This window comes from Streptomyces sp. NPDC050997 (genome assembly GCF_040660135.1).
GTDB lineage: Bacteria > Actinomycetota > Actinomycetes > Streptomycetales > Streptomycetaceae > Streptomyces.
The window spans coordinates 1-57,671 of sequence record NZ_JBFAGK010000016.1; the positions used below are offsets into that span (position 1 = coordinate 1).

At 70.2% G+C, this 57,671-nt stretch carries 45 protein-coding genes, 1 tRNA gene, 1 rRNA gene and 1 pseudogene (1 of these 48 running past the window's edge); 28 read left to right on the top strand and 20 right to left on the bottom strand.

Annotated features, from left to right (window positions below):
- The 3 genes from rrf to AB0H86_RS30200 all read left to right on the top strand — a co-directional run.
- Positions 1–92 (top strand): 5S ribosomal RNA (gene rrf / locus AB0H86_RS30190); the annotation flags it as partial.
- Between the two features lie 114 nt (positions 93–206).
- Entirely contained in the window at positions 207–869 is a 663-nt protein-coding gene (locus AB0H86_RS30195) for a DegT/DnrJ/EryC1/StrS family aminotransferase (RefSeq protein ID WP_362446119.1), read from the top strand.
- A 92-nt stretch (positions 870–961) separates the two neighbouring features.
- Positions 962–1,037: transfer RNA gene (locus AB0H86_RS30200), tRNA-Thr, on the top strand.
- A gap of 61 nt (positions 1,038–1,098) precedes the next feature.
- Here AB0H86_RS30200 and AB0H86_RS30205 read toward each other — a convergent pair.
- Positions 1,099–3,849: a SpoIIE family protein phosphatase gene (locus tag AB0H86_RS30205; protein WP_362445657.1), complete on the bottom strand. Its 2,751-nt coding sequence runs from the start codon at positions 3,847–3,849 to the stop codon at positions 1,099–1,101.
- A gap of 376 nt (positions 3,850–4,225) precedes the next feature.
- Between AB0H86_RS30205 and AB0H86_RS30210 the strand changes: the two genes are divergently transcribed.
- The 9 genes and pseudogenes from AB0H86_RS30210 to AB0H86_RS30250 form a co-directional block, all read left to right on the top strand.
- Positions 4,226–9,712, top strand: a complete 5,487-nt coding sequence (locus AB0H86_RS30210; RefSeq protein ID WP_362445659.1) for a HAMP domain-containing protein — start codon at positions 4,226–4,228, stop codon at positions 9,710–9,712.
- 339 nt (positions 9,713–10,051) lie between these two features.
- Positions 10,052–10,735, top strand: coding sequence for a response regulator (locus AB0H86_RS30215; RefSeq protein WP_362445662.1), 684 nt, complete (start codon positions 10,052–10,054; stop codon positions 10,733–10,735).
- Positions 10,736–10,924: 189 nt separating this feature from the next.
- Positions 10,925–13,645 (top strand): DNA translocase FtsK, encoded by a 2,721-nt coding sequence (locus tag AB0H86_RS30220; RefSeq protein WP_362445665.1) that lies wholly within the window; start codon positions 10,925–10,927, stop codon positions 13,643–13,645.
- A gap of 233 nt (positions 13,646–13,878) precedes the next feature.
- On the top strand, positions 13,879–14,721 hold the full coding sequence (locus AB0H86_RS30225) for a RodZ domain-containing protein (protein WP_362445668.1): 843 nt from the start codon (positions 13,879–13,881) through the stop codon (positions 14,719–14,721).
- 108 nt (positions 14,722–14,829) lie between these two features.
- The gene (gene rimO / locus AB0H86_RS30230; RefSeq protein ID WP_362445671.1) at positions 14,830–16,326 is read left to right on the top strand and encodes a 30S ribosomal protein S12 methylthiotransferase RimO; all 1,497 of its coding nucleotides are present in this window, start codon (positions 14,830–14,832) and stop codon (positions 16,324–16,326) included.
- Entirely contained in the window at positions 16,323–17,183 is an 861-nt protein-coding gene (gene pgsA / locus AB0H86_RS30235) for a CDP-diacylglycerol--glycerol-3-phosphate 3-phosphatidyltransferase (protein WP_362445674.1), read from the top strand. The genes rimO and pgsA overlap by 4 nt, the downstream gene beginning before the upstream one ends.
- Positions 17,180–17,725: a CinA family protein gene (locus AB0H86_RS30240; protein ID WP_362445677.1), complete on the top strand. Its 546-nt coding sequence runs from the start codon at positions 17,180–17,182 to the stop codon at positions 17,723–17,725. The genes pgsA and AB0H86_RS30240 overlap by 4 nt, the downstream gene beginning before the upstream one ends.
- Positions 17,726–17,834: 109 nt before the next feature.
- Positions 17,835–18,215: a helix-turn-helix transcriptional regulator gene (locus AB0H86_RS30245; protein WP_030683643.1), complete on the top strand. Its 381-nt coding sequence runs from the start codon at positions 17,835–17,837 to the stop codon at positions 18,213–18,215.
- Between the two features lie 373 nt (positions 18,216–18,588).
- Positions 18,589–18,777 (top strand): annotated as a pseudogene (locus AB0H86_RS30250) (hypothetical protein); the annotation flags it as partial.
- A gap of 328 nt (positions 18,778–19,105) precedes the next feature.
- On the opposite strand, the gene AB0H86_RS30255 reads toward AB0H86_RS30250, so the two are convergent.
- The 3 genes from AB0H86_RS30255 to AB0H86_RS30265 all read right to left on the bottom strand — a co-directional run bounded on the left by AB0H86_RS30255 (position 19,106) and on the right by AB0H86_RS30265 (position 25,884).
- On the bottom strand, positions 19,106–19,870 hold the full coding sequence (locus tag AB0H86_RS30255) for an SDR family NAD(P)-dependent oxidoreductase (RefSeq protein ID WP_362445680.1): 765 nt from the start codon (positions 19,868–19,870) through the stop codon (positions 19,106–19,108).
- Positions 19,871–19,906: 36 nt separating this feature from the next.
- Positions 19,907–20,764, bottom strand: a complete 858-nt coding sequence (locus tag AB0H86_RS30260; RefSeq protein WP_362445682.1) for a DNA-formamidopyrimidine glycosylase family protein — start codon at positions 20,762–20,764, stop codon at positions 19,907–19,909.
- A 101-nt stretch (positions 20,765–20,865) separates the two neighbouring features.
- Positions 20,866–25,884, bottom strand: a complete 5,019-nt coding sequence (locus AB0H86_RS30265; RefSeq protein ID WP_362445685.1) for an ATP-dependent helicase — start codon at positions 25,882–25,884, stop codon at positions 20,866–20,868.
- 175 nt (positions 25,885–26,059) lie between these two features.
- Between AB0H86_RS30265 and AB0H86_RS30270 the strand changes: the two genes are divergently transcribed.
- From AB0H86_RS30270 to AB0H86_RS30280, 3 genes are read left to right on the top strand one after another with little or no spacing between them, the layout of a single operon-like run.
- Positions 26,060–27,070 (top strand): AraC family transcriptional regulator, encoded by a 1,011-nt coding sequence (locus AB0H86_RS30270; protein ID WP_362445688.1) that lies wholly within the window; start codon positions 26,060–26,062, stop codon positions 27,068–27,070.
- Positions 27,067–27,789: an AzlC family ABC transporter permease gene (locus AB0H86_RS30275; protein WP_362445690.1), complete on the top strand. Its 723-nt coding sequence runs from the start codon at positions 27,067–27,069 to the stop codon at positions 27,787–27,789. Before AB0H86_RS30270 ends, AB0H86_RS30275 begins: the two co-directional genes overlap by 4 nt.
- Positions 27,786–28,094 (top strand): AzlD domain-containing protein, encoded by a 309-nt coding sequence (locus AB0H86_RS30280; protein WP_362445693.1) that lies wholly within the window; start codon positions 27,786–27,788, stop codon positions 28,092–28,094. Before AB0H86_RS30275 ends, AB0H86_RS30280 begins: the two co-directional genes overlap by 4 nt.
- A gap of 115 nt (positions 28,095–28,209) precedes the next feature.
- Here the strand turns inward: AB0H86_RS30280 and AB0H86_RS30285 are convergent, their stop codons facing one another.
- A complete protein-coding gene (locus AB0H86_RS30285; RefSeq protein ID WP_362445696.1) occupies positions 28,210–29,154 on the bottom strand; it encodes a hypothetical protein in 945 nt (314 codons plus the stop codon).
- A gap of 80 nt (positions 29,155–29,234) precedes the next feature.
- Here AB0H86_RS30285 and AB0H86_RS30290 point away from each other — a divergent pair, with 80 nt between their 5' ends.
- Both AB0H86_RS30290 and AB0H86_RS30295 read left to right on the top strand, forming a co-directional pair.
- A complete protein-coding gene (locus AB0H86_RS30290; RefSeq protein WP_362445699.1) occupies positions 29,235–29,429 on the top strand; it encodes a DUF3046 domain-containing protein in 195 nt (64 codons plus the stop codon).
- Positions 29,430–29,522: 93 nt separating this feature from the next.
- On the top strand, positions 29,523–30,788 hold the full coding sequence (locus AB0H86_RS30295; RefSeq protein ID WP_362445702.1) for an AI-2E family transporter: 1,266 nt from the start codon (positions 29,523–29,525) through the stop codon (positions 30,786–30,788).
- A 68-nt stretch (positions 30,789–30,856) separates the two neighbouring features.
- Here the strand turns inward: AB0H86_RS30295 and AB0H86_RS30300 are convergent, their stop codons facing one another.
- Positions 30,857–31,636 carry a hypothetical protein gene (locus AB0H86_RS30300; RefSeq protein WP_362446121.1) on the bottom strand — a complete coding sequence of 260 codons (780 nt, stop codon included), beginning with the start codon at positions 31,634–31,636 and terminating at the stop codon, positions 30,857–30,859.
- Between the two features lie 338 nt (positions 31,637–31,974).
- On the opposite strand from AB0H86_RS30300, the gene recA reads away from it, so the two are divergent.
- A complete protein-coding gene (gene recA, locus AB0H86_RS30305; protein ID WP_362445705.1) occupies positions 31,975–33,102 on the top strand; it encodes a recombinase RecA in 1,128 nt (375 codons plus the stop codon).
- Positions 33,103–33,105: 3 nt separating this feature from the next.
- Entirely contained in the window at positions 33,106–34,020 is a 915-nt protein-coding gene (gene recX, locus AB0H86_RS30310) for a recombination regulator RecX (protein ID WP_362445708.1), read from the top strand.
- 554 nt (positions 34,021–34,574) lie between these two features.
- On the opposite strand, the gene AB0H86_RS30315 is transcribed toward recX, so the two are convergent.
- The 8 genes from AB0H86_RS30315 to AB0H86_RS30350 form a co-directional block, all read right to left on the bottom strand.
- On the bottom strand, positions 34,575–34,991 hold the full coding sequence (locus tag AB0H86_RS30315) for a rhodanese-like domain-containing protein (RefSeq protein ID WP_362446124.1): 417 nt from the start codon (positions 34,989–34,991) through the stop codon (positions 34,575–34,577).
- An 80-nt stretch (positions 34,992–35,071) separates the two neighbouring features.
- Positions 35,072–35,602, bottom strand: coding sequence for a cysteine dioxygenase (locus AB0H86_RS30320; protein WP_362445711.1), 531 nt, complete (start codon positions 35,600–35,602; stop codon positions 35,072–35,074).
- A gap of 72 nt (positions 35,603–35,674) precedes the next feature.
- Positions 35,675–35,761 carry a putative leader peptide gene (locus AB0H86_RS30325; RefSeq protein ID WP_310875732.1) on the bottom strand — a complete coding sequence of 29 codons (87 nt, stop codon included), beginning with the start codon at positions 35,759–35,761 and terminating at the stop codon, positions 35,675–35,677.
- 146 nt (positions 35,762–35,907) lie between these two features.
- A complete protein-coding gene (locus AB0H86_RS30330) occupies positions 35,908–37,545 on the bottom strand; it encodes an FAD-dependent monooxygenase (RefSeq protein ID WP_362445714.1) in 1,638 nt (545 codons plus the stop codon).
- A 288-nt stretch (positions 37,546–37,833) separates the two neighbouring features.
- Positions 37,834–38,739: an amino acid ABC transporter permease gene (locus AB0H86_RS30335; RefSeq protein ID WP_362445717.1), complete on the bottom strand. Its 906-nt coding sequence runs from the start codon at positions 38,737–38,739 to the stop codon at positions 37,834–37,836.
- Positions 38,736–39,404: an amino acid ABC transporter permease gene (locus AB0H86_RS30340; RefSeq protein WP_362445720.1), complete on the bottom strand. Its 669-nt coding sequence runs from the start codon at positions 39,402–39,404 to the stop codon at positions 38,736–38,738. The genes AB0H86_RS30335 and AB0H86_RS30340 overlap by 4 nt, the downstream gene beginning before the upstream one ends.
- 99 nt (positions 39,405–39,503) lie before the next feature.
- Positions 39,504–40,346 carry a glutamate ABC transporter substrate-binding protein gene (locus AB0H86_RS30345; RefSeq protein WP_362445723.1) on the bottom strand — a complete coding sequence of 281 codons (843 nt, stop codon included), beginning with the start codon at positions 40,344–40,346 and terminating at the stop codon, positions 39,504–39,506.
- 79 nt (positions 40,347–40,425) lie between these two features.
- Positions 40,426–41,202, bottom strand: a complete 777-nt coding sequence (locus tag AB0H86_RS30350) for an amino acid ABC transporter ATP-binding protein (protein ID WP_362445726.1) — start codon at positions 41,200–41,202, stop codon at positions 40,426–40,428.
- Between the two features lie 289 nt (positions 41,203–41,491).
- On the opposite strand from AB0H86_RS30350, the gene AB0H86_RS30355 reads away from it, so the two are divergent.
- Positions 41,492–42,178, top strand: coding sequence for a response regulator transcription factor (locus AB0H86_RS30355; RefSeq protein ID WP_362445729.1), 687 nt, complete (start codon positions 41,492–41,494; stop codon positions 42,176–42,178).
- 9 nt (positions 42,179–42,187) lie between these two features.
- The gene (locus AB0H86_RS30360) at positions 42,188–43,579 is read left to right on the top strand and encodes a HAMP domain-containing sensor histidine kinase (protein WP_362445732.1); all 1,392 of its coding nucleotides are present in this window, start codon (positions 42,188–42,190) and stop codon (positions 43,577–43,579) included.
- Between the two features lie 145 nt (positions 43,580–43,724).
- On the opposite strand, the gene AB0H86_RS30365 is transcribed toward AB0H86_RS30360, so the two are convergent.
- The 3 genes from AB0H86_RS30365 to AB0H86_RS30375 all read right to left on the bottom strand — a co-directional run bounded on the left by AB0H86_RS30365 (position 43,725) and on the right by AB0H86_RS30375 (position 46,811).
- Positions 43,725–44,723 (bottom strand): TAXI family TRAP transporter solute-binding subunit, encoded by a 999-nt coding sequence (locus tag AB0H86_RS30365; RefSeq protein ID WP_362445735.1) that lies wholly within the window; start codon positions 44,721–44,723, stop codon positions 43,725–43,727.
- A gap of 371 nt (positions 44,724–45,094) precedes the next feature.
- Positions 45,095–46,321: a cation:proton antiporter gene (locus AB0H86_RS30370; protein ID WP_362445737.1), complete on the bottom strand. Its 1,227-nt coding sequence runs from the start codon at positions 46,319–46,321 to the stop codon at positions 45,095–45,097.
- A 4-nt stretch (positions 46,322–46,325) separates the two neighbouring features.
- On the bottom strand, positions 46,326–46,811 hold the full coding sequence (locus AB0H86_RS30375) for a TrkA C-terminal domain-containing protein (RefSeq protein ID WP_362445740.1): 486 nt from the start codon (positions 46,809–46,811) through the stop codon (positions 46,326–46,328).
- A 270-nt stretch (positions 46,812–47,081) separates the two neighbouring features.
- On the opposite strand from AB0H86_RS30375, the gene AB0H86_RS30380 reads away from it, so the two are divergent.
- Together AB0H86_RS30380 and AB0H86_RS30385 are read left to right on the top strand one after the other, a co-directional pair.
- Positions 47,082–48,032, top strand: coding sequence for a sensor histidine kinase (locus AB0H86_RS30380; protein WP_362446127.1), 951 nt, complete (start codon positions 47,082–47,084; stop codon positions 48,030–48,032).
- A gap of 11 nt (positions 48,033–48,043) precedes the next feature.
- On the top strand, positions 48,044–48,703 hold the full coding sequence (locus tag AB0H86_RS30385; RefSeq protein WP_362445743.1) for a response regulator transcription factor: 660 nt from the start codon (positions 48,044–48,046) through the stop codon (positions 48,701–48,703).
- A 4-nt stretch (positions 48,704–48,707) separates the two neighbouring features.
- On the opposite strand, the gene AB0H86_RS30390 is transcribed toward AB0H86_RS30385, so the two are convergent.
- Positions 48,708–51,680, bottom strand: coding sequence for a SpoIIE family protein phosphatase (locus tag AB0H86_RS30390; protein WP_362445746.1), 2,973 nt, complete (start codon positions 51,678–51,680; stop codon positions 48,708–48,710).
- A gap of 203 nt (positions 51,681–51,883) precedes the next feature.
- Between AB0H86_RS30390 and rutA the strand changes: the two genes are divergently transcribed.
- Genes rutA through AB0H86_RS30405 form a run of 3 tightly spaced genes read left to right on the top strand, consistent with a single transcriptional unit; the run spans position 51,884 to position 55,381 of the window.
- Positions 51,884–52,966 carry a pyrimidine utilization protein A gene (gene rutA / locus AB0H86_RS30395; protein ID WP_362445749.1) on the top strand — a complete coding sequence of 361 codons (1,083 nt, stop codon included), beginning with the start codon at positions 51,884–51,886 and terminating at the stop codon, positions 52,964–52,966.
- 58 nt (positions 52,967–53,024) lie between these two features.
- Positions 53,025–54,542, top strand: a complete 1,518-nt coding sequence (gene miaB / locus AB0H86_RS30400) for a tRNA (N6-isopentenyl adenosine(37)-C2)-methylthiotransferase MiaB (RefSeq protein ID WP_362445752.1) — start codon at positions 53,025–53,027, stop codon at positions 54,540–54,542.
- A gap of 41 nt (positions 54,543–54,583) precedes the next feature.
- Complete coding sequence (locus tag AB0H86_RS30405) at positions 54,584–55,381, top strand: class III extradiol dioxygenase subunit B-like domain-containing protein (protein WP_362445755.1); 798 nt, start codon at positions 54,584–54,586, stop codon at positions 55,379–55,381.
- A gap of 193 nt (positions 55,382–55,574) precedes the next feature.
- On the opposite strand, the gene AB0H86_RS30410 is transcribed toward AB0H86_RS30405, so the two are convergent.
- A complete protein-coding gene (locus AB0H86_RS30410) occupies positions 55,575–55,901 on the bottom strand; it encodes an antitoxin (RefSeq protein ID WP_362445757.1) in 327 nt (108 codons plus the stop codon).
- Between the two features lie 23 nt (positions 55,902–55,924).
- Positions 55,925–56,212: a hypothetical protein gene (locus AB0H86_RS30415; protein WP_362445760.1), complete on the bottom strand. Its 288-nt coding sequence runs from the start codon at positions 56,210–56,212 to the stop codon at positions 55,925–55,927.
- A 183-nt stretch (positions 56,213–56,395) separates the two neighbouring features.
- On the opposite strand from AB0H86_RS30415, the gene miaA reads away from it, so the two are divergent.
- On the top strand, positions 56,396–57,334 hold the full coding sequence (gene miaA, locus AB0H86_RS30420; protein ID WP_362445763.1) for a tRNA (adenosine(37)-N6)-dimethylallyltransferase MiaA: 939 nt from the start codon (positions 56,396–56,398) through the stop codon (positions 57,332–57,334).
- A gap of 108 nt (positions 57,335–57,442) precedes the next feature.
- A protein-coding gene (locus AB0H86_RS30425; protein WP_362446130.1) for a hypothetical protein crosses the window boundary here: on the top strand, positions 57,443–57,671 show its start. It continues 275 nt past the right edge of the window; 229 of the gene's 504 nt are visible here — the first part of the coding sequence; it begins with the start codon at positions 57,443–57,445; the stop codon falls past the right edge of the window.

The following is a 57,671-nucleotide window of genomic DNA, read 5'->3' on the forward strand; positions in this document are numbered from 1 at the left end:
CGCCCGGTTACATTTCGAACCCGGAAGCTAAGCCTTACAGCGCCGATGGTACTGCAGGGGGGACCCTGTGGGAGAGTAGGACGCCGCCGAACAATCATTCAAAGGGTTGGATCCTGAACTTCGGTTCAGGGTCCAACCCTTTTTTGTTGTGCGTTACTTGAAGTTCACGTTGCGCAACCAGCATCCAAAGCATGGGTACTGCTGCAATGCTCAGGGCCGCCGGCGTCGGAGTCGGTGACGAGGTCGTCGTACCGGCCTTCGGGAACGTGGAGGTCGCCGAGGCCGTGGTGTTGGCCGGGGCGCTTCCGGTGTTCGCCGACATAGAACCACTGACCTACTGCCTGGCCCCCTCCGCGGTCGAGGCAGCCGTAACCGCGCGGACGGCGGCCGTCGTCGTCGTGCACCGCTTCGGTCGGCCGGCCGACATGACGCGGCTGCTCGGGCTCGGGGAGCGGCACGGGCTTCTCGTGTTGCAGGAAGGGGAGTCCGAGGTGCCGTACGACGAAGTCGCTCAGCGCCGCCAGCGGGCCGCTTATCTCGATATGAAGTTGCGGGGTGTCCGGACGCCCGACGGGGGTGTCGGCCACAGCTATCAGCAGTACGTGGTGAGGGTGCCGGGGAACGGGCGGCCGGACCGGGACGCCTTCGCCCGCGCCGTGCGCGCTCGAGGTGTCGACTGCTGGGTGCCGGTGAAGACGCCGGTGCATCGGCTGCCCGAATACCGTCGGTACGTGTCCCTGCCGGAGACCGAGCGGGCCGCCGACGAGACGTTGGCGCTGCCGGTGGAGGCGTCCCTGACGAAGCGGGACATGCAGCGGATCGTGGGCGCGTGCAACTCACTTGGCGGACTGCTGCAGCCGGCCTTCTGAGAGCCGTAAGCCTGGTGAACGGGGTTGGGAGCACAGACCTGTTCGGGGTATGATCTATTCCGTTGCCGCGAGGGAGACCTCGAAGGCGACCGGCCCCCATAGCTCAGTCGGTAGAGCGTCTCCATGGTAAGGAGAAGGTCAACGGTTCGATTCCGTTTGGGGGCTCCAGAAGAAAAAGGCCCTCGCCCTTTCGGGCGGGGGCCTTTCGCATGTCCTCGTCGGTCCCGCGTCAGTCCTTGTGGTGGCCGGGCACGCGCATCGCGAGGATGGCCATGTCATCTGACGGGGCGTCCGACGCGAAGCGTTCCACTGCGCGCATGATGCGGGCCGCGACCGCGCCCGCCGTGAGGCCCGTGCAGGTGGTGAGGACATCGGCGAGGCCGTCGTCGCCCAGCATGCGGGTGCCCTCACGGCGTTCGGTGACGCCGTCCGTGACGCACAGGAGGACGTCGCCGGGATCGAGCGTGACGGTCTGCTCGTACAACTCCAGGTCGTCCATGACGCCCAGGAGCGGCTGCGGTTCGGCGGCCGGCTCGACCGTGCCGTCCTGGCGGAGGCGGAGCGGGAGGGGGTGGCCCGCGCAGACCACCTTCAGCATGGCGCTGCCGTCCTCCTGGGGCCACAACTCGCCGTAGAGGAGGGTCAGGAAGCGGCTGCGGGCGCCCTCGTCGAGGATCGCGGAGTTCAGGCGCTCCAGGACCGCCGGGCCGCTGAGGCCCTCGCGGGCCAGGAGACGCAGGGCGTGACGGGCCAGGCCCGTGACGGCAGCCGCGTTCGGGCCGGTGCCGCAGACGTCTCCGATGGCGAAGCCGTAGGCGCCGTCGCGAATGGGGAAGAGATCGTAGAAGTCGCCGCCGACCTCGTTGCCCTCGCCGGCCGCGCGGTAGATGACCTCGACCTCCACGCCGTCGATCTCGGGGAGTTCGGGCGGCAGCAGGCTGCGCTGGAGGGACTGGCTGATCGCCGTGCGCTCGGAGTAGAGGCGGGCGTTGTCGAGGGCGAGGGCGGCCCTGCGGGAGAGGTCCTCCGCCAGCTCCAGGATCTCCTGGCGGAAGTGTTCGTCCGTGGGTTTGCCCAGCGTCAGCATGCCGATGACGCGGTTACGGGCCACGAGCGGGAGGACGACGGTTTCGCCGCCGACCGCGGAGGCCGTGGCGAGCGTCGGGCCGATGCCTGAGGCGATCTGACGGGCCGGGCCGCCGTTGAGGCCCAGACTCCGCATGGAGCTGCGCAGGGCCGCCTGGTGGGCCGCCTCGCCGGGGGCCGACCAGACACGGGCACCGGGGGTGGGGACCGGGTCCGGCGGTTGCACCTTCGACAGCAGGGACTTGATGCCGTCGATCAGGTCCTCGTCCTCGTGTAGGACGTACGACAGATACGGGTCGGAGGCCTGGTCGGCGATGGTGTACACCGCGCACCAGGCGGCCAGGGTCGGGACCGTCATCTGGGCCATGAGGGCGAGGGTCTGGTCGCGGTCCAGGGTGCCGGCCAGGAGGTCGGAGGCCTCGACAAGGAAGCTCAGGGAGCCTCTGCGCAGGCGTTCGAGTTCACCGAGGCGGGCCGACTCCACCGCCAGAGCGATGCGGTCGGCGGCGAACTGGAGGCGCAGGGCCTCCTCGTTCGAGTATCTGCCGGGCGACTCCGCCGCGACGCCGAGGGAGCCCGTGAGGCGGCCCTCGACCTTCAGGGGGACGGTGACGACCGAGCGCATGCCGGTGCCGCTCAACAGCGGTACCGCGCCCGGTACGGCCGTGAGGTCGTCGTGGACGGCGGGCATACGGGCCGAGCCGTAGCGGCCGGGGCCCGCCTCCACGGGGACACGGGCGAAGCGCTGGCGGGCGGAGGGCAGGCCGGTGGAGGCGCGGACCTCCAACTCGGTCTCGTCGTCGGTCGCGAGGAGCAGGAAGGCGGAGTCCGCGTCGAGCATGTCACGGGCGCGTTCCACCGTGCGCTGGAGGAGGCCGTCGAGGTCGTCCGGGGCGGGGGAGCCGATGAACACCTCGAAGGGGTCGGTGCTCTGGCCGTCGGACGTGGTCGTGTCGGAGGCGGGGACCCGCAACGGCGTCTGCAGGACGGCTCGTTCGTGGTCCCGGACGAGAAGGCAGACCGTGGAGGGCTCGCCGTCCGTGTCGCGGACGCGGAGGTGGGAGGCGTACACGGAGGTGACGCGGCCGGTGGCCGCCCGGATGCCGTAACTGCCCTCCCAGCGCGAGAGTTGGAGGGCCTCCGCGATGCCGGTGCTGGTGCCGGGGGTGTGCGGCCAGGCGGCGAGGTCGGTGAGGGGCTTGCCGATGACGTGGTCGGCGGCGTAGCCGAAGAGTTCCTCGCCGTCCTCGTTCCAGGACGTGATGGTGCCCGTGCGGTCGATCTGGACGACGGCGACGCGGACGCGGCCGTCGGCGAGCGGAAGGAGGGCGGCGGGCAGCGACGGGCCGGCGGCGCGGGTGCCCACCGGGCGCTCGGGGAGGTCGAGTTGGAACCAGACCTGTTTGTGGGTGGGGGTGTACTCCACGCCCCAGCGACCGGCCAGCGCCGCGCACAGTTGGAGGCCGCGGCCCCCCTCGCGGTCGAGGTTGCCCATGTTGACGGCCTGGCCCTGGAGGGGGATCTCGCGCTCCGGATAGCGGTCGGCCACTTCGACACGCACGCCGTCGTCACTGCGTAGGCACAGGACGTCCGCGGAGGTGCCGGCGTGCACCACGGCGTTGGTCACCAGTTCGCTCGTGAGGACGACGGCGTCGTCGATGACGTCGGCGAAGCCCCAGCCCTGCAGGGTGTCGCGGACGAACGAGCGGGCGCTCGCGACCGATCGCCCGACGGGGTCGAAGCTGGCGGCCGCGCGCGCGGTGATCACTGAACTCCTCGGCCTTTTGTCGACGTGCAGGGCTGCCTGGCCGACCAGCTCGTGCCGCTGCTGCGGCAGGCTGCCCGTCGGCCGGGGGTCCGGGGGCTGTTCCCCAGGGATCAGTCCGGTGGTCATGTGTGCGGCCGCCCCTCCGATGCCCGCTCGTTCTCGTGCCACCGCCCAGGCCGGACGAACCGGCGCGGCTGGACAGCCGCATGCAAGGTTACTTACCTTCCCCGCCCATGCGGGTGCCGGTCGCCGGTGTTTCCGCCCAAGGGTGTGCGGACGATGTGCGAAGCTGCCGAACTGTTATGGCCTGGTTCAGCCAGGGTGAAACACTGGGCAAGCTTCCGGTGAAGGTACTGGCAGGCTGAGTGAGGTTTGCACGCGGTGGGCAGCAGCCCCCTGGTGCGGACTGATATAGCGGACATGGATACCCAGTAGTAACTCGTACGCCGAACAGTAGTACGCGAGCACAGCAGTAACGGTCGACCCCTGCGGGAGGGACACAGTGGAGTCTGGCGCAGCGACGCGGGGCACTAAAACGCGCGCGAAAGGCGGACAGTCCCCGAGTAACCAGCGCAAGACGCGCGGCGGGACCACCGCGGTGGACACGGCTGCCCTGGACAGACTGATGGTGGCTCTCGTCGCGATGCGCGAAGGGAACTTCCGTAAGCGGCTCACGGTGTCCGGGGACGGCCCGATGTCGGAGATCGCCGCGGTTTTCAACGAGGTGGCTGACCGTAATCTCCATTTGACGGGTGAATTGTCGCGCGTGCGGCGCATGGTGGGGCGTGAGGGAAAGCTCACAGAACGGCTGGAAACAGGTGCCTGTGACGGTTCCTGGGCGGCCGCCATCGACAACTCGAACGCCCTTGTGGACGATTTGGTCCGGCCTGTCTCCGAGGTCGGCCGGGTGCTCTCGGCGGTGGCGGAGGGTGATCTGTCACCCCGTATGGAGCTGCGGACGCAGGTGTCGGACGGGGCCGGGCATCCGCTGCGTGGCGAGTTCCTGAGGGTCGGGCGGACCGTCAACAACCTGGTCGACCAGTTGTCGACGTTCACCGACGAGGTCACGCGTGTGGCCAGTGAGGTGGGCACCGAGGGCAAGCTGGGCGGTCAGGCCCGGGTGCGCGGAATGTCCGGCTCGTGGAAGGACCTCACCGAGTCCGTCAACACGATGGCGTACCGGCTGACGGCGCAGGTGCGGGACATCGCGCTGGTGACTACGGCGGTCGCCAAGGGTGACTTGTCCCGGAAGGTCACGGTTCATGTCGAAGGCGAGATGCTGGAGCTGAAGAACACCGTCAACACGATGGTGGACCAGCTGTCGTCCTTCTCCTCCGAGGTGACGCGAGTCGCGCGCGAGGTGGGCGTCGAGGGCGAACTGGGCGGCCAGGCGCAGGTGCCCGGTGTGGCCGGTGTGTGGAAGGACCTCACCGATTCGGTGAACCTCATGGCCGGCAACCTGACGGCCCAGGTGCGCGGGATCGCCCAGGTGACGACGGCGGTCGCCAACGGTGACCTGTCGCAGAAGGTGACGGTGTCGGCGCGCGGTGAGGTCGCGCAGCTGGCCGACACGATCAACCAGATGACCGAGACGCTGCGGACGTTCGCCGACGAGGTCACGCGGGTCGCCAACGAGGTGGGCGCCGAGGGACGGCTCGGCGGGCAGGCGAACGTGCCGGGTGCGGCGGGGACGTGGAAGGACCTCACCGATTCGGTGAACACGGTCTTCCGCAACCTCACGATCCAGGTGCGGGACATCGCCGCCGTGACGACGGCCGTGGCCAGCGGTGACCTGTCGCAGAAGGTCACGGTGGACGTGGCCGGCGAGATGCTGGAGCTGAAGAACACCGTCAACGGGATGGTGGACCAGCTGTCCGCGTTCGGTGCCGAGGTCACGCGAGTGGCGCGCGAGGTCGGTGTCGAGGGCGAACTGGGCGGCCAGGCGCAGGTGTCGGGGGCCGCCGGTACGTGGAAGGACCTCACGGACTCCGTCAACACGGCGTTCCGGAATCTCACCGGACAGGTGAGGAACATCGCCCAGGTGACCACCGCGGTGGCCAACGGTGATCTGTCGCAGAAGGTCACCGTGGACGTCTCCGGTGAGATGCTCCAGCTGAAGAACACCGTGAACACGATGGTGGACCAGCTGTCGGCCTTCGCCGACCAGGTGACGCGGATGGCCCGGGACGTGGGCACCGAGGGACGGCTGGGCGGTCAGGCCGTGGTGCCGGGCGTGTCCGGTACGTGGAAGGAACTCACCGACTCCGTCAACTTCATGGGTGGCAACCTCACCTCACAGGTGCGGCAGATCGCCCAGGTGACGACGGCGGTGGCCCGGGGTGACCTGTCCCAGAAGATCGACGTCGACGCGCGCGGCGAGATCCTGGAGCTGAAGAACACCATCAACACGATGGTCGACCAGCTGTCCGCCTTCGCCGACCAGGTGACCCGGGTGGCCCGTGAGGTGGGCACGGCCGGGCAGCTCGGCGGTCAGGCGCAGGTGCCCGGCGTCGCCGGTGTGTGGCGTGACCTGACGGACTCCGTGAACGGCATGGCGTCCAACCTGACCGGCCAGGTGCGCAACATCGCGCAGGTCGCCACCGCGGTGGCCCGGGGTGACCTGTCCCAGAAGATCACCGTGGACGCGCGCGGGGAGATCCTGGAGCTGAAGAACACCCTGAACACGATGGTGGACCAGCTGTCGTCGTTCGCCGAAGAGGTCACGAGGGTGGCCCGTGAGGTGGGCACGGAGGGCATCCTCGGCGGCCAGGCCGAGGTACAGGGTGTCTCCGGCACCTGGAAGGACCTCACGCAGTCCGTGAACTTCATGGCGAACAACCTGACGATCCAGGTGCGCAACATCGCCGAGGTCACCACCGCGGTGGCCAAGGGCGATCTGTCGAAGAAGATCACCGTCGACGCGAAGGGCGAGATCCTCGAACTCGTCACCACCGTCAACACGATGGTGGACCAGCTGTCGTCGTTCGCCGAGCAGGTGACCCGGGTGGCCCGTGAGGTGGGTACCGAGGGCATCCTGGGCGGTCAGGCGCACGCGTCGGGTGTCACGGGCATCTGGAAGGACCTCACCGACAACGTCAACCTGATGGCCAACAACCTGACCGTGCAGGTGCGGAACATCTCCCAGGTCGCCGCGGCGGTCGCCAACGGTGATCTGACGCGGACGGTGACGATCGAGGCGCGCGGTGAGGTCGCTCAGCTCGCCGACACCTTCAACACCATGGTGAAGACGCTGAGTTCGTTCGCCGACCAGGTCACCAAGGTGGCCCGCGAGGTGGGCACGGACGGCATCCTGGGCGGGCAGGCGCGGGTGCCCGGTGTGGCCGGTACGTGGAAGGACCTCACCGAGTCGGTGAACCAGATGGCGTCCAACCTGACCGGTCAGGTGCGGAACATCGCCATGGTGACCACGGCCATCGCCAAGGGTGACCTGACCAAGAAGATCGACATCGACGCGCGCGGTGAGATCCTCGAACTCAAGACGACGATCAACACCATGGTCGACCAGCTGTCCTCGTTCGCCGAGGAGGTCACCCGAGTCGCCCGCGAGGTGGGCACGGAAGGCCAGTTGGGTGGTCAGGCGCGCGTGCGTGACGTCGACGGCACCTGGCGCGACCTCACCGAGTCGGTGAACGAGATGGCCGGGAACCTGACCCGGCAGGTGCGTGCCATCGCGCGCGTGGCGACCGCGGTGACCCGCGGCGACCTGAACCTGAAGATCGACGTGGACGCGTCCGGCGAGATCCAGGAACTCCAGGACTACATCAACAAGATGATCGCCAACCTCCGCGACACCACGATCGCCAACAAGGAGCAGGACTGGCTCAAGGGCAACCTGGCCCGTATCTCCGCGCTGATGCAGGGCCGCCGCGACCTGGCGGACGTGGCCTCCCTGATCATGAGCGAGCTCACGCCGGTGGTGTCCGCGCAGCACGGCGCGTTCTTCCTCGCGATGCCGCTCCTCGACGGAAAGGACATCCGCGCCGAGAGCGAGGACGCGTACGAACTGCGCATGCTCGGGTCGTACGGCTACTCGATGGGCTCCATGCCGACGTCGTTCCGGCCGGGTGAGGCGCTCATCGGGACGGCCGCCCAGGAGAAGCGCACGATCCTGGTGGAGAACGCGCCCAGCGGCTATCTCAAGATCTCCTCCGGTCTCGGGGAGGCGCCGCCCGCACAAGTGATCGTCCTTCCGGTGCTGTTCGAGGGCAAGGTGCTCGGAGTCATCGAGTTGGCCTCCTTCACTCCCTTTACGCAGATTCAGAGGGATTTCCTCAACCAGATCGCCGAGATGATCGCGACCAGCGTCAACACCATCTCCGTCAACACCAAGACCGAGGTGCTGCTGAAGCAGTCGCAGGAGCTCACCGAGCAACTCCGCGAGCGGTCCGCCGAGTTGGAGAACCGACAGAAGGCCCTCCAGGCCTCGAACGCCGAACTCGAGGAGAAGGCCGAGCTGCTGGCCCAGCAGAACCGGGACATCGAGGTCAAGAACACCGAGATCGAGGAGGCGCGCCAGGTCCTGGAGGAGCGCGCCGAGCAGCTCGCCGTGTCGATGCGCTACAAGAGCGAGTTCCTCGCGAACATGTCGCACGAGCTGCGGACGCCGCTCAACTCGCTGCTGATCCTGGCCAAGCTGCTCGCCGACAACGCCGAGGGGAACCTCTCCCCGAAGCAGGTCGAGTTCGCCGAGACGATCCACGGGGCCGGTTCCGACCTGCTCCAGCTGATCAACGACATCCTGGACCTGTCGAAGGTCGAGGCGGGCAAGATGGACGTCTCACCGACGCGTATCGCGCTGGTCCAGCTCGTCGACTACGTGGAGGCCACCTTCCGGCCGCTGACCGCGGAGAAGGGCCTGGACCTGTCCGTGCGGGTGTCGCCGGAGCTGCCCGCCACGCTGCACACCGACGAACAGCGGCTGCTCCAGGTGCTGCGCAACCTGCTGTCCAACGCGGTGAAGTTCACCGACTCCGGGGCGGTCGAACTGGTCATCAGGCCGGCGGGCCGGGATGTGCCGGTGGCGATCCGCGAGCAGCTCCTGGAAACCGGTTCGCTGCGGGACCCGGGCGGCGACCTGATCGCGTTCTCGGTGACCGACACCGGTATCGGGATCGCGGCCAGCAAGATGCGGGTGATCTTCGAGGCGTTCAAGCAGGCGGACGGTACGACGAGTCGCAAGTACGGCGGTACCGGTCTGGGGCTGTCGATCTCGCGGGAGATCGCGCAGTTGCTCGGCGGTGAGATCCACGCGCAGAGCGAGACGGGGCGTGGATCGACGTTCACGCTGTATTTGCCGCTGTACCCGAGCGAACTGCCGCCGCAGGGCTATCAGCAGCTCGCGCCCGCGCTGGAGGCCGGTGACCTCGTGGCGTCCGCCTTGGGGCTGCCCGAGTCGATCGAGCTGTCCGACGTGGAGGTCGAGACGCCGGCCGAGGTGAAGTCGTACCGGGAGACGCAGAACGGCGCAGCCGCGCTCTTCCGGCGCCGCCGCAGGCCCGTGCAGGAGATCGAACAGCGGCACGCGCAGCTGGAGCAGTGGCCGACGGTCACGGAGCAGGAGGCGACACCCAAGCCGCGCCGCGGCATCCGGTTCGGCGGGGAGAAGGTGCTGATCGTCGACGACGACATCCGTAATGTCTTCGCGCTGACCAGCGTCCTCGAACAGCACGGGCTGTCCGTGCTGTACGCCGAGAACGGCCGCGAGGGCATCGAGGTGCTGGAGCAGCACGACGACGTGGCGGTCGTCCTGATGGACATCATGATGCCCGAGATGGACGGCTACGCGACGACCACGGCGATCCGCAGGATGCCGCAGTTCGCCGGGCTGCCGATCATCGCGCTGACCGCGAAGGCCATGAAGGGCGACCGGGAGAAGGCGATCGAGTCGGGTGCCTCCGACTACGTCACCAAGCCGGTTGATCCCGATCACCTGCTGTCGGTGATGGATCAGTGGATGCGTGGAGAGTGACCGGTGAACATTGAGGAGTGATGGGAACGGTCGGGCCGTGTTCGGGCTTTGTGCCCATGTGGCGGGAACCTTCGGCGGATGCCCGGAGTTGCTGACTCAGGGTGGCCGGAGTCGTGTAGAAGTACGGGATTCGGGGAACCTTCTGGTCTTGCGCTGCGTTTCTGCTATGTGCACAGTGACATCACGGTGACAGGGTGTGGCGACAGGCGGGGTGCGGCTACGATGACCGGCACAAGGACGGGCGGCGCAAGGGAGTCGCCCCCGGGGGCGGCGTCGGTCGACGTCACCCCGAGTCCTGCGGACAGGGGAGGCCCCACGCCGGGGCGAGGAGGGCGGGCCATGGTGCAGAAGGCCAAGATCCTCCTGGTCGATGACCGGCCGGAGAATCTGCTGGCGCTGGAGGCCATCCTCTCTGCGCTCGATCAGACGCTGGTGCGGGCATCGTCCGGGGAGGAAGCGCTCAAGGCGCTGCTCACGGACGACTTCGCGGTCATTCTTCTGGATGTCCAGATGCCGGGTATGGACGGATTCGAAACGGCCGCGCACATCAAGCGGCGGGAGAGGACCCGGGACATCCCGATCATCTTCCTCACCGCGATCAACCACGGACCGCATCACACCTTCCGCGGATACGCGGCGGGCGCGGTCGACTACATCTCGAAGCCGTTCGATCCCTGGGTGCTGCGCGCCAAGGTGTCCGTGTTCGTCGAGCTGTACATGAAGAACTGCCAGCTGCGTGAGCAGGCGGCGCTGCTGCGGCTCCAGTTGGAGGGCGGGGGCGGCAAGTCCGAGGCCGGCGAGGCCAAGGAGCCCGCGGGACTGCTCGCCGAGCTGTCCGCGCGGCTCGCGGCCGTCGAGGAACAGGCCGAGGCGCTGTCCAAGCAGTTGGACGACGATTCCGCGGACGCGGCGGCGGTGGCCACGGCGGCCCATCTCGAACGCAAACTCACGGGGTTGCGGCGCGCGCTGGACGCGCTGGAGCCGGGCACCGGGAGTTCTCCCGCGCTGCCGTCACAGAACTGACGCGTGCCGCAGTCGGCGTGGCCCACGGGGCCGGTCGGCTGCGGATGGCGTTTTCGCGTGGATCTGTCGCGGTGTTGGTGGCACCGAGCGTGAGCGGGCGTCAGTTCCGCTCCTTTTCATGAGCGACACGAACGGGTGAAGCTGTGGGCACACGTGTCCGCTGTCGTCTCCACCGGTAACCTCACACCTATGGCCTCACGTCCCTCCGCAGCCAAGAAGCCCGCCAAGAAGGCGGCCGCTCCGGCGAAGGCTCCGGCGAAGAGGGCCGCTGCGAAAAAGGCGCCCTCGAAGAAGGCGCCCGCCAGGAAGGCCGCGGCGAAGAAAGCCGCGCCCCCGAGGCCGGCGCCCAGCCCGACCGGGGGCATCTACCGCCTCGTCCGTGCCGTCTGGCTCGGCCTCGCGCACGCCGTCGGCGCGGTGTTCCGCGGGATAGGGCAGGGCGCGAAGAACCTCGACCCCGCCCACCGCAAGGACGGTGTCGCGCTGCTGCTGCTCGGCCTCGCGCTGATCGTCGCCGCCGGCACCTGGTCGAACCTGCGCGGCCCCGTCGGCGACCTCGTCGAGATGCTGGTGACCGGAGCCTTCGGCCGGCTCGACCTGCTCGTGCCGATACTGCTCGCGGTCATCGCCGTACGGTTCATCCGGCATCCCGAACAGCCCGAGGCCAACGGGCGCATCGTGATCGGTCTGTCCGCGCTCGTCATCGGCGTGCTCGGCCAGGTCCACGTCGCCTGCGGCTCGCCCGCCCGCAGCGCGGGCATGCAGGCGATAAGGGACGCCGGCGGCCTCATCGGCTGGGGAGCGGCCACCCCGCTGACGTACACCATGGGCGACGTCCTCGCCGTACCGCTGCTCGTGCTGCTCTCGGTCTTCGGGCTGCTCGTGGTCACGGCGACTCCGGTCAACGCCATTCCGCAGCGGTTGCGGCTGCTCGGTATGAAGCTCGGCATCGTCCACGACCCGGTCGAGGACGAGCTGGGCGAGGACGACGAGCGGTACGACGAGCAGTGGCGCGAGGCGCTGCCCGCGCGCACCCGCAGGCGCGGCTCCGACCCGGCGGCGTACGACCCCGACAGCGCGGAGCAGGACGCGCTCTCCAAGCGCCGCGGTCGTCCTCGGCGCTCGGCCGTGCCGCAGCCCGACATGAGCCGTCCCCTGGACGCCGTGGACGTCGCCGCGGCCGCCGCCGCGGCGCTCGACGGTGCCGTCATGAACGGCATGCCGCCCTCGCCGATCGTCGCCGACCTCACCCAGGGGGTGAGCGTCGGGGACCGCGAGGAGACGACACCGACGCCGACGCCCGTACCGGCGCCGGCGTCGCGGCCCAAGCAGGAGAAGCTCGAGACGCCCCGCAAGGGGGAGGTGCGGGACTTCACGAAGTCGCCGCCCAGCGAGCCGCGCGAGCTGCCGTCGCGGGCCGAGCAGCTTCAGTTGTCCGGCGACATCACGTACGCGCTGCCCTCGCTCGACCTCCTCACGCGCGGTGGCCCCGGCAAGGCGCGCAGCGCGGCCAACGACGCGGTGGTCGCCTCGCTCACGACCGTCTTCACCGAGTTCAAGGTCGACGCCTCCGTCACAGGCTTCACCCGTGGGCCGACGGTCACGCGCTACGAGGTCGAGCTCGGACCCGCCGTGAAGGTCGAGCGGATCACGGCTCTCGCCAAGAACATCGCGTACGCCGTCGCCTCTCCGGATGTGCGGATCATCAGCCCGATCCCCGGCAAGTCGGCCGTCGGCATCGAGATCCCGAACACGGACCGCGAGATGGTCAACCTCGGTGACGTGCTCCGGCTGGCCGAGTCCGCCGAGGACGACGATCCGATGCTGGTCGCCTTCGGCAAGGACGTCGAGGGCGGTTACGTCATGCACTCGCTGGCGAAGATGCCGCACGTGCTGGTCGCCGGCGCGACCGGTTCCGGCAAGTCCTCCTGCATCAACTGCCTGATCACCTCGGTCATGATGCGGGCGACACCCGAGGACGTCCGGATGATCCTGGTCGACCCCAAGCGCGTCGAGCTGACCGTCTACGAGGGCATCCCGCACCTGATCACGCCGATCATCACCAACCCCAAGCGGGCCGCTGAGGCACTCCAGTGGGTCGTACGGGAGATGGACCTTCGGTACGACGACCTGGCGGCGTACGGGTACCGGCACATCGACGACTTCAACCGCGCTGTGCGCGAAGGGAAGGCCAAGCCTCCTGAGGGCAGCGAGCGGGAGCTCTCGCCGTATCCGTATCTGCTGGTGATCGTCGACGAGCTCGCCGACCTGATGATGGTCGCGCCGCGGGACGTGGAGGACTCCATCGTGCGCATCACGCAGCTCGCGCGCGCGGCCGGTATCCACCTGGTGCTCGCCACCCAGCGGCCCTCGGTCGACGTCGTCACCGGTCTGATCAAGGCGAACGTGCCGTCCCGGCTCGCCTTCGCCACGTCCTCGCTCGCCGACTCGCGGGTCATCCTCGATCAGCCCGGTGCCGAGAAGCTGATCGGCAAGGGCGACGGGCTGTTCCTGCCGATGGGGGCCAACAAGCCGACCCGTATGCAGGGCGCCTTCGTGACCGAGGAAGAGGTCTCGGCCGTCGTCCAGCACTGCAAGGACCAGATGACGCCGGTCTTCCGGGAAGACGTCACCGTGGGCACCAAGCAGAAGAAGGAGATCGACGAGGAGATCGGCGACGACCTCGACCTGCTGTGCCAGGCGGCCGAGCTGGTCGTCTCCACCCAGTTCGGGTCGACGTCGATGCTGCAGCGGAAGTTGCGGGTCGGCTTCGCGAAGGCCGGGCGGCTCATGGACCTGATGGAGTCCCGGGGGATCGTCGGACCGACCGAAGGCTCAAAAGCTCGTGACGTTCTTGTGAAGCCTGACGAGCTGGACGGCGTGCTCGCGGTGATCCGCGGGGAGGCTTAGAGAGAACCCCAAGATGGGTGTTCGATCGTGACTCACTCGTAAGGGATCATTGAGCAACCGTTTCCCTTCGGCGTACGTCAAGTTGAGGGAAGCGAAAGATACTGTCCCGCCAGCGGCGTGTCCGGCCATACCGATGGCGTACAAAGTCCCACCGTCCGGTTGCCCCACCCTTTTGTACCCCCCATAGACTGAACCTCCAGCACAGGCGGCTAAAACGCTCGAAAGGCGCCCCCGTGTCCCTCGGCAACTCCCCTGAAGACGAGCGTCCGTTCGAAGACGACCGTGAGGAAGCCCACCTCTCGGTCGGTCGTGTCCTCCAGCAGGCACGTATCGCGGCCGGGCTGACGGTCGACGACGTCAGTTCCGTCACCAGGGTCCGCCTGCCCATCGTGCACGCCATCGAGGCGGACGACTTCGGTCCGTGCGGCGGAGACGTGTACGCCCGCGGGCACATCAGGACCCTGGCCAAGGCCGTCCAGCTGGACCCTGCCCCGCTGATCGCCCAATTCGACGCCGACCATGGTGGGCGTCCGGCTCCCACGCCCGCCGCACCTCTGTTCGAGGCGGAGCGTATCCGGCCGGAGCGGCGCGGGCCCAACTGGACCGCGGCCATGGTCGCCGCGATCGTCGCCGTCGTAGCTTTCGTCGGGTTCACCGCAGTCAAGGGCGGTGGCGACGACGGAGGCGCGAATACGCAGGTCGCCGAGGGTGTCAAGCCCTCGACCAGCAAGAACGCCTCGCCCACTCCGAAGAACGACAAGCCCGAGGCCCCGAAGCCGGACTCCTCGGACAGTGCCATCGCGGCCGCGCCCCAGGACAAGGTGACCGTCCAGGTCAGCGCCGCCGACGGCAAGAGCTGGATCTCCGCCAAGGATCACAACGGCCGACTCCTGTTCGACGGACTGCTCAAGCAGGGCGAGTCCAAGACCTTCCAGGACAGCGACAAGGTCAACCTCGTCCTCGGTGACGCGGGCGCGATCCAGCTGTATGTGAACGGCAAGAAGATCGAGGACGACTTCCAGCCCGGGGCCGTGGAGCGGCTCACGTACACGAAGGGCGACCCCCAGGTCGGGTGAGAACGCTCCGGTGTCGGTCAGGGGCGCTGGGGTGAGGAAGGGGGTCGGCCGAGATCGGTCGGCCCCCTTCGACATGGGGTGTCAGCGGGACGAAGTAGTCTTGAGCCCATGCCTGAACGCCGTACCGTCGCACTCGTCACCCTTGGCTGCGCCCGTAACGAGGTGGACTCGGAGGAGCTCGCAGGCCGCTTGGAGGCGGACGGCTGGGACCTCGTGGAGGACGCCTCCGACGCGGACGTCGCGGTCGTCAACACGTGCGGCTTCGTCGACGCCGCCAAGAAGGACTCCGTCGACGCCCTCCTGGAGGCCAACGACCTCAAGGGGCAGGGCAGAACCCAGGCCGTCGTGGCGGTGGGCTGCATGGCCGAGCGCTACGGCAAGGACCTCGCCGAGGCTCTCCCCGAGGCCGACGGGGTGCTCGGCTTCGACGACTACGCCGACATCTCCGACCGCCTGCAGACCATCCTGAACGGCGGCATCCACGCCTCGCACACCCCCCGTGACCGGCGCAAGCTGCTGCCGATCAGCCCGGCCGAGCGGCAGGACTCGGCGGCGTCCGTCGCACTGCCGGGCCACGGGCCGTCCGAGCAGGATGCCCCGGTCGCCCTCGCCGATCTTCCGGAAGGTCTCGCTCCGGCCTCAGGGCCACGCGCGCCGCTGCGCCGCCGTCTGGACGGCGCCCCGGTCGCCTCGGTGAAGCTCGCCTCCGGCTGCGACCGGCGCTGTACCTTCTGCGCGATCCCGTCCTTCCGCGGCTCATTCATCTCGCGTCGGCCCTCCGATGTCCTGAACGAAACGCGCTGGCTGGGCGAGCAGGGCGTCAAGGAGATCATGCTGGTCTCCGAGAACAACACGTCCTACGGCAAGGACCTCGGCGACATCCGCCTGCTGGAGTCGCTGCTGCCCGAGCTCGCCGAGGTCGACGGCATCGAGCGGGTGCGTGTCAGCTACCTCCAGCCGGCCGAGATGCGGCCCGGGCTGATCGACGTCCTCACCTCCACGCCCAACGTGGCGCCGTACTTCGACCTGTCCTTCCAGCACTCCGCACCCGACGTGCTGCGCGCGATGCGTCGCTTCGGTGACACCGACCGCTTCCTGGAACTGCTCGACACCATCCGGAACAAGGCCCCCCAGGCGGGCGTGCGCTCCAACTTCATCGTGGGCTTCCCCGGGGAGACCGAGGACGACCTGGCCGAGCTGGAGCGCTTCCTGAGCGGCGCGAGGCTGGACGCGATCGGTGTCTTCGGGTACTCCGACGAGGACGGCACGGAAGCGGCGACCTACGAGAACAAGCTGCACGAGGACGTCGTCGCCGAGCGGCTCGCGCGGGTCTCCCGGCTCGCCGAGGAACTCGTCTCCCAGCGGTCCGAGGAGCGTGTGGGCGAGACCGTGCAGGTGCTCGTGGAATCGATCGACGACGAGGGTGTCTACGGCCGCGGCGCGCACCAGGCGCCGGAGACCGACGGCCAGGTGCTGCTCACGAGCGGCGAAGGACTGAGCGTCGGCCGTATCGTCGAGGCGAAGGTGGTCGGTACCGAGGGTGTAGACCTGGTGGCCGAGCCTCTGCAGGGCTTGCTCGTGTGTAGTGAGGAGGAGGCCAGATGACCGGAGTACCGGCGTCCGCCGCGGGTGGCTCCTCCGCCGCCAAGGGTGCGACAGCGGGTGCGACCGCGGGCGCGGCTGCGGGCGCGGCTGCTTCGGCCTCGGGTGCTCCGACCGCGCCCGGTGCCGCCGGTGCGGTCTCTGGTCCTTCCGGTGCGCCTGGTGCGTCCGGGGTCTCCGGTCCTTCCGGTGCCGTCGGCGCCTCCGGTGCTGGTGCCGATGCTGATGCGAAAGCCGCGCGTGGCAGGAAGATCGCGGCCGCGGCCACCAACCAGGCCAGTGTCTGGAACATCGCCAACCTGCTGACCATGCTCCGGCTGCTCCTCGTGCCGGGTTTCGTGGCGCTGCTGTTGGCCGAGGGCGGATACGACCCGGCGTGGCGCTCGCTCGCCTGGGCGGCCTTCGCCATCGCCATGATCACCGACCTGTTCGACGGGCATCTGGCGCGGACGTACGACCTCGTCACCGACTTCGGGAAGATCGCCGACCCCATCGCCGACAAGGCGATCATGGGTGCGGCGCTGATCTGTCTGTCCGCGCTCGGCGACCTGCCGTGGTGGGTGACAACCGTCATCCTCGGCCGGGAACTCGGGATCACGGTGTTGCGTTTTCTTGTCATCCGGTACGGCGTCATCCCGGCGAGCCGAGGCGGCAAGCTGAAGACCCTCACGCAGGGCGTGGCCGTCGGGATGTATGTCCTGGCGCTGACGGGGTGGCTGGCGACCCTGAGGTTCTGGGTGATGGCGGCGGCGGTCGTATTGACCGTCGTGACCGGGCTCGACTATGTGAGACAGGCCATTGTGCTGCGTCGGCAGGGAATCGCCGAGCGCAAGGCGGCGTTGGAGGAGTCGGAAGCGTGAGTTCCGCGGCCACCGAAGTGGTACGACTACTCACGGTGAGGGGTGAGACGCTCGCTGTCGCCGAGTCGCTCACCGGCGGATTGGTTGCGGCGGAAGTCACAGCGGTCCCCGGAGCCTCCCTTGCTTTTCGAGGCTCGGTGACCGCGTACGCCACCGAACTCAAACAGCGACTGCTGGATGTCGACGCCACTCTCCTGGCGGAGCGCGGAGCGGTGGATCCGCAGGTCGCGGCCCAGATGGCGGCCGGAGTGCGTAAGGCGCTCGGCGCCGACTGGGGCATCGCGACCACCGGAGTCGCCGGGCCGGAACCGCAGGACGGCAAGCCCGTCGGCACGGTTTTCGTGGCCGTCGACGGGCCGTCCGCCCCGAATTTCGGGAATACCGGTGGCGGGAAAGTGACGGCGCTGCGGTTGAACGGCGACCGGGCGGAAATTCGTATGGAGAGTGTACGGAGCGTACTCGCACTGCTCCTGGAGGGGCTTGCGAGCGAACAGACCGGGAATGAGCGGGCACAGGATACGGAACGGAACGGGGGGTTTTGATGTTTGCAGCCCTGAGTGAACACGACATCGCTCCCCGCACGGCCGCGGCGCAAGGCGGTACGGTGGGGCGAGAAGGATGCGGCTACGCGGTCCGAGGAGGGAGCCACCGATGATCCTGCTCCGTCGCCTGCTGGGTGACGTGCTGCGTCGGCAGCGCCAGCGCCAGGGCCGTACTCTGCGCGAAGTCTCCTCGTCCGCCCGAGTCTCACTCGGCTATCTCTCCGAGGTGGAGCGGGGGCAGAAGGAGGCTTCCTCTGAGCTGCTCTCCGCCATCTGCGACGCGTTGGACGTACGGATGTCCGAGCTCATGCGGGAAGTGAGCGATGAGCTCGCCCTCGCCGAGCTGGCCCGATCTGCTGCGGCCACCCCCAGCGAGCCTGTGACCACGCCGGTTCGCCCGATGCTGGGTTCCGTCTCGGTGGCCGGTGTGCCACCGGAACGGGTGACCATCAAGGCGCCCGCCGAAGCGGTTGACGTGGTCGCCGCGTGACATCGCGCGGGCGTGCGCATGAGCTGACGATGCGCTGAGAAGTGTGCGGGCCCCGGCCGGGGTTTCTTCGGATGATCCGGAAACAGATCATCTGGAGAGGCGTCGGTCGGGGCTTTCGTGCATCGTGGACCCCGGGGTGAGCGAGTGCCGCCTGCGACCGTGTGCCGCCAGTGCGCCCTCCCTGCGGGAGTGGACTGCGGTCTAGCGTCGGGCTGGAGGTGGGTCCATGGCACGGCCGATAGCTGGGTGGCCCGGGTGGGGGGCTGGGCGGATCCGGGAGGCCTTGGCGGCTGGGCGGTTTTGGGGCTCTCGGGGATGCGGGGGTTCCTCGCGCTCCTGGAGTTGGAGCTCCTGGGCTTTTCTCGGGGCGGTTCTGGGGCTCGGGTCAGTGTGGTGGTGGGCTGTGCTGCGGCTCGTGCTGGCGCCGGACGCGGGGGTGCTGGAGGGGGCGGTCGCGGCCGGCGGGTGGGGGTTGAGTCTGCTGCCGGTGCACTGTGTACCGAAGGCACGGGCCGCGGGTGCTCTGGCCGCGGGCCGGTGGGGGCGGGTGTTGCGGTCGGCAGGGCCTCCCGCTGCGTTGCCGGGAGGGGAAGCAGGAGCGGCATTGTGGGGCGGGGCCGCGGGGGCGGCTGGGGCGGCTGCGGGTGACGGCGTCTCGGGAGCTGTGGGTGGGTGTTCGGGAGCCGGTCCCGGTGGGGGCGCGGGGGCGTCTCCCGGAGGGGGCGGGGCGGCGTCTGCGGGTGGGTGTTCGGGGGATGGTCCGCGTGGAGGTGTGGGGGCGTCCCCGGGTGGGTGATCGGGAACCGGTCCCGGTGGGGGCGCGGGGGTGTCTTCGGGTGGGCCGTCGGGAACGGGTTCCGGCGGGTCCGCGGAGGCATCTCCCGATGGGGCTACCAGGGCATGGCCACCCCGCCGTTCGGACGCAGGATCTGGCCCGTCGTGAAGGCTGAGGCGTCGGACGCCAGGTAGAGCACGGCGTGGGCGATGTCCTCGGGTTCACCGACCCGGCCCAGCGGTGACATGCGGGCCATCAGCGACTCGGTGTGCGCCTGTGCCTCGGCGTCGTGGCGGTCGGTCATAGGGGTGCGGATCCAGCCCGGCGCGACCGCGTTGACCCGGATGCCGTGCCGGCCGACCTCGGTCGCCAGCGTCTTCGTCAGCTGGACGACGGCCGCCTTGGCCGCGCCGTAACAGAACAGCCCGGCGCCTCCCGTGTCCACGGCGCCCGAGGCCATGGTGACGATGCTGCCCCTGACGTCCCCGGCGAGCATCAGCCGGGCGGCCTCCTGACAGGAGTGCAGCACGCCCTTGAGATTGACGTTCAGCACCCGGTCGAGGTCCTCGTCGCGGGTCTCCAGGACCGGGCTGCTGTGCATGATCCCGGCGATCGCGGCCATCACGTCGAGACGCCCGCAGGAGGAGACGGCCTGGCGGAGCTGGTCGCGGTCGGTGACGTCGAGGTGATGGGTGTGGGCGGTGCCTCCCACGTCCTTGACGCTCCTCGCCGTCTCCTCGAGGCCGGGTGCGTCGAGGTCCGCGCAGTGCACGGTGGCGCCGGCCCGGGCCAGCAGGACGGCGGACGCGCGGCCGATGCCGCCGGCGGCGCCGGTGACGAAGGCGGTGCGTCCGGTGAGGTCGTACGCGCTGACGGCCATGAGGGGACGGTACGAGGGTTTCTGACGGGTCGTCAATCAGTCGTACGGGGCGGTGCGGGAACGAGTGGGTCGGGGTTGGGGTGTTCGGTGGGTGCCCGGGGCCGGAGCGGGTCCGGGCTGGCAGGTCGGGCACCAGTACGTGGGGCGTTCGCGGGAACCGTCGCCCTGGTCGGCCACGCGGATGGGCGTACGGCAGCGGAGGCAGGGCCGGGGTGCGCGGCCGTACACGAACAGGTCCTGGCCGCGGCGGCCCGTGGTGATACGGGCAGGACGGTCCCGGTTGGCCTCCAGGAGCTTCTTGGCGAGCACTGGCAGATGCGCGGCGCGGTCGCCGGGGAGGGCGGCGACGGGCAGCCAGGGGGTGACGCCGAGGAGGAAGCACAGCTCGCTCTTGTAGACGTTGCCGATCCCGGCGAGATTGCGCTGGTCGAGCAGGGCCTCACCGAGGGGGCGGGTGGGGTCGGAGAGGAGGTTGGCCAGGGCCTGGTCCGGGTCCCAGTCCGGGCCCAGAAGGTCGGGGCCGAGGTGACCGACCGCGCGGTGTTCGTCGGCCGTGCGGAGGAGTTCGAGGACGGGGAGGCGGTAGCCGACGGCCGTGCGGTCGGCGGTTGCGAGGACCGCGCGGATCTGGTGGGTGGGGCCGCCGGTCCAGCGTTGGTCGTTGGCGTACACCTTCCAGGAGCCGTCCATCCGCAGATGCGAGTGGAGGGTGAGACCGCCCTCGACGCGGGCGAGGAGATGCTTGCCGCGCGGGGTGACGTCCAGGACGGTGCGGCCGGTGAGGTCCGCGGTGGCGTACTTGGGGACCCGCAGGTCGCTACGGGTCAGCACCTTGCCGGCGAGGGCGGTGTGCAGCCGCCTCGCGGCCTGCCAGACCGTGTCTCCTTCGGGCATGGGTCAAGGGTGGCACGGTGGGGGCGGGGCGTGCCTGGTAGGCGGTGCTTGGCACGCCTCCTCGCGGGCGGATGACCGGGGGCTCCGGTCTTGTCCCAGGGTCACGCTCGCAGGCGTAGGCCGCGTGGGGTGGCGATGAAGCCCGCTCCTTCCAGAAGGGTGCCGAAGGGGGACGTCAGGGCCGAGGCGCCGTTGACGCGTTCCACGGTGACCGTGCCCAGGGAGCCGGCCTTCGCGGCCGTGGCGAGGGACTCGGCCGCGGATCGCAGGCGGGGGTCGTCGGTGGCTGTGCCGTCCCGGTCGGCGGGCCAGGCCAGCAGCGTCTTGCCGCCCCGCTCCATGTAGAGCGTCAACTCGCCGTCGACCAATACCACCAAAGAGCCCGCCTTGCGGCCCGGCTTGTGTCCGGCGCCCGTCGGGGGTTCCGGCCAGGGGAGAGCCGCGCCGTACGCGTTCGCGGGATCGGCGGCGGCGAGGACGACGGCTCGGGAGTCGGGCGTGGGGCGAGGGCGGCGGCCGGTCGGCGTAGAGCTGTACGGGGTGTACGAGTTGGAGGGGTTGTACGGGCCGGTCTGTGGGGCGAGGTCGCGGGGGGAGGTCCATTCGCTGCGCGAGGTGGGGGCGGGGAAAGGGTGCCGGCCGTCGGCGAGGTCGGATTCGGTGGGGGTGGTCTGGCCGTCGGGTCGGTTCTGTCTGGCCGCGGGGTCCTGCCCGTCGGTGCCGGTTCCGGTTTCTACGGGGCCCGGTGTGCTGAAGGCGTCCTGGGAGAGGTCCGGAAGGGGGCCGAAGGTGTCGGGGCCGAAGTCGGTGTACGGGGCGGAGCTGTCCGGAGCGGTGCCGGGGGTGTTGTCGGCCCCGGGCGGGAGCGGTAGGGATTCGCCGCGGTCGCGGGCGTTGGCCACCGCGCGGAGACGGTCGACCGCGCCGTCCATGGCGAACTGGGCGGCGCCGAGGCCCTCGATCACATAGCCGCGGCGTGCCTGACCGCTGTCCTCGAAGGCGGACAGGATGCGGTACACCGCCGAGAAGCCGCCTTCCACGCCCTCCGCGGCGACCGCTCCCCGGGTCACCACGCCGTGCCGGTCGAGGAGGACGCGGGCCAGGGCGTGGGCACGCACCGTGGGGTCGTCCTCGCGGTCCGGAAGCCGGGACCAGCGGCCCGCGACGGTCGGTGGTCCGCCGCGGGAGGCGGGGCGGGCGGCGGAGGTCAGCGAGCCGTAGCGCCCGCGCGGGATCGTGCGCTTGGCACGGTGGGCCGTGGAGCCCGCGGTGCGGCCCGAGCCCAGCAGGGACCGCATGGGGGTCAATGTGTCGTTGGTGAGCCTGCCGGACCAGGCCAGGTCCCAGAGAACGTCGGCCAGTTGGGGGTCGGTCGTGTCGGGGTGGGTGGTGGCACGGACCTGGTCGGCGATCTGGCGGAAGAACAGGCCGTAGCCCCCCGAGAGGGCTTCCAGGGCGGACTGGTGGAGCGCAGTGAGCTCCAAGGGGTGGGGTGGCGGGAGGAGCAAGGGGGCCGCGTCCGCCAGATAGAGCGAGACCCAGCCGTCCTTGCCGGGGAGGGAGCCGGCTCCGGCCCAGACGATCTCTCCGGCGGAGGTGAGTTCGTCGAGCATCGCCGGCGTGTAGTTCGCCACGCGAGAGGGCAGGACGAGCTTCTCCAGGGCGGACGCCGGTACGGACGCGCCCTGCAACTGCTCGACGGCCCGCACCAGCCCGTCGATGCCGCGCAGGCCGTGGCCCGTGCCGATGTGCTGCCACTGGGGGAGGAACTGGGCCAGCGCGGGCGGGGACACCGGCTCCAGTTCGTGACGCAGGGCGGCGAGGGAACGACGGCGCAGGCGGCGCAGGACCGTAGCGTCGCACCACTCCTGGCCGATCCCGGCCGGATGGAACTCCCCCTGGACGACCCTCCCTGTCGCCGCGAGCCTCTGGAGAGCGCCCTCGGTGACCGCCACGCCGAGACCGAAGCGGTCAGCGGCCGTGGCCGACGTGAACGGGCCATGAGTGCGCGCATGGCGCGCGAGGAGGTCACCCAACGGGTCCTTGACGGGCTCCGTGAACGCCTCCGGTACCCCCACCGGCAGCGCAGTGCCCAGTGCGTCGCGCAGACGGCCCGCGTCCTCGATCGCCGCCCAGTGGTCGGCGCCGGCGATACGGACCCGGATCGCGCGGCGGGCGGCAGCCAGCTCCTGGGCCCACTGCGGCTCGGCGCCCCGCTCGGCGAGCTCGTCGTCCCTGAGCGGACCGAGGAGGCGCAGCAGGTCGGCGACTCCCTCGGCGTCCTTGACACGGCGGTCCTCGGTGAGCCACTGGAGCTCCTGCTCCAGCTCGGTCAGCACCTCGGCGTCGAGCAGTTCGCGCAGCTCCGCCTGACCGAGCAGCTCGGCCAGCAGACGCGAGTCCAGGGAGAGAGCGGCGGCGCGGCGCTCGGCGAGCGGTGAGTCTCCCTCGTACAGGAACTGGGCGACGTACCCGAAGAGGAGGGAGCGTGCGAAGGGGGAGGGCTCGGGGGTGGTGACCTCGACGAGGCGGACCTTGCGGGACTCCAGGTCGCCCATCAGCTCGACCAGGCCAGGGACGTCGAAGACGTCCTGGAGGCACTCGCGGACCGCCTCCAGGACGATCGGGAACGAGCCGAACTCGCTTGCCACCTGGAGCAGTTGGGATGCACGCTGGCGTTGCTGCCACAGCGGCGTGCGCTTGCCCGGGCTGCGGCGGGGCAGCAGCAGCGCGCGCGCCGCGCACTCGCGGAAGCGGGACGCGAACAGCGCCGAGCCGCCGACCTGGTCGGTGACGACCTGGTCGACCTCGCCCTTGTCGAAGACGACGTCCGCCGCTCCGACGGGTGCCTGCTCCGCGTCGTACTCCGTGCCCGCCTTCACGGGCGCCTGGTCGAGCAGGTCCAGGCCCATCAGGTCGGCGTCGGGCAGCCGGAGGACGATGCCGTCGTCGGCGTGCATGACCTGGGCGTCCATGCCGTACCGCTCGGAGAGCTTGGCGCCGAGGGCAAGGGCCCACGGGGCGTGCACCTGGGCGCCGAAGGGAGAGTGCACCACGACCCGCCAGTCGCCGAGCTCGTCACGGAAGCGCTCCACGACGATCGTGCGGTCGTCCGGGATGTGGCCGCAGGCCTCGCGCTGCTCGGCCAGGTAGGACAGGACGTTGTCGGCGGCCCAGGCGTCCAGGCCCGCGGCGAGAAGGCGGAGGCGGGCGTCCTCCTGGGGGAGGGATCCGACCTCGCGGAGGAACGCCCCCACCGCGCGGCCCAGTTCGAGCGGGCGGCCCAGCTGGTCGCCCTTCCAGAACGGGAGCCTGCCCGGGACGCCGGGGGCGGGCGAGACCAGGACGCGGTCGCGGGTGATGTCCTCGATACGCCACGAGCTGGTGCCGAGGGTGAAGACATCGCCGACTCGGGACTCGTAGACCATCTCCTCGTCGAGTTCACCGACCCGGCCGCCGCCCTTCTTCGGGTCGGAGCCCGCGAGGAAGACTCCGAAGAGGCCGCGGTCGGGAATCGTGCCGCCGGAGGTCACGGCCAGGCGCTGGGCGCCGGGGCGGCCGGTGATCGTCCCGGCCACCCGGTCCCAGACCACGCGCGGACGCAGTTCCGCGAAGGCGTCGGACGGGTAGCGGCCGGCGAGCATGTCGAGGACGGCCGTGAAGGCGGACTCGGGGAGCGAGGCGAAAGGGGCGGCCTGGCGGACCATGGTGAGCAGGTCGTCCAGCTGCCAGGTGTCCATCGAGGTCATCGCGACGAGTTGCTGCGCGAGGACGTCCAGGGGGTTGGCGGGCACCCTGAGGGACTCGATGGAGCCGGTGCGCATCCGTTCGGTGACCACCGCCGCCTGGACCAGGTCGCCGCGGTACTTCGGGAAGACCACGCCGGTGGAGACGGCTCCGACCTGGTGCCCCGCGCGGCCGACGCGCTGGAGGCCGGAGGCCACGGAGGGCGGCGACTCGACCTGGATGACGAGGTCGACCGCGCCCATGTCGATGCCGAGTTCGAGGCTGGAGGTCGCCACCACGGCGGGCAGGCGGCCGGCCTTGAGGTCCTCCTCGACGAGGGCGCGCTGCTCCTTGGAGACCGAGCCGTGGTGGGCGCGGGCGATGACCGGGGGCGCGCCCTGTGCCGCGCCCGAGCCGCCCATGAGTTCGGCGGGGGCATGATGCTCGTCCAGGGGTTCGCCGGTGGCTCGCTCGTAGGCGATCTCGTTCAGCCGGTTGCAGAGCCGTTCCGCGAGGCGGCGGGAGTTGGCGAACACGATCGTCGAGCGGTGCGCCTGGACGAGGTCGGCGATGCGCTCCTCGACGTGCGGCCAGATCGACGGGCGTTCCGCGCCATCGCTGCTGTCGGCGACCGGGGAGCCGCCCAGTTCGCCCAGGTCCTCGACCGGGACGACGACCGAGAGGTCGAACTCCTTGCCGGACTTGGGTTGGACGATCTCCACCTTGCGGCGGGGGGAGAGATAGCGGGCGACCTCGTCGACCGGGCGGACCGTCGCCGAGAGGCCGATGCGGCGGGCCGGCCTCGGGAGGAGTTCGTCCAGGCGCTCCAGGGAGAGCGCGAGGTGGGCGCCGCGCTTGGTGCCGGCGACGGCGTGGACCTCGTCCAGGATCACCGTTTCGATGCCGGTCAGCGCCTCGCGCGTGGCTGACGTCAGCATCAGGAACAGGGACTCCGGGGTGGTGATCAGGATGTCCGGGGGCCGGGTGGACAGCGCGCGGCGCTCGGCGGCGGGGGTGTCGCCGGAGCGGATACCCACCTTGACCTCCGGTTCTGGGCGGCCCAGACGGACGGATTCCTGGCGGATGCCGGTCAGGGGGCTGCGGAGGTTGCGTTCCACGTCGACGGCGAGGGCCTTGAGCGGGGAGACGTACAGGACCCGGCAGCGCTTCTTGGGGTCGGCGGGTGGGGGTGTCGAGGCCAGCTGGTCGAGTGCGGCCAGGAAGGCGGCCAGGGTCTTGCCGGAGCCGGTGGGAGCTACGACCAGTACGTCCGAGCCCGCCGCGATGGCCTGCCAGGCGCCCGCCTGGGCGGCGGTGGGCGCGTCGAAGGCACCCGCGAACCAGCCGCGGGTCGCGGGGGAGAAGCCGTCCAGGGCTCGGTGTGAACTGACCATGTGTCCATCCTGCACCTCGGGACTGACAATGTGTCTGGCCTGCGGGAACGGGGGCGGTGCGGGTGCCTGCGGCGGCCCCTGCGGGTTTGGTGGGGGTGACCGTCGCGCCTGCAGGTTTGGTGGGGGTGACCGGTCGCGCCTGCGGGTTCGGTGGGGGGTCGGGGACGGGACGGGGGTGTCCGTCCTCGGTCTGGCGCGGAATCGGTTTTTTGGTGACTGGGCGGTGTTGACGCGCCAGACGCTGCGGGCGGACACCCCCGTCCCGCCCCTTGCCGCCGTGTGCGGCTGTGCGCGGCTGTGCGTGGCGGAGAATGGTTGCATGGCGGGTTCGGGTGAGTTGGCGCGGCACTGGCGGTACGCCGAGTTGCCCGGGGTTGATCTGTTGCGGGCGCGTTATGTCCGGAAGGCCTTCGTGCGGCATACCCATGAGCAGTTCGTCATCGCTGCCATCGCTGCCGGGGTCGAGGTCTTTCACCATCGTGGGGCTGATCAGTACGTGGGGGCCGGGGCGCTGGCGTTGGTCAATCCGGATACGGCACACACGGGGCGGGCCGGGGTGCCCGAAGGGTGGCGATACGGGGCTGTGTACCCGTCGCCGGATGTGGTGGCCGAGATCGCCGCCGAGACCACGGTGATACGGGGGACGCCCGGGTTCGTCCGGCCGGTGCTCGATGATCCGTATGCCGTGGAGCTGGTGCATCAGGTGCTGCGGGCCGCCGAGGAGGGGAACGCGCTGGCCGCGGACACGCTGTTGCGGGTCGCCGTGACACGGCTGCTTCGGTTGAACGGCGGGGCGCTTCCACAGCGGGAGGTGCGGACGGCGGGTGGTCGGGTCGCGGCACGCGCGCGTGCCGTGCTGGAGGAGCGGATGGTGGAGCCGCCGACGCTGGAGAGGCTGGCCGGGGACCTGGAGACCAGTCCGTTCGCGTTGTTGCGGGCGTTCCGGGAGGCGTACGGGATGCCGCCCCATGCCTGGCTCACGGACGCGCGGGTACGGCGGGTGCGGCGGTTGCTGGACGCCGGGGCCGCGCCGGCGGAGGCCGCCGTCGCGGTGGGGTTCACGGATCAGCCGCATCTGAATCGGCACTTCACGCGGATCGTGGGTGTGCCTCCGGGGGCGTACAGGCGTGAGCGCAAGAACGTACAAGACGCTCGGGGCGGGCTGTACCTATCGTCCGGTGCGTGACAGAACAGACAGCTCTCGCGGACAAGCGTGACGGTGGAGGCAAGCCCGACTCCGCCGTCGTCAGGGACGCGCTCGGGGTCGGGGTGGCCGTCGGGCTCTCCGGGTTCGCCTTCGGGGTGACCTCGGCAGGGAGCGGACTCACGCTCCTGCAGACGTGTGCGCTCAGCCTCCTGGTGTTCACGGGAGCCTCGCAGTTCGCGCTGGTGGGGGCGCTCGCGGCGGGTGGAAGTCCGCTGACGGCCGCCGCGGGGGCGTTCTTCCTGGGGGTACGCAATGCCTTCTACGGGCTGCGGCTGTCGCAGTTGCTGGCCCTCCCGCGCGCGGTGCGGCCGTTCGCCGCCCAGTGGGTCATCGACGAGACGACGGCGGTGGCTCTGGCGCAGCCCACGCGGCGGAGCGTGCGGATCGGGTTCGCCGTGACGGGGCTCAGCCTGTATGTGCTGTGGAACCTCACCACACTGCTCGGCGCCCTGGGGGCCGAGGCCATCGGGGACACCGACGCCTGGGGGCTCGACGCGGCGGGGCCCGCCGTGTTCCTGGCGCTGCTGGCGCCCATGCTGAAGACCGGCGTCGAGCGGGCCGTCGCCGGGCTCGCTGTTCTCCTGGGGCTCGGCCTGCTGCCGGTGCTGCCCGCCGGGGTGCCTGTGCTGGCGGCAGCGCTGGCGGCGCCGGTCGTGCTGTGGGCGCAAGGACGCGGCGCCCGGGAAGGGGACCGATGAGCGTCTGGATCGCGATCGGTGTGACCGCCCTCGGGTGTTACGCCGTCAAGCTCGTCGGGCTGCTCGTGCCCGCCGGTGCCCTGGAGCGGCCTCTCGTGAAGCGTCTCGCCGCGCTGCTGCCCGTGGCTCTGCTGGCCGCTCTCACGGCCCAGCAGACCTTCGCCGACGGGCGGGGGCTGGTGATCGACGCCCGGGCCGCGGGACTCGCCGCGGCCGCCGTGGCGCTGGTTCTACGGGCTCCCTTCCTGCTGGTCGTCGCGGCCGCGGTGGTGGTGACCGCCGGAGTGCGGGCCTTGGGCGGGTGAGTGATGCGCAGGGTTGGCGTGTATGCCCTGGGTGACGCCTCCAGAGGCTGCCCTGTGCGTGTCTGTCCCCCTCGGCAGGGGCGCAGGGCCCTGCGGAGGGGCTGTATGCGCGGGGTCAGCTCACGGAGCGCTCGTACGCGCGCAGGGTGCGCAGTGCCTCGATCGTCACCATGGGGCGGGCCTCCAGGGCGGTGCCCGGAGCCCACTGGCGCCAGCGGATCGGCCAGCCGCCGTCCTCCTGCTGTTCGCCGGCCAGGAAGTCCAGGGAACGGGCCATCTCGTCGTCCGTGAACCACGCGCGCGCGAGTGAGGTCGGCGTCTTCGCGTAGTCGTACGGGAAGTGGTGCTCGCCGGGGGCGTAACCCGGCGCGACCGGGAACGCGTCGAGTCGGTCCGGGTCCAGCGCCACCAGTCGGTCCTCGCGTACCAGGCGGCCCAGACGGTCGGCGACCGCCTCCGCGCGCGGGCGGTCGGGAACGGAGTCCAGGAAGAGCACGGCGGCCTGGATCTCGTACGGGTGGGACCGCTGCATGGACTCCACCGCCTGCCAGCAGAAGTCCGTGGCCCGGAACAGCCAGGCGTGCCACACCTCGTTGCGGTGCAGGAGGCCCACCACCGGGCCGGTGGCGAGGAGTTCGCTCGGCGGGTCGTCCGGGATGGGGATGAACGGGGCCGCAGGATAGCCGCGCTGGCTGGGATGAATCGCCGGCAGGGCGCCCTCCGGTGTGGTCACCGAGGTCAGATACCGGCACACGCGCTCCACACGCTGTCCGCCGCAGCGTCCGACGGCGTCCAGGACCCGCAGGGCGTGGCCGGTGTGCAGCGGCTGGCTGACCGGGCCGCGCAGATCGGGCTCCAGCGCATGGCCGTACCCGCCGTCCGCGTTGCGGTAGGCGTCCAGCGCCGTCTCCACCGGGTCGGCGCTTCCGTTCAGGAAGTGGTAGGCGAAGAGACGCTGTTCCAGCACGCGCGCGGTGAGCCAGACGAAGTGCTCGGCGCGTGCGAGCGGGGAGCGCGCCGGGGGCGTCGGGGGGAGTGGGGAAGCTCCTGTTTCGGCCATGCGTCAGACCGTAGGGCGGAAAGCCGTCTCGGCAAGTGGTCCCGGCTCAGGCCCACCCTCAGGGGCGCGATACTTGATGCATGAGGTTGACGGTCTTCTGGCAGCGGATGGTGGATCACTTCGGTCCGGGCTACGCCGACACCTTCGCGCGCGATCACGTGATGGCGGAGCTCGGCGGGCGGACGGTGCACGAGGCGCTGGACTCAGGCTGGGACGCCAAGGACGTGTGGCGTGTGATCTGCACTGTCATGAACGTTCCGGGAGAAAGTCGCTGACCGGTCGTGAACGTTCCGTGGGAAGAGCACTGATCGATCACGAAGATCGCACGACGGCAGCCGATTGTCAGACATGTGGGCGAGACTTGCACCGTGGCACCCACTGACGAGACCGACCAGGACAACCAGCAGGCATCCCCGTTCGGCACGACGCCGCCCACCCGGCCCCCGGCCGCCGGCGGTGCCGGGGCGAACGCCCGCATGCCTCGCTGGCTGCCGCGCGCCATGGTGCTCGCTCTCGCTCTCATCGCCGTGTTCCAGCTGGGCAGTTGGGCCTTCCATCAGCTCACCGGTCTGCTGATCAACATCCTCATCGCGTTCTTCCTGGCCCTGGCCATCGAACCCGCGGTCAGCTGGATGTCCTCGCGCGGTGTGCGCAGGGGCCTGGCCACCTTCCTCGTGTTTCTCGGCGTGCTCATCGTGGCCGCCGGCTTCGTCACGCTGCTCGGCTCGATGCTCGCGGGTCAGATCATCAAGATCGTCGAGGATTTCCCGGACTATCTCGACTCGGTCATCCACTGGATCAACACGCACTTCAACACCGACCTGAGACGGGTGGATGTCCAGGAAGGGCTGCTCAAGTCCGACTGGCTGCGCAACTACGTCCAGAACAGCGCCACCGGCGTTCTCGACGTGTCCGCCCAGGTGCTCGGCGGGCTCTTCCAACTGCTCACGATCGCGCTCTTCTCGTTCTACTTCGCCGCGGACGGGCCCCGGCTGCGGCGCACGATCTGCTCCGTCCTGCCGCCCGCCCGACAGGCCGAGGTGCTGCGTGCGTGGGAGATAGCCGTGATCAAGACCGGCGGCTACATCTACTCGCGCGGCCTGATGGCGCTCATCTCCGGAGTGGCGCACTACGTCCTGCTCGAGGCTCTGAGCGTGCCGTACGCGCCTGTGCTCGCCGTCTGGGTGGGTCTGGTCTCGCAGTTCATCCCCACCATCGGCACCTACCTCGCGGGCGCCCTGCCCATGCTGATCGCCTTCACGGTCGATCCCTGGTACGCGCTGTGGGTGCTGATCTTCGTCGTGATCTACCAGCAGTTCGAGAACTACGTGCTGCAGCCCAAGCTGACCTCCAAGACCGTCGACATCCACCCCGCGGTCGCCTTCGGCTCGGTCATCGTCGGTACGGCCCTGCTCGGCGCCGTCGGCGCACTGATCGCCATCCCGGCGGTCGCCACCCTCCAGGCGTTCCTGGGGGCGTATGTGAAGCGGTACGACGTCACGGACGACCCCCGGGTGCACGGGCATCGGAGACGGGGAGCGGGAGCGGGGCTGTTCACGCGCGCGCGTGCGCTGTGGGGGCGGCGGCAAGGGGTACAGGACTCGGGCGACGGCTCTTCCGAGGGGGGCACTTGAGGTCGGGGTCGGTGGGACCGGTGCGTGAGGCCGGGCAGTACGTGAGGCTGGTCAGTACGTGAGGCTGGTCAGTAAATGAGGCCGGCCCAGATCCCGGCGCCGGCGACTGCGACGGCGTAACAGCCGACGGCCGCGGTGACGATCCGCCGCCTTGTCGTCTCGCTCCAGGACGTGCGCGACAGCAGCCAGGCCAGTGCCGGTAGAACGAGGACGGCGTGCAGGCTGACCCCGTGCAGCGGCTTGAGCGGGGCCGTCGAGTGGTACGCGGCCTCCTGATGGCCGGTGCGGGTGAGCACGACCCCGCGCGCGATCATCGCGGCGCCCAAAGCCAGGGCGACGAGCAGGATCGCGAACCCGGATCGCACAGCCAGGGCCATCCCCGTGGGCCCCGCGGGCCGGTGCCGGAACGACGCGAGCGCGAACACGGTGAGCAGCACCACGAGGACGCCGCCGCCCACTGCCAGCGTCATGGACACCACCGTGTCGAACGGTGTCTCCATGTCGAGGTGTGAGGGAACTCTCCGCCACGCCTGGAGGGTGATACCGCCGACCTCCACGACACAGTCCGCGGCGAACACGAGCAGCAGCGCCGTGCGCAGCCGCGGCTCCACGCGTACGTACGACGTGACCCAGGTGACGGCGATCAGCGTCAGCCCGAAGGACAGCCCGAACGTCACCGGCTTGCGCCAGGAGACCGGCCCGCTCCAGGGGCCGCCGTCGACCGCGAACACCACCAGATGGAGGAGACCGGAGAGGGCCAGGAGGAGGGCGGTGGTGTGGCAGAGGCGTTCGGCCCGGCGTACGACGGGCGCCCATGGATCAAGTGCCGGTGATCTTGTCCGTGACATGGGCGCGGGCGAAGTGTTCTCCATGCCCAAAGGGTGGCGAGATCGCTCCGCTCCGTCGTCGTCCCGTCGAAGACACCTGTCGTACACCGTGGGAAGCAGCGGGGACGGGAGGCACCCGTGGAGTCTCGGGAGTGCCGGGTGGTGCGCTTGACACGAAAATCGAACATCCATTCTTATGGAGGTTCCGGCGAACCTCTCGGATGGGCACTTCACCATGGTTTGGGTGGAGATGGGCCCGAGTTATCCACAGGTCGGACGAGCGTCGGGACGCATTGTCAGTGGCAGGCGTTAGCGTCTTTGACGTGAAGCGATCGACTCAAGCAAATCGGGTGGAACCCATGGCAGGTACCGACCGCGAGAAGGCCCTGGATGCCGCACTCGCACAAATTGAACGGCAATTCGGCAAGGGCGCGGTCATGCGCATGGGCGATCGATCGAGGGAGCCCATCGAGGTCATCCCGACCGGGTCGACCGCGCTCGACGTGGCTCTTGGCGTCGGTGGTCTGCCGCGCGGCCGCGTCATCGAGGTCTACGGACCGGAGTCCTCCGGCAAGACGACCCTGACCCTGCACGCGGTGGCGAACGCCCAGAAGGCCGGCGGCCAGGTCGCGTTCGTGGACGCGGAGCACGCCCTCGACCCCGAGTACGCGCAGAAGCTCGGCGTCGACATCGACAACCTGCTCCTGTCCCAGCCGGACAACGGCGAGCAGGCCCTGGAGATCGTGGACATGCTCGTCCGCTCCGGCGCCCTCGACCTCATCGTCATCGACTCCGTCGCCGCGCTCGTCCCGCGTGCGGAGATCGAGGGAGAGATGGGCGACAGTCACGTGGGTCTGCAGGCTCGTCTGATGAGCCAGGCCCTGCGGAAGATCACCAGTGCGCTCAACCAGTCCAAGACCACCGCGATCTTCATCAACCAGCTCCGCGAGAAGATCGGCGTGATGTTCGGCTCCCCGGAGACCACGACCGGTGGCCGGGCGCTGAAGTTCTACGCCTCGGTGCGCCTTGACATCCGTCGCATCGAGACGCTGAAGGACGGCACCGACGCGGTCGGCAACCGCACCCGCGTCAAGGTCGTCAAGAACAAGGTCGCGCCCCCCTTCAAGCAGGCCGAGTTCGACATTCTTTACGGCCACGGCATCAGCCGTGAGGGCGGCCTGATCGACATGGGCGTGGAGAACGGCTTCGTGCGCAAGGCCGGCGCATGGTACACGTACGAGGGCGACCAGCTCGGCCAGGGCAAGGAGAACGCGCGCAACTTCCTGAAGGACAACCCCGACCTGGCCAACGAGATCGAGAAGAGGATCAAGGAGAAGCTGGGCGTCGGAGTGCGGCCGGAGGAGCCGACGGCCGAGCCGGGCGCGGACGCCGCGGTCTCCGCCCCCGCGGACGACGCCGCGAAGACGGTGCCCGCCCTGGCGGCGGCCAAGGTGGCCAAGACCAAGGCCGCGGCAGCCAAGAGCTGATCCGTGACACGGCGAACCGACTGGGCCGAGTACTCATACCCGGACGCCCCGCGGGAGCGCGGTGGAAGAGGCGTCCGGGGCTCCACCGGACAGAGCGGCGGCGACCCTGCCCACGGTATGGACGCCCACGGTATGGACGGGGACCACGCCCGCGCGGCGTCGTACGGCACGAACGGGTCGTACGACGGAGAGGCGGGCGGCGAGCCGCGCGGTGGACGGTGGCCCAACACGCTGGAGGACGGGCCGGACAGCGACTCGGCATTGGGTGAAGATTCGCCCGGGCTCAGCTCGCGCCCCAGGGGCGGGGCACGTGGCGCGGGCGGCTCACGCGGGCGCCGTCGGCGCGGCCGCGCGGAGTCGTCCGGTGAGGACGGGGGTTCCTCCTTCTCGTCGAGGGCCGAGAAGGAGGAACCCTCAGCGGACCCGGTCGAGCGGGCACGGGCGATCTGCCTGCGCCTGCTCACCGGGACCCCGCGTACGAGGAAGCAACTCGCGGACGCCCTGCGCAAGCGGGAGATCCCGGACGACGCCGCCGAGGAGGTGCTGTCACGGTTCGAGGAGGTCGGCCTGATCAACGACAGCGCGTTCGCGGACGCCTGGGTGGAGTCCCGGCACCACGGCCGAGGGCTCGCCCGGCGCGCGCTCGCCCAGGAACTGCGGACCAAGGGCGTCGACTCCACGCTGATCGACGCGGCCATGGCACAGCTCGACTCCGAGCAGGAGGAGGAGACCGCCCGCGAGCTCGTGGCCCGCAAGCTGCGCTCCACCCGTGGCCTCGACCGGGACAAGCGTCTGCGCCGCCTGGCGGGCATGCTGGCCCGCAAGGGCTACCCCGAGGGCATGGCCCTACGGGTGGTCCGGCGGGCACTTGAAGAGGAGGGCGAGGAGACGGAGTTCCTCGGGGACGAAGGGTTCTGAGGGGTGTCGCCGCCGACAGCCGGTTGGCCCGGTCCTCCTCGGCATCTGATGACGCGTGGCTGTCGTGGTCAGTGCGGGCCAGGCCTTGTGACCGAGGGAGCGCACCCGTGGTGATTGCGTTGATTCCGCGACGGGGGCGTTGCCGTCGCCCCGGCTCATGAGGGCGATCACCCTGATGACAGCGACCCGGGCCCGTCGGCCAGGCGGGCGCCAACTCCCCGCGGGCAACGAGACCACCGCCACGCCTCCGACCGCGCCGACCTCGGCGCTGACGGATCCGGACCGGCCCGCGGTCAGTGTGTGCAGTCGCCGGTCGCCGGTCGCCGGATGCCAGCGCCGGTCGACCCGCTCGGACGTCGCCCGGCGCAGCCACGTAAGCAGGTCCTCCGTGATGTCGCACACGGTCGGCGGACGCCAGCCCGGGATCCGCCACCAGCGGAGTTCACATACGTCACTTCGCCAAGTGACGCACGAACACTGACGCACTCACGCACCTACAACGACGCGCCCGAGACAGCCTCGACCCCGGCCATCCCGGCACCCCGACGCCCCTCCTACAACGTCGTCGGAAGCCCCGCCGCCTTCCACGCCTGGAACCCCCCGACCAGATCGGTGGCCCGGCGCAGGCCCAACTGGTGCAGGGACGCGGCCGCCAGGCTTGAGGCGTAGCCCTCGTTGCAGATGACCACGACACGCAGGTCGTGGCTCGTGGCCTCGGGGGCGCGGTGGCTGCCTCGCGGGTCGAGGCGCCACTCCAGTTCGTTGCGTTCGACGACGAGGGCTCCGGGGATCAGCCCGTCCCTCTCCCGTAGAGCCGCGTACCGGATGTCCACCAGCAGCGCGTCCCCGGCCAGGACGGCGTCGTACGCCTCCCGCGCCTCGATGCGCTCATAGCCCTCGCGTACCCGCTCCAGCAAATCGTCGATGCCGACGGGCTGCTCACCCGGGTCACCCGCCCGCCGGTCCTTCAACTCGTCGACACCGAGCGGCCGTTCACCCGTGCCGCCCGTCTGCGGTATGTCCGTAACGCTCACCGCTGTGTCCGCCCGGCTCACTGCCAGTCCTCCGGGCGCTCCACCTGCTCCAGCCGCAGGACCGGACCGCTGCGGCTGTAGCGGCGGATCAGTGGCAGGGGCGGGTAGTAGGCGTGGACGGAGATCGCGTGCTGTTCGGGGGATTCGTTGAGGACCTCGTGGACGTGATGGTTGCCGAAGGCGCGGCCCTTTCCGGCCGGCAGTCGGCGTTCGCGGTCCACGTCCTCGGCGAGTTCCAGGGTCTTCCAGCCGTCGGTGGGCAGCCGGGCGGCGAGGGAGTTCTCCTTGAGTTCACCGGCGGCGATCACGAAGGCGCCGACCGAGTCGGCGTGGTCGTGCCAGCCCGTGCCGCTGCCGGGCGGCCAGCCGATCAGCCAGGCCTCGCTGCCGCCAGGTCCCTCCAGCCGCACCCAGGTGCGGCCCTCCGGGTCGAGGGGCAGCGAGTCGACCAACTCGGCGTCGGCGGCCGTACGCCGTACGAAGTCGAAGAGTTCCGCCTGCGTCGGGGCGGAAAGAGCGGCAACAGAAGGGGATGAGGACACGGGCACCGTCCTGAGGAGCGTTCGCGTGGGAGCGCGCTACAGCACGGAGGCGGAGCGCGCGGGAAGAGGGATGCGAATTCAGCAGGACGGGCGACACACGCAGCCCGCATAGCGGATGAGGTCCATATGGACCCTCCGCCACAGGCGCACACAGGTGTCGGTCATGATCCGGAGTACACCATGCACGTGCCGACCGGTCAACTCATTGTCACTATGTGGACGCACAGTGATGGCGAACACGTACACGCCCGAACGACGTGCCCGACCGCCGACCACAGGCGCGAAGCGTCCGTTCGCATCCCTCGCGTACCTCAGCGCGCCCCGGCCCCCGCCCCCGCCCCGGCCTCCGCCTTGGCGGGCCCGCCGAGAGCAGCCTCGGCCGCCGCGTACAGGTCGGCCGGCCGGACCCCGGTGAGCGCCGCGACGAGGTGACCGTCCGGTCGTACGAGAAGGACGGTGTGGGGGGCCGCGCCCGGGTACTCCTCCGCGACCAGCAGTTCCGCGGTGTGCGGCAGCGCGGTCACCGCGGCCGCCAGCCGGGGCATGATCCCTGCGGTGACCCAGTGCTTGCGCTCCCACACTCCGGTACCCGGCGCGATCAGGACGACGAGCAGTGCGCCGCGTCCGAGGCGGTCCCTCAGCTGTACGAAGGAGCCGTCCTCAGCCGTCACCCGCACATCGGTGACGGGCGCACCGGGCGCCGTGTCGAGAGGGGCCTCTGCTTCGAGGTGTCGAGGGGCGAGCGGTGAGTCGGTGTACGCCCCCGGCGCACCCAACGCTGCGCGCCCCAAGTGGCCGTCCGCGAGCAGTGCGTCGTGGCCGCGTGCGGAACCGGGGACGTAGGCGCGTAGGGCCCCGCCGCCACGCAACAGCGGCAACGCCTGATCGGCGGCGCGCAACCGGGCGGCGATGACCGCGCGCCGTTCCGCCTGGTAGCTGTCGAGCAGCGCCTCGTGCGGCCCGTGGTGCCAGGCCAGCGCCAGCTTCCAGGCGAGGTTGTCGGCGTCCCGGAGCCCCTCGTCGAGCCCCTGCGTGCCGAGCGCGCCGAGCAGGTGTGCCGCGTCCCCGGCGAGGAAGACCCGGCCCACGCGCCACCGCCGGGCCACTCGGTGGTGGACCGTGTGGACGCCGGTGTCGAGGAGTTCGTAGGGCGGTGTCGGACCGTCGGTCCAGCCCGCCAGGGTTTCCCGGATGCGAGCCACCAGCAGTTCGGGCGTGACGAGGTCCTTGCCCGGCGGCAGCAGCCAGTCCAGGCGCCACACCCCCTCGGGCAGGGGGCGACCGGTGATCTCGCCGGTGGAGGGGCCGGTGGTGCGCCACGGGGGCATCCGGTGGAGCAACGCCTGGTCGGGCCGGGGGAGTTCCGCGCGCAGGGCGGCGACGGCGTGCCGTTCCACCGCCGTACGGCCCGGGAAGCGGATGTCCTGGAGCTTGCGGACCGTCGAACGGGGGCCGTCGCAGCCGATCAGGTAACTGCCGCGCCACCAGGTGCCCTTGGGGCCGCGGGTGTGGGCGGTGACGCCCGAGGGCTCCTGTTCCACGCCGTCGAGGCGGCTGTCCACGGCGATCTTGACGAGTCGTTCGCGGGCAAGGGCGGCGCGCAGGGCGCCGGTCAGCACGTGCTGGGCGATGTGCAGGGGGGCGGGGCCGGCGTCGAGGAAGGGGTCGGCATCGGTGGCCGTCTCGCCGAAAGTGACCTCGCGCATCACCTGCTTGCGCCGCATCGACCGCCATCCGGCCCAGTGGACGCCGTGCTCGGCGAGCCGTACGCCGGTCAGCCGCTCCACCAGGGCGGCGCTGTCCTCGCGCAGTACGACGGTGCGCGCGAGGCGCTGTTCGTCCTTGCCCCGGCCCTCGTCGAGAACGACGGACGGCACTTCCTGACGCGCCAGCGCAAGGGCGAGCGTGAGCCCCACGGGCCCCGCTCCGACGATGATCACCGGGTCCACGGCGCGACGCCCCCTGCCCGCAGCGGCGTCCCTGGGGATGTGGGTGAACAGGAGGTTGGAGCAGGGTGCACGATCACAGAACGTATGCAACCCATTGCCGAAGCTTGCGTCAAGTGACGACGACGGTTGCCCCGGCGTGCCGCCCGACGCCGTGCGGCGTCCATGCGGGCGCCGCCCCGGGCGCGTGCGTGCCGCGGCAGTCGAAACAGAACGTCGGAGGCAGTGGCGATCTCGCCACTGCCTCCGTGCAGTTCAGGTCATGTCATGTGACGGCCCATCACATGTCCGTCAAATGGAGCCACCGGCGCCCGCTCCGAAGCCTCCCTGCACCGCCGCCGGGTTCACCTCCACGTTGTCCTCGCCGAGGACCACGCCGGTGCCCTTCTTGCTGCGCCGCAGACGGCGTTCCAGCCAGCTCGCGAAGCTGGTGAGGAGGAAGTTGAGCACGATGTAGATGATGGCCACCACGATGAAGCTGGGGATGACGTTGGCGTAGACGGCCGCCAGCGTCTGGCGTGCGTTGAGCAGCTCGGTGAATCCCAGCATCACGCCGCCCAGCGCGGTGTCCTTCACGATGACGACGAGCTGGCTGACGATGGCCGGCAGCATGGCGGTGACGGCCTGCGGCAGCAGGACACTGGTCATCGTCTGCCCCTTGCGCAGACCGACGGCCATGGCGGCCTCCGACTGCCCCTTGGGCAGGGAGAGGATGCCCGCCCGGACGATCTCGGCGAGGACCGACGCGTTGTAGAGCACCAGGCCGGTGACGACCGCGTAGAGGGGCCGTTCGTCGCTGCTGATGCCAGAGGAGCGGACATAGAGCTCGTTGGCGAACAGCATCAGCAACAGGACGGGGATCGACCGGAAGAACTCGACCACCGTGCCGGCCGTGCCCCGCACCCATCGGTGGTCGGAGAGGCGCGCGATGCCGAAGAACGCGCCCAGCGGGAGGGCGATCACCATGGCCAGCGCCGCGGCCTTCAACGTGTCGGCGAGGCCCGGCAGCAGATACGTCGTCCAGGCCTGGGACTGGGTGAACGGCTTCCACAGGGCCCACGTCAGCTGGTTCTTTTCGTCCATCGTCTGCCAGACCCACCACAGGAGCAGGGCGAGCAGGACGAAGAAGACCACCGAGAAGAGCACGTTGCGCCGCTTGGCGCGGGGGCCCGGAGTGTCGTAGAGAACGGAGCTCATCGCTTCACCGCCAGTCGCTTGCTCAGCCAGCCGAGGATGAGGCCGGTGGGAAGGGTCAGCACCACGAACCCGAGGGCGAACACCGCGCCGATGGCCAGCGTCTGTGCCTCGTTCTCGATCATCTCCTTCATCAGGAGGGCAGCCTCCGCGACACCGATCGTGGCCGCCACGGTGGTGTTCTTGGTCAGCGCGATCAGCACGTTGGCCAGCGGTCCGATGACCGAGCGGAAGGCCTGCGGCAGCACGATCAGGCGCAGGACCTGGCTGAAGCTCAGGCCGATCGCGCGTGCCGCCTCGGCCTGCCCGACGGGCACGGTGTTCATACCGGAGCGGATCGCCTCGCAGACGAACGCGGCGGTGTAGCCGACCAGACCGAGAACGGCCAGCCGGAAGCCCTGGGCCTCGAAGTCGTCGGACGCGCCCATCGTCATGCCGAAGATGTCGGCGAGACCGAGCGAGGTGAAGACGATGATGACCGTGAGGGGGATGTTCCGGACGATGTTCACGTAGGCGGTGCCGAACCCGCGCATGAGCGGGACCGGGCTGACCCGCATCGCGGCGAGCAGGGTGCCCCAGACCAGGGAGCCGAGGGCGGAGAGGGCGGTGAGTTTCACCGTCATCCAGAACGCCCCGAGGACGTCGTAACCTTCAAGAAAGTCGAACACGATCTCCCGCGCTTCCGGGTGTGTGGCGTACGTGGAGGGCGGCGCGGCGCGCCGCCGCCGTGATCGCGGCGGGCGGCGGCGCGCCTGGTGGTCCCCGCGTTACTTGACGATGTTGCCGATCTTGGGCGCGGGCTCGTTCTTGTAGTTGGCCGGACCGAGGTTGTCCTGGACCGCCTTGTCCCAGGCCTTGTCGCTGACCATCTTCTCCAGCGCGGTGTTGATCTTGCCCACCGTCGCGGAGTCGCCCTTCTTCACACCGATGCCGTAGTTCTCGTTGCTCAGCTTGAGGCCGGCGAGCTTGAACTGGCCCTTGTACTGGTCCTGCGCGGCGAAGCCCGCGAGGATCGAGTCGTCGGTGGTCAACGCGTCCACGGCACCGCTCTGCAGGCTCGCGATGCACTCCGAGTAGCCGCCGCGCTGCTGCAACTGGGCTTTCGGGGCGACGTCGTTCTTGATGTTCTGCGCCGAGGTGGAGCCGGTCACGGAGCACAGCTTCTTGCCGTTGAGGTCCGTGGCCTTGGTGATGTTCGAGTCCTTCTTGACCAGCAGGTCCTGGTGGGCCAGCAGGTAGGGGCCGGCGAAGTCGACCTTCTGCTTGCGCTCGTCGTTGATCGAGTATGTGGCCGCGATGAACTTCACGTCACCACGGGCGAGGGCGTTCTCGCGGTCGGCGCTCTTGGTCTCGACCCACTCGATCTGGTCGGGCTTGTAGCCGAGCTCCTTGGCCACGTAGGTCGCCACGTCCACGTCGAAGCCGGAGAAGGAACCGTCGGGCTCCTTCAGGCCGAGACCCGGCTGGTCGTACTTGATGCCGATCTTGATCTTGCCGCCGCCGCTGGAGCTCGAGCCGGAGTCCTTGCTGTCGTCGCCGCCACAGGCGGTGGCGGTCAGCGCGAGCGCGAGGACGGCGACCGAGGAGGCGGTGACCTTGCGGAGCTTCATGGTGAACATCCTTTGAGTGGTGAAGAGATGCGAGCCGTCAAGGCGGGTGACACAGGTCGTCAGGCTGCCGGGCGGGCCGTCAGTGGTGCAGGATCTTGGACAGGAAGTCCTTGGCGCGGTCGCTGCGCGGGTTGCTGAAGAACTGGTCCGGCACAGCCTCTTCGACGATGCGGCCGTCGGCCATGAACACCACCCGGTTGGCAGCCGAACGGGCGAAGCCCATCTCATGGGTGACGACGATCATGGTCATGCCGTCACGGGCGAGCTGCTGCATGACCTCCAGGACCTCGTTGATCATCTCCGGGTCGAGCGCCGACGTGGGCTCGTCGAAGAGCATGACCTTGGGGTCCATGGCCAGGGCCCGCGCGATGGCGACGCGCTGCTGCTGGCCGCCGGAGAGCTGTGCGGGGTACTTGTCGGCCTGCGTGGCCACGCCGACCCGGTCGAGCAGGGCGCGCGCCTTCTCCTCGGCTTTCTTCTTGTCCGTCCTGCGGACCTTGATCTGGCCCAGCATGACGTTCTCGAGCACCGTCTTGTGCGCGAACAGGTTGAAGGACTGGAACACCATTCCGACGTCGGCGCGCAGTCGGGCAAGCGCCTTGCCCTCCTCGGGCAGCGGCTTGCCGTCGATGGCGATCGCGCCGGAGTCGATCGTCTCCAGGCGGTTGATGGCGCGGCACAGGGTGGACTTGCCGGACCCGGAGGGTCCGATGACCACGACGACCTCGCCGCGGGCGATCGTGAGGTCGATGTCCTGGAGCACGTGCAACGCGCCGAAATGCTTGTTGACGCTCTTCAGGACGACCAGTTCTCCGGTCGCGGCCACATCTTCCTTGGCCACCGATACTTCGGTCATCGCTCTACGGCTCCGTCCTCCTCGGTTTCGGAGGACCTTAGTGACCCCACGCGACCAGCGTCATTACATCTGAGGGGAATCTGAGCATCACGATCCGATAGCAATCGGACACCTGTTGTAGCACTTGTGAGCTGGGCGCGTATCGGCCGGGTAACGGAAGGCGCGCGCAACCGGAACCCTCTTGACGCCGTCCTCTTCCATCAGCGTGACTGCACAGGGCGTGCACGCGCGCGTGCACGCGATGTGTACACATTCAGATAGTACGTCCGATGAACCGAAGGGAGTCCGGATGAGACTTCTCCTCGTCGAGGACGACAACCACGTCGCCGCCGCGCTGTCCGCGGTCCTGGCGCGACACGGTTTCGACGTCACCCACGCGCGCAGCGGCGAGGAGGCCCTCCAGGCGCTCGTCCCGGAGGGCGCGGGCTTCGGCGTCGTCCTGCTCGACCTGGGCCTGCCCGACCAGGACGGCTACGAGGTGTGCGGCAAGATCCGCAAGCGCACCGCCATTCCGGTGATCATGGTCACCGCCCGCGCGGACGTCCGCTCCCGCATCCACGGCCTCAACCTCGGCGCCGACGACTACGTGGTCAAGCCGTACGACACCGGCGAACTGCTCGCCCGTATCCACGCCGTCAGCCGGCGCACCGTCCAGGAGGACACCCCGGGCGGTGGCGAGAGCGCACTGCGGCTCGGTCCGGTGCACATCGAACTGCCCACCCGCCAGGTCACCGTGGACGGTTCGGTCATCCAGCTGACCCGCAAGGAGTTCGACCTCCTCGCCCTGCTCGCCCAGCGCCCGGGTGTGGTCTTCCGCCGGGAGCAGATCATCAGCGAGGTGTGGCGCACCAGTTGGGAGGGGACCGGGCGCACCCTGGAGGTGCATGTCGCGTCCCTGCGCGCCAAGCTGCGCATGCCCGCCCTGATCGAGACCGTACGAGGCGTGGGCTACCGGCTCGTCGCCCCGGGCTCGTAGCGGGGCCGGGTGCGCACACGTCTTCTCCCGCTGCTCATCATCCTGATGGCGGCCGTGCTGCTGGCGCTCGGCGTCCCCCTCGCGGTGAGCGTCGCCGGGGCCCAGCAGCAGAAGGTGGTCGTCGACCGGATCGACGACACGGCGCGCTTCGCGGCGCTCGCCCAGTTCGTCACCGACACTCCCGGCGAGTCGAACGAGCGCCAGGCGACCCTGAACAGCGAGCTGGCCAGCTACTTCGATGTCTACGACATCCGGACCGGTGTCTTCTACGCCAACGAGAGCGCCATGGCAAAGGCGCCCTCCGACTTCGAGGTCCCCAAGGCGGGCTTGGTGCGGGACGCGTTCGCCGAGGCGCTGCTGAGCCGGCGCAGCCATGATCCCCACCAGGTGTGGCCCTGGCAGCGCGACCGCCTGGTCGTCGCCTCGCCGGTCATCCGGGACGGCGATGTCGTCGCGGTGGTGGTCACCGACTCGCCCACCGGCCAGATGCGGTCGCGGATCCTGCACGGCTGGCTGGTCATCGGCGCCGGCGAGATCGCCGCGATGCTGCTGGCCGTCGGCGCCGCCCTGCGGCTGACGGGCTGGGTGCTCAGGCCCGTGCGCATCCTGGACATCACCACCCACATGATCACGAGCGGCGCCCTGAAGTCCCGGGTCGCGGCCGCCGGCGGCCCGCCGGAACTCCGCAGGCTCGCCCGGTCGTTCAACGAGATGGCGGACAACGTCGAGGACGTCCTGGAGCAGCAGCGCGCCTTCGTCGCCGACGCCTCGCACCAACTGCGCAACCCGCTCGCGGCGCTGTTGCTGCGCATCGAACTGCTCGCCTTCGAACTACCGGAGGGCAACCAGGAGATCGCCTCCGTCCAGGCCGAGGGCAAGCGCCTGGCCCAGGTCCTCGACGACCTGCTCGACCTGGCCCTGGCCGAGCACACCGAGGCGGATCTGAGGATCACCGACATCGGCGCGCTGACCGCCGAGCGGGTCGCCGCCTGGTCGCCGACCGCTGATGCCAAGGGCGTACGACTGGTGGGCGACTGCCCGCCCACCACCGCGTGGGCCGACCCGGTCACGCTCTCCAGCGCGCTGGACGCCGTGATCGACAACGCGGTGAAGTTCACGCCGAAGGACGAGACCGTGCAGGTCACGGTCGCCTCCGACGGCGACATCTCCACCGTCGTGGTCAGCGACCACGGCCCCGGTCTGACCGACGAGGAACTCGCCCGCATCGGCGACCGCTTCTGGCGCAGCGGCCGCCACCAGAACGTGAAGGGCTCCGGCCTCGGCCTGTCCATCTCCCGGACCCTGCTCGCGGCGGGCGGCGGCTCGATCTCCTACGACCACCACGAGCCGCACGGGCTGACGGTCACGGTGAGAGTGCCGCGGTCGGGCCCGGCGGCGTGAGGTGGGGTACGGCGTGCTCGTCGGCCCGTCTATAGCGTCCGTGTGACGGTGGGCGGAGGCTTGGGTGTGACTCCGCGCACGGCGGGCGGGTGAGGCTTCGTACGTCGCCGTCCACGGTGACGGTACGTCAAGTGCGTAGGTGTTCCTACGGCTTGACGGAGCGGTAGTAGCGCCGGGCGCCCTCGTGCAGGGTCAACGGATCCGTGTAGATCGCCGTGCGTACGTCGACCAACTGGGCGGAGTGGACGTCGGCGCCGATGTGGTCCCGGCTCCTGATCACGGTCCGGGTCAGCCACTCGGTGAGCCTCGGGTCCAAGTCCGCGCGCGTGATCAGCAGGTTGGACACCGCGATCGTCGCCACGGTGGACCCCTTCTGCACCGACGGATAGGCCGACGCCGGCATGTTGGTGGCCCGGTAGTAGCTGCTGGCGCCGCCCTGCTCGTGCAGCTTCGCGACGAGGTCGGCACCGATCGGCACGAACCGGAAGGCGAAGGTCTCGGACAGCGTCTGCAGCCCCTGGGTCGGCAGTCCGCTCGACCAGAAGAACGCGTCGATCTCGTCCCGCTTCAGCCGGCCCGGGCCGGTGTCGATGCCGTCGGAGAACGGCGTGATGTCCTTCTGGGCGTTGATGTTCGCCGCCTTGAGCACCCGGTTGGCGATCAGCCGCACCCCCGAGCCGGCCGGCCCTATGGCAACGCGCTTGCCCTCCAGTTGAGCCACGGAGAAGATGGAGGAGTCGCGCGGAACGACGAGCTGTACGTAGTCGTCGTACAGCCGCGCCACACCGCGCAGCCGGTCGGCGCCGGCACCCTTGTCCAGTTCGTACGTCTTCACCGCGTCGGCCGCGGCGATGGTGAAGTCGGCGTCCCCGGTCGCCACGCGTTTGACGTTCACCTGTGAGCCGTCGCTGTCCTTCAGCCGGACCTTCAGGGCCGGCATGTCCTTGCCGAACGCCTCCTCCAGCATCGCTCCGTACTTCTGGTACACGCCGGCCTGTCTCCCCGTGCTGAACGTGATCGTCCCGCTGGGTGGTTCCTCGCCCAGGGGCAGCAGCCACCACAGGAGCAGCCCGAACGCGACGAACCCGGCGGCAGCGCCCTGCAGGGCCCGGCGCCTGCCGATAGGAGGGAACACCTTGGACATGCGCGTGATCCTGCCAGCCGGGACGCGGTGCTGACCAGGGCAGGGGGCGTGGCGGGCGGTCCGGCCCTCGGGGTGCCGGGGCCGCGGGGAGGGCTGGGGGGCCTGGGGCGCGTGGGTGGTGGCGCCGGGCCGGGTGGGTGCCTGGGGGTGCGGTGAGTGGGGCGGCAGGGGGCCGGGCGGTGTCGGCTGCCGGCCGGTTGCCTGCCGTGGACCGGGACGCGCCCCGTGTTTCGCGGTGCCCGGGGAGCCGCTCACCGTCCCGTGTGAAGCCGGAGCAAGAGTCTCCCTGTGTCTCGGCACCACGACGGCTCACTCATCGTGTCCCGCGTTCCCCCGGCGAGACACTCACCTGTCCCACCGCCCCCATCTCCTCACTCGCGCCCCACGGAAGCCCCCGCCTCCGCGGCCTGCGACGGTTCCTCACGCGACTCCCGGCGGGCGCTGACGTGGCGGGTCCAGCGGGATGCCAGTGGTTCCGTGAAGCGGGCGGTGAGCGGGCCGAGGACGACCAGGATGAGGACGTACGCCGTGGCCAGGGGCCCCAGTGACGGCTCGATGCCCGCGCTGACCGCCAGCCCTGCGATGACGATCGAGAACTCGCCGCGCGCCACCAGCGCGCCGCCCGCCCGCCAGCGGCCCTTGACGGAGATCCCGGCCCGCCGGGCCGCCCAGTATCCGGTGGCGATCTTCGTGGCGGCGGTGACCAGCGCCAGAGCGAGCGCGGGCAGCAGGACCGGCGGGATGCTGGCCGGGTCTGTGTGCAGTCCGAAGAACACGAAGAAGACGGCGGCGAAGAGGTCCCTCAAGGGGCTCAGCAAGGTGTGCGCGCCCTCGGCGGTGTCGCCGGACAGTGCGATGCCGACCAGGAACGCGCCCACCGCGGCCGACACCTGGAGCTGCTGCGCGACACCCGCGACCAGAATGGTCAGGCCCAGCACGACCAGGAGCAGCTTCTCCGGATCGTCGCTGGAGACGAAACGCGAGATGAGACGGCCGTAGCGCAGGGCCACGAACAGGACGAGCCCCGCCGCGCCCAGCGCGATCGCCAGGGTGAGGCTGCCGGCCAGCAGTCCGGCCCCGGCCACCAGCGCGGTGACGATCGGCAGATAGACCGCCATCGCCAGGTCCTCCAGGACGAGGACACTGAGGATCACCGGGGTCTCCCGGTTGCCCACCCGGCCCAGGTCGCCCAGCACCTTCGCGATGACCCCGGACGACGAGATCCAGGTGACGCCGGCGAGTACGACCGCGGCCACCGGCCCCCAGCCGAGCAGCAGCGCCGCCGCCGCACCCGGGACCGCGTTGAGCGCGCCGTCGACGAGCCCGGCCGGATAGTGGGACTTGAGATTGGTGACCAGGTCACTGGCCGTGTACTCCAGGCCGAGCATCAGCAGGAGCAGGATCACGCCGATCTCGGCACCCGCGGCGACGAACTCCTCGCTCGCCCCGAGCGGCAACAGACCGCCCTCACCGAAGGCCAGCCCGGCCAGCAGGTACAGCGGAATGGGGGAGAGGCGGAAGCGGGCGGCGAACCGGCCGAGCAGGCCGAGGCCGAGGATGATGGAACCGAACTCGATCAACAGAACCGCTGAGTGCACCCGTTCACTCCCGACCGAGTATCGCCGCGGCGGCGTCGACGCCCTCACGGGTGCCGATCACGATGAGGGTGTCACCGCCGACGAGCCGGAAGTCCGGCGCCGGCGACGGGATCGCCTCGGTCCGCCGCAGCACCGCCACCACGGAGGCGCCCGTCTCGGTCCGCATCCGCGTGTCGCCCAGGACCCGTCCGTTCCACCGGGAAGCCGCCGGCACCTCCACCCGCTCGGCGACCAGTCCCAGGTCGGTCGTGTAGAGCAGGCTCGGACTGTGGTGGGACGGCTTCAACGCGTCGATCAGCGTGCCCGCCTCGCCACCGGTCAGCCGCAGGGACTGCGCACAGGAGTCGGGGTCGTCGGACCGGTACACGCTCACCGTGCGGGCGCCGTCGCGGTGCGCCACCACGGACAGGTGGCGTTGTTCCCGGGTGACGAGGTCGTACTGGACCCCGATACCCGGCAGCGGCGTCGCCCTCAGGCGTGGAGCAGACACGTTTCTTCCCTTTGCTCGTCGGTGCACGTGACGTGTGGGTGTGCTTGGGCGGCGTGTGGTGCTCGATGAGCCCGGCTACCCGGTCTGCATGCTGTCACCCGCCCGTACGGTGGCGATATGGGTGTTGTCACGGATATACGCGGCCGACGCGAGGCGAGGAGGCTGCTCGCACCGGCTCCGCGAGCGCAGGAGGCGGAGGACGGACTGGCGGACGGGCCGGGGGACGGACCGGGGGATGCCGGAACGGACGGAAAGGGCGGAACGAGGGCCGTGTCGCTGTTCTGGCGGATCTTCTCGCTCAACGCCCTCGGGCTGGTCGCGGCCGCCGCGCTGCTGCTGGGGCCGGTGACCGTGTCGACCCCCGTCCTGCCGGGCGAGGCGCTGGCCGTCGTCGTGGGCCTCGCGGTTCTGCTGGCCGCCAACGCGCTCGTGCTGCGCGTCGGTCTCGCCCCCCTCCAGCGGCTGGGCCGCGCCATGGCCACCGCCGACCTGCGGCGCCCCGGAGCCCGGGCTCCGGTCGCCGGTCCCGCCGAGGCGGCCGCGCTGATCAGGACGTACAACACCATGCTCGACCGGTTGGAGGCCGAGCGTGCCGCGGGCGCGGCCCGGGCGCTGTCCGCCCAGGAGCGCGAACGGCAGCGCATCGCCCGCGAACTCCACGACGAGGTCGGACAGACCCTGACCGCCGTCCTCCTCCAGCTCAAGCGGGTCGCCGACCGGACCTCCGAGGAACTGCGCGACGAGGTCGGCCAGGCGCAGGAGGCCACCCGCGCGGGTCTCGACGAGATCCGCCGTATAGCCCGCCGACTGCGCCCCGGCGTTCTGGAGGAACTCGGCCTGGCCAGCGCCCTGCGCTCCCTCGCGGCCGAGTTCACCACACACGGCCTGACGGTCCGCCACCAGATCCCCGGCGACCTGCCCCCTCTGACCGAGGAGTCCGAACTCGTGCTCTACCGGGTGGCCCAGGAAGGCCTCACCAACACCGCGCGGCACTCCGCCGCCGACCGCGCGGAGGTCCGGCTGCGGCCGGTGCCGGACGGTGTCGAACTCCTCGTACGCGACAACGGCACGGGACTCGGCGGGGCGCCGGAGGGCTCCGGCATCAGCGGTATGCGCGAACGCGCGCTCCTCATAGGGGCCGTGCTCTCCCTCGAAGCCGCTCCCGTACGGGGCACCGACATACGGCTGCGCGTCCCCGCCGCGGCCGGGACCGGCCACTGATGGCGCCCCCGATGCCGGCCGCGCCCCCCATCCGCGTTCTGCTCGCCGACGACCACACGCTCGTACGCCGAGGAGTGCGCCTGATCCTGGAGGCGGAGCCGGACCTCACAGTCGTGGCCGAGGCCGGTGACGGGGCCGAGGCGGTCGAGCTGGCACGCGCGTGTGACGTCGATCTGGCCGTCCTGGACATCGCGATGCCCCGTATGACCGGCCTGCAGGCGGCCCGGGAACTCTCCCGCCGACTACCCGGCCTGCACATCCTCGTCCTCACGATGTACGACAACGAGCAGTACTTCTTCGAGGCTCTCAAGGCGGGCGCCGGCGGCTATGTACTGAAGTCCGTCGCCGACCGCGACCTCGTCGAGGCGTGCCGGGCGGCCGTACGCGACGAACCGTTCATCTGTCCGGGCGCGGAACGGGCCCTCGTACGCTCCTACCTGGAGCGTCTTCACCAGGGCCACGACCTGCCCGAGCGGGCCATCACCGAGCGCGAGGAGGAGATCCTCAAGCTGGTCGCCGAGGGCCACACCTCAAAGGAGATCGGCGAACTGCTCTTCATCAGCGCCAAGACGGTCGAACGGCACCGCGCGAACCTCCTCCAGAAGCTCGGCATGCGCGACCGGCTGGAACTGACCCGCTACGCGATCCGGGCCGGTCTGATCGACCCGTGAGCCCTCACAGGAGCGCGTTCCAGTCGCCGTCGAAACCGGCCGCCTTCAGGGAGATCAGGTTCAGCATGTCGGCCTGCGGTTCCGGTTCGTCGTCGGGGCCGGGCAGCGGCTGCTCGGTCCAGATGCACTTTCCCGTGGGGGTGTAGCGGGCGCCCCATCGGCCGGAGAGCGCCGTGATCAGCTGCAGCCCTCGGCCTCCCTCGTCGGTCTCCGCCGCCCGGCGTATGCGCGGCATCGTCTGACTGCCGTCGAAGACCTCGCAGATCAGCTCGGCGGCGTACAGCAGACGCAGCCGGACCGGGCCCCTGGCATGGCGGACGACATTGCCCACGAGCTCGCTGACCAGGAGCTCCGCGGTGGGGGCCAGGTCGTCCAGGTTCCAGGCGGTGAGTTGCTCGCGGACATGACGGCGGGCCTGTCCGGCCGCTCTGGGCTCCCCGGGCAGCGGCCAGGAGGCCATCCGGTCGGCGGGCAGGGGGTGCAGGCGGGCGACGAGGAACGCCGCGTCGTCCGCCGCCTGCTGGTCGACGGGCAGCAGACCGGCCGTCAGCGTGTCGCACAGGCGTTCAAGGCCCGCCGCGGTGCCGTCCTCCTGGGCCGCGCTCAGTATCCGGGCCAGCTCCGCCATGCCCTCGTCGATCTCCCGCTTCGCCGACTCGACCAGGCCGTCGGTGTAGAGCACCAGCAGGCTCCCCTCGGGCACCTCCAGCTCGACCGTCTCGAACGGGGGCTCCGCGGCGCCCAGCGGCGGATCGGCCTCCGGCTCCGGGAAGTGCACGGTCCCGTCGGGATGGACCAGGGCGGGCGGCGGGTGCCCGGCGCGAACGACGGAACAGATCCGGGTGGTGGAGTCGTAGAGCGCGTACAGGCAGGTGGCGTACGACGACTCGCCCATGCCGCCCACGATGTCGTTGAGGTGTCCCATGATCTCGTCGGGCGGCAGCTCCAGGTCGGCCAGGGTGTGGACGGCGGTGCGCAGCCGGCCCATGGTGGCCGCCTCGGGCAGGCCGTGCCCCATGACGTCGCCGACCACCAGGGCGACCTGTCCGCCGGAGAGCGGGATGATGTCGTACCAGTCGCCGCCCACGTCCGCGCCCTGCCCGGCCGGGAGGTAGCGGGCGGCGGCCGTGCACGCGGGCAGGTCGGGCAGCTCCTGGGGGAGCAGGCTGCGCTGGAGCTCCCGGGACCGGGTGTGCTCGGCGTCGTAGAGGCGGGCCCGCTCCAGGGACTGGGCGACGAGGGCGCTGATCGTGGTCAGCAGGGCGCGTTCCTCGTCGGAGAGCAGCCGCGGCCGGTCGAAGGCCACGACGCACACACCGAACGTGTGACCGGACGCCGCCAACGGCAGGAACGCCCAGGCCTGCTTGTCGGCGCGGCCCACCAGGGAGGCCAGTTCGGGGTAGCGCACGGCGAACTCCCGTGCCGAGGACAGGAACAGCGGTGTGCCGGAGGCGATCGCGTCCCAGGCCGGGTCGCGCGGTGCCCGGGGGCGACTGTCGATGATGTCGAGGAAGTCCTGCGGGTAACCCACGGCCCCGACGTGGTGAAGCCGGTCCCCCTCGACGACCTGGACCAGCAGGCCCATGGCGGCGAACGGCGGCAGCACCCGTCGGGCGACCACGTCCACGACGTCCCGCGAGGTCGTCGCCTTGGCGAGCTCCGCGGTCAGCTCCCCGATCCGGGCCGCCCGTTCGACGGCGGCGCGCTCGGCGGCCTGACGCTCCTGGGCCAGCCGGCGCTTCTCGGTGACGTCGGTGAAGTAGAGGGTGTGTCCATCGGGACCCGGCACCAGCCGCAGGTGGTACCGCCGCCCGGAATCCTGCATGTGCACGTCGAAGCCGGCGGGCTTCTCCTCGGCGGCGGCCTCCCGGCAGCGACTCTCCAGACCGGGGGCCTGCCGAGCGGAGGGCAGGTCCCACAGCAGGCGCCCGAACAACTCCTCCTCGGAGAAGCCAAGGAAACGTTCCGCCTCCACGTTGGCGAAGGTGATCCGCCACTCGTCGTCCACCGCCAGGAAGCCGTCGCTCATGTGCCGCAGTGCCCGGCCGAGCGCGTCGCGGGCGGTCCGTGACTCGTTGCTCTCCCAGCCCACGCCGATCATCCGGAGGGGTTCGCCCTGCTCGTCGTACGTGGCCCTGCCGCGGGCCCGTGTCCAGCCGTACGTGCCGTCCAGGCGCCGTACTCGGTACTCCGCCTCGTACACGGTGTGGTCGAGGATCGCCCGCTGCGCCGCCGCCAGCGTGGGCGCCAGGTCGTCGGGGTGGACGATCCTCAACCAGTTCTCGATCTTGCCGGTGAAATCGGCGGGCAGGGTGCCGTACAGCTCCAGCGCCGCCTCGTCCCAGATCAGCTCACCGGTGCGGACGTCCCAGTCCCACGATCCGACCTGGACCTCCTTCAGGGCCCGCCGCAGGCGCTCACCGCTCAGCTCCGTCTGCGCCGGTCCGGACGGCGGCGGTGCCTGGGCGATGCGGTCCTCGGTCCAGGCGACCACGGCCCGCAGGAAGTCCCACTGCTCCGAGGTGGGCTCGCCCCGCTCGCCCACCAGCACGGTCAGCGCGCCGATGCTGCGTCTCCCGCTGAACACAGGGAGGGCCGCGAGGCCCGTGTCGGGCCAGATCATGTCCGCAGTGTCCGCAGTGTCCGCAGTGTCCGCAGTGTCCGCCCCGGGCCGGGCGACGGCGACAGTGCCGGCAGCGTCGCCGGAGCTCATCGGCACCCACACGCCACTGCCTTCATGGAGCGCGCGGGCCGGGGCCAGCGGCCCCTCCTGGTCGACGATCTCCCAGGAGCGGGTGAGATCGGGAGGCAGGCCGACAGCCGACACCAGACGCAACGCGGACATCGGGCCACGCAGGTGCATGGTTCCGCCGAGTGCGCCCAACTCACCCACCGCATGCTGAAGAGCCAGCCGAAAGACCTCGCTCTCCGTGACACCAGGGGCCACCGTGCTGAGCAGAGCGAGCCGTCGGTTCATGCAGGGAACGTATCGTTCCCCTTCTCCTTCGAAACCTGTTTCACAGATTCTCACCAGCGCTTTCCCGTCGTGACCATGCATGAACAGGCAGGAAAATGACGTGAGTTATTGAAAGGGGGGCCGTGTAGCGAGCCGCCGCTCGGGCAGGTCTCCGATCATGGACGGGAGCCCCGCGGGACTCCTCCGACCCACTGAGGAGCGGCATGGACATCGGCGTCTTCATCCCCATCGGCAACAACGGCTGGCTCATATCGAAGAGCTCGCCGCAGTACCTGCCGACCTTCGAGCTGAACAAGGCCGTCGTACAGAAGGCCGAGGAACACGGACTCGACTTCGCCCTCTCGATGATCAAACTCAAGGGGTTCGGCGGCGACACGGAGTTCTGGGACCACTGTCTCGAGTCGTTCACGCTGATGGCCGGCCTGGCCGCGGTGACGAAGCGGATCAAGCTGTACGCCTCCACCCCGATCCTCGCGCTGCCGCCGGCGATCGTCGCGCGCATGGCGGTCACGGTCGACTCCATCGCCCCCGGGCGCTTCGGCGTCAACATCGTCACCGGCTGGGCGCCCAGCGAGTACGCGCAGATGGGCCTGTGGCCCGGGGACGAGCACTTCGGCAACCGCTATGCCCGGGCCGTCGAGTACGTCACCGTGATGAAGGAGCTGTGGAGCGAGGGCCTGAGCGACTTCAAGGGCGAGTTCTACGAGATGGACAACTGCGTGCTGTCCCCGCGCCCGGCGAACGGGCACATCGACATCGTCGCCGCCGGGCAGAGCAACACCGGGATGCGGTTCGCCGCCGAGCACGCCGACTACAACTTCATCCTGGGCAGCGGCGTCAACACCCCGCTCGCGCTCGCGGACACCACGGCAGCCCTCGTCGACGAGGCGCGCGGGACCGGCCGCGATGTCGGGGCGCTGTCACTGTTCATGGTCGTCGCCGACGAGACCGACGAGGCCGCCCGCGCGAAATGGCAGGACTACCACGACAACGCCGACCGCGCGGCGCTGGCGTACATGGCGGGGGAGTCGGCCACGGACACGACGGCCGACGACTCCTCCACCGCTCGGACCATCTCGCTGCCGGAGGGCGCCGTGAACTTCAACATGGGCACGCTCGTCGGCTCGTACGAGACCGTCGCGGGAATGCTCGACGAGATCGCCGAAGTCCCCGGCACCAAGGGGATCATGCTCGTCTTCGACGACTTCCTCGAAGGACTCGAGAACTTCGGCACGCGCATCCAGCCGCTGATGAGGTCCCGGTCGGGACGGCCGGCCGCGGCCTGAGCCACCGGTTGTCCACAGGGCGACCGAAGCCACCTCCGGCACCGCCTACCCTTGTCACATGAGCAGCAGCGACCGGAGCCAGGCAGTGGGCGTGAAGACATACGAGGTGCGCACCTACGGGTGCCAGATGAATGTCCACGATTCCGAGCGATTGTCCGGGCTGCTCGAAGACGCCGGTTATGTACGCGCCCCCGAGGGGTCGGACGGCGACGCGGACGTCGTGGTCTTCAACACCTGCGCGGTGCGGGAGAACGCGGACAACCGGCTGTACGGCAACCTCGGGCGCCTCGCGCCGAGGAAGGCCTCACGGCCCGGCATGCAGATCGCGGTCGGCGGTTGTCTGGCGCAGAAGGACCGCGACACCATCGTGAAGAAGGCGCCCTGGGTGGACGTCGTCTTCGGCACGCACAACATCGGCAAGCTGCCGGTCCTGCTGGAGCGCGCCCGCGTCCAGGAGGAGGCGCAGGTCGAGATCGCCGAGTCCCTGGAGGCGTTCCCGTCCACCCTGCCGACGCGGCGCGAGAGCGCGTACGCCGCCTGGGTGTCGGTCTCCGTCGGCTGCAACAACACCTGCACCTTCTGCATCGTCCCGGCCCTGCGCGGCAAGGAGAAGGACCGCCGCCCGGGGGACGTTCTCGCCGAGGTCGAGGCACTGGTCGCCGAGGGCGTCTGCGAGATCACCCTGCTCGGCCAGAACGTCAACGCGTACGGCTCCGACATCGGTGACCGCGAGGCCTTCAGCAAGCTGCTGCGCGCCTGCGGGAACATCGAGGGCCTGGAGCGCGTCCGCTTCACCTCCCCGCACCCGCGCGACTTCACCGACGACGTCATCTCGGCCATGGCCGAGACGCCGAACGTGATGCCGCAGCTCCACATGCCCCTGCAGTCCGGTTCGGACACGGTCCTGAAGGCGATGCGCCGTTCCTACCGCCAGGACCGTTACCTGGGCATCATCGAGAAGGTCCGCGCCGCCATCCCGCACGCGGCGATCACCACCGACATCATCGTGGGCTTCCCCGGCGAGACCGAGGAGGACTTCGAGCAGACCCTGCACGTCGTGCGCGAGGCGCGGTTCGCGCAGGCGTTCACTTTCCAGTACTCCAAGCGGCCCGGCACCCCGGCCGCGACCATGGAGAACCAGATCCCCAAGGAGGTCGTCCAGGCGCGCTACGAGCGCCTCGTCGCCCTCCAGGAGGAGATCTCCTGGGACGAGAACAAGAAGCAGGTCGGCCGCACCCTCGACCTCATGGTCGCCGAGGGCGAGGGCCGCAAGGACGGCGCCACCCACCGCCTCTCCGGCCGCGCCCCCGACAACCGTCTCGTCCACTTCGCCAAGCCGGACCAGGACGTCCGCCCCGGTGACGTCGTCACGGTCGAGATCACGTACGCCGCCCCGCACCACCTCCTCGCCGAAGGCGCCGTCCTCGGCGTGCGTCGCACCCGCGCGGGCGACGCGTGGGAGAAGCGCAACGTGGAGCAGGCCGCGAAGCCTTCGGGTGTGCTGCTCGGCCTCCCGAAGATCGGGGTACCGGCACCACTGCCGGTCGCGACGGTCGGCGGCTGCGGCCGCGACTGACGGGACACGGCCGGACGTACTGACCGCGTACTCTGCCGATCATGCTTGTCGCCGCCGCCGTCTGCCCCTGCCCGCCCCTCCTGGTGCCCGACGTCGCCGCGGGTGCCGCGTCCGAGCTGGACGCCGCGCGTGCCGCGTGCACGGACGCGCTCGGCGTTCTCGCCGCCGCCCGGCCGGACCGGCTCGTGGTCGTCGGTCCCGCCGACAGGAGTGGACGCGGACCGTATCCGCAGGGCGCGCGGGGAACGTTCCAGGGGTTCGGCGTGGATCTGGGCGTACGCCTGGGGGCGGTCGGGGAAGCGGACGCAAGTACGGCCCGGGGTGTAGACGACGGCGCGGTTGAGGGCGCGGGCCGGGGTGAGGAAGAGGGCAGGGAGAGAAACGGAGCGCCCGAGCGCTCGCTTCCGCCCTCGCTCGCGGTGGCCGCGTGGCTGCTGGAGCGCACCGGGTGGTCCGACGCCCCGATCGAGGGACTTGGCGTCGGGGAACCCCTCGCGCCCGAGCGGTGTATCCAAGTCGGAAGGGATCTCGCCGCCGGGGACGAGCGGGTGGCGCTGCTGGTGATGGGCGACGCCAGCGCCTGCCGCACGCTCAAGGCCCCCGGCTACCTCGACGAGCGCGCGGCACCCTTCGACGCGGAGGTCGCGCGTGCGCTGGGCACGGCGGACGGTGCAGCCCTGGAAACACTGGACGCCGAGCTGGCGTCCGAACTGAAGGCCTCCGGCCGGGCACCCTGGCAGGTCCTGGCGGGCGCGGCCGAAGGCGCGGGACTCGGCGGCGCCCTGCTGTACGAGGACGCACCGTACGGCGTGGGGTACGTGGTCGCGACCTGGTCGTGACGTCAAGGGCGGCGGGTGCACCCGGACGCCATTGACAGAGCCCCCTCTGCTCCGGCCGCACGCCCGGAGTGGACGGACGGCGGGGGTTCGTCCGGAAAGGCCGGGCCGAGGACCGGACGCCGGCCGAACACCGGACGCGGCGGACGGCCGGGAGCGTGGTGCTCCGCGGCCGTCCGGCGATATGCCGTGCCGTTCAGGAAGTCGGCGGGGGTGAGGCAGGCGGCGTTGAGTCGGGCGGCGGCGAGGCCGGAGGCGTGCCGCTGTCACCGCCCGGGCCACCGCCGGCACCTGTGCCACCCGGGTCCGTGTCGTCCTTGTGCGCGAGGCGGTCCATGGCGCCCTTGGCCTTGCCCGTGCCGGCGTGGATCTTGCCGCTGTACTTGCCCTTGGTCTTCTCGTCGACGACCTTCGCGGCCTTGTCGAGACCGCGCTCGACCTTGTCCCCATGCTGCTGCGCGAGGCCGGAGACCTTGTCCTTGGCCGGGCCCATCTTGCCCTTCAAATTGTCCAGGAGACCCATGGTCCACCTTCCCTGGTGGGCGATTACGTGCGGGCGCTTTCCCCGGCCCCGCTGTCGGCAACCTCCCCGGCGGACTGCTGCTTGGGGATCTCGACGCCATCGCCCGTGCTGTCCTCGGCCGTTGGTGTCGCCGTTTCCTCCACCGCGCCCTCGGCCTTGGCGTCCGCCCTGACCTCGGTCTCGGTCGACCCCTTCGCCTCCGCCGCCTCCTGAGCCGCGGGCTCGGCCGTCGACGCGTCGGCCTGTGCTTCGGCGGTTGCCGCCTCCTCCGTGGTCTTCGACCTCCGGAGAAGTCGTGCGAAAACGCCCATATCCACTCCATACGTTACTCGTGCGGGCGAAATCCCGCGTCGTCCGGTGCGTCCGATTGCGCAGCCCGGGTCGCCGCCTCTGTGATCGGGCGGCGGAAGGCCTCGCAACTGGGAACGACCCTCACCCCGGACCGTCACGTAACTCGTTAGAGGCCACCGGTCCAGGTTTGCGAGACTGTGGCAGTGAGAAGCGCACCCCCCGCCCCCCGCGTCATCGCCGTCGTCGGACCGACCGCAGCCGGAAAGTCCGATCTGGGCGTGTTCCTGGCCCAGCGGCTCGGCGGCGAGGTCGTCAACGCCGACTCCATGCAGCTCTACCGAGGGATGGACATCGGCACCGCCAAGCTGACACCCGAGGAGCGCGCAGGCGTACCGCACCACCTCCTGGACATCTGGGACGTCACAGTCACCGCGTCCGTCGCCGAGTACCAGAGGCTGGCCCGCGCCCGGATCGACCTACTGCTCGCCGAGGGCCGCTGGCCGATCCTGGTCGGCGGCTCCGGCCTGTACGTCCGCGGAGCCGTCGACAACCTCGAGTTCCCCGGCACCGACCCCGAGGTCAGGGCCCGGCTGGAGGACGAACTCACCCTGCGCGGCTCCGGCGCGCTGCACGCCCGCCTGGCCGCAGCCGACCCGGAGGCCGCGACGGCGATCCTGCCCAGTAACGGCCGCCGTATCGTTCGGGCCCTCGAAGTGATCGAGATCACCGGCCGGCCCTTCACCGCCAACCTCCCCGGCCATGACTCCGTCTACGACACCCTCCAGATCGGCGTCGACGTGGCCCGCCCGGAACTCGACGAGCGCATCGCGCGCCGGGTCGACCGGATGTGGGAGGCCGGGCTCGTGGAGGAAGTGCGCGCACTGGAGGCGCAGGGTCTGCGAGAGGGGCGTACGGCGTCGCGCGCGCTCGGCTACCAGCAGGTGCTCGCGGCGCTCACCGGGGAGTGCACCCTGGAGGATGCGCGGGTCGAGACGATTCGTGCCACCAAGCGCTTCGCGCGCCGTCAGGATTCCTGGTTCAGGCGCGATCCGCGGGTGCACTGGTTGAGTGGGGCTGCGGCGGATCTCACAGAACTTCCGCAGGTCGCGCTGGCGTTGGTCGAACGACCGGTTACAGCCTGATCACGTCATGGCATCGGGACGCTCCGGCCGTCATCGCGGCCTCCGGCGCCGTGCCATCATCAAGCTGCGATCGACCAAGTGGAGTCCAAGTTGGGAGGGCGCGTGGCGATGGAGGCCAGCCCTCGCGACACCGCACAAGGCACCGAACACCTCACCGCGGAGAGCGGGGAACCGGAGCAGGAAGACGACCGTCTGAGCTCCGACGGACCCGACGAGACACCGGACGGGGTGACCGCTGACGGCCCCGAGCCGGAGGAGATGTTCCCGGGCGGCCCGGAGGTCGAGGTCGAGCTCCGTCCGCAGCGTCGGCTGCGCATCTGGCAGCTCGCACCCATCG

Bases quoted from the DNA above. Each gene is read 5' to 3' on its own strand.
- AB0H86_RS30285 (WP_362445696.1), bottom strand. From the start codon at position 29,154: ATGGCCGAAACAGGAGCTTCCCCACTCCCCCCGACGCCCCCGGCGCGC.
- AB0H86_RS30385 (WP_362445743.1), top strand. From the start codon at position 48,044: ATGCCGGCCGCGCCCCCCATCCGCGTTCTGCTCGCCGACGACCACACG.
- AB0H86_RS30350 (WP_362445726.1), bottom strand. From the start codon at position 41,202: ATGACCGAAGTATCGGTGGCCAAGGAAGATGTGGCCGCGACCGGAGAA.
- miaB (WP_362445752.1), top strand. From the start codon at position 53,025: ATGAGCAGCAGCGACCGGAGCCAGGCAGTGGGCGTGAAGACATACGAG.
- AB0H86_RS30300 (WP_362446121.1), bottom strand. From the start codon at position 31,636: ATGTCACGGACAAGATCACCGGCACTTGATCCATGGGCGCCCGTCGTA.
- pgsA (WP_362445674.1), top strand. From the start codon at position 16,323: ATGACCGGAGTACCGGCGTCCGCCGCGGGTGGCTCCTCCGCCGCCAAG.
- AB0H86_RS30195 (WP_362446119.1), top strand. From the start codon at position 207: ATGCTCAGGGCCGCCGGCGTCGGAGTCGGTGACGAGGTCGTCGTACCG.
- recA (WP_362445705.1), top strand. From the start codon at position 31,975: ATGGCAGGTACCGACCGCGAGAAGGCCCTGGATGCCGCACTCGCACAA.
- AB0H86_RS30355 (WP_362445729.1), top strand. From the start codon at position 41,492: ATGAGACTTCTCCTCGTCGAGGACGACAACCACGTCGCCGCCGCGCTG.
- rimO (WP_362445671.1), top strand. From the start codon at position 14,830: ATGCCTGAACGCCGTACCGTCGCACTCGTCACCCTTGGCTGCGCCCGT.
- AB0H86_RS30280 (WP_362445693.1), top strand. From the start codon at position 27,786: ATGAGCGTCTGGATCGCGATCGGTGTGACCGCCCTCGGGTGTTACGCC.
- AB0H86_RS30290 (WP_362445699.1), top strand. From the start codon at position 29,235: ATGAGGTTGACGGTCTTCTGGCAGCGGATGGTGGATCACTTCGGTCCG.
- AB0H86_RS30365 (WP_362445735.1), bottom strand. From the start codon at position 44,723: ATGTCCAAGGTGTTCCCTCCTATCGGCAGGCGCCGGGCCCTGCAGGGC.
- rutA (WP_362445749.1), top strand. From the start codon at position 51,884: ATGGACATCGGCGTCTTCATCCCCATCGGCAACAACGGCTGGCTCATA.
- AB0H86_RS30205 (WP_362445657.1), bottom strand. From the start codon at position 3,849: ATGACCACCGGACTGATCCCTGGGGAACAGCCCCCGGACCCCCGGCCG.
- AB0H86_RS30325 (WP_310875732.1), bottom strand. From the start codon at position 35,761: ATGACCGACACCTGTGTGCGCCTGTGGCGGAGGGTCCATATGGACCTC.
- AB0H86_RS30410 (WP_362445757.1), bottom strand. From the start codon at position 55,901: ATGGGTCTCCTGGACAATTTGAAGGGCAAGATGGGCCCGGCCAAGGAC.
- AB0H86_RS30265 (WP_362445685.1), bottom strand. From the start codon at position 25,884: ATGGTCAGTTCACACCGAGCCCTGGACGGCTTCTCCCCCGCGACCCGC.
- AB0H86_RS30245 (WP_030683643.1), top strand. From the start codon at position 17,835: ATGATCCTGCTCCGTCGCCTGCTGGGTGACGTGCTGCGTCGGCAGCGC.
- AB0H86_RS30405 (WP_362445755.1), top strand. From the start codon at position 54,584: ATGCTTGTCGCCGCCGCCGTCTGCCCCTGCCCGCCCCTCCTGGTGCCC.
- AB0H86_RS30215 (WP_362445662.1), top strand. From the start codon at position 10,052: ATGGTGCAGAAGGCCAAGATCCTCCTGGTCGATGACCGGCCGGAGAAT.
- AB0H86_RS30220 (WP_362445665.1), top strand. From the start codon at position 10,925: ATGGCCTCACGTCCCTCCGCAGCCAAGAAGCCCGCCAAGAAGGCGGCC.
- AB0H86_RS30345 (WP_362445723.1), bottom strand. From the start codon at position 40,346: ATGAAGCTCCGCAAGGTCACCGCCTCCTCGGTCGCCGTCCTCGCGCTC.
- AB0H86_RS30255 (WP_362445680.1), bottom strand. From the start codon at position 19,870: ATGGCCGTCAGCGCGTACGACCTCACCGGACGCACCGCCTTCGTCACC.
- AB0H86_RS30415 (WP_362445760.1), bottom strand. From the start codon at position 56,212: ATGGGCGTTTTCGCACGACTTCTCCGGAGGTCGAAGACCACGGAGGAG.
- AB0H86_RS30390 (WP_362445746.1), bottom strand. From the start codon at position 51,680: ATGAACCGACGGCTCGCTCTGCTCAGCACGGTGGCCCCTGGTGTCACG.
- AB0H86_RS30335 (WP_362445717.1), bottom strand. From the start codon at position 38,739: ATGAGCTCCGTTCTCTACGACACTCCGGGCCCCCGCGCCAAGCGGCGC.
- AB0H86_RS30260 (WP_362445682.1), bottom strand. From the start codon at position 20,764: ATGCCCGAAGGAGACACGGTCTGGCAGGCCGCGAGGCGGCTGCACACC.